This is a genomic window from Ruminiclostridium papyrosolvens C7 (assembly GCF_000421965.1).
Taxonomy (GTDB): Bacteria; Bacillota; Clostridia; order Acetivibrionales; family DSM-1351; genus Ruminiclostridium; species Ruminiclostridium papyrosolvens_A.
Window position 1 is genome coordinate 1 of the sequence record NZ_ATAY01000017.1, and the last position, 57671, is coordinate 57671.

The 57671-nt window shown below is 36.4% G+C and carries 18 protein-coding genes (1 of these 18 running past the window's edge); all 18 read right to left on the reverse strand.

The genetic code is table 11. From position 1 onward, the window contains the following. Nucleotides 1-5310: SDR family NAD(P)-dependent oxidoreductase (locus tag L323_RS24440; RefSeq protein WP_020814271.1), on the reverse strand; the 5310-nt coding region annotated here is incomplete at its 3' end. A 5-nt stretch (nt 5311-5315) separates the two neighbouring features. Continuing rightward, on the reverse strand, nt 5316-8840 hold the full coding sequence (locus L323_RS24445) for a non-ribosomal peptide synthetase (RefSeq protein WP_020814272.1): 3525 nt from the start codon (nt 8838-8840) through the stop codon (nt 5316-5318). Nucleotides 8841-8863: 23 nt separating this feature from the next. Beyond that, the gene (locus L323_RS24450) at nt 8864-9667 is read right to left on the reverse strand and encodes a KR domain-containing protein (RefSeq protein WP_020814273.1); all 804 of its coding nucleotides are present in this window, start codon (nt 9665-9667) and stop codon (nt 8864-8866) included. Then, on the reverse strand, nt 9642-12671 hold the full coding sequence (locus L323_RS0120490; protein WP_020814274.1) for a type I polyketide synthase: 3030 nt from the start codon (nt 12669-12671) through the stop codon (nt 9642-9644). Before L323_RS0120490 ends, L323_RS24450 begins: the two co-directional genes overlap by 26 nt. A 42-nt stretch (nt 12672-12713) precedes the next feature. Then, nucleotides 12714-13973, reverse strand: coding sequence for an ACP S-malonyltransferase (fabD, locus tag L323_RS24455; protein ID WP_020814275.1), 1260 nt, complete (start codon nt 13971-13973; stop codon nt 12714-12716). Nucleotides 13974-13986: 13 nt separating this feature from the next. Continuing rightward, nucleotides 13987-20253 carry a non-ribosomal peptide synthetase gene (locus L323_RS24460; RefSeq protein ID WP_020814276.1) on the reverse strand — a complete coding sequence of 2089 codons (6267 nt, stop codon included), beginning with the start codon at nt 20251-20253 and terminating at the stop codon, nt 13987-13989. A gap of 11 nt (nt 20254-20264) precedes the next feature. Continuing rightward, nucleotides 20265-21428, reverse strand: a complete 1164-nt coding sequence (locus tag L323_RS24465) for a U32 family peptidase (protein ID WP_020814277.1) — start codon at nt 21426-21428, stop codon at nt 20265-20267. A gap of 75 nt (nt 21429-21503) precedes the next feature. After that, the gene (locus L323_RS24470) at nt 21504-35156 is read right to left on the reverse strand and encodes a hybrid non-ribosomal peptide synthetase/type I polyketide synthase (protein WP_020814278.1); all 13653 of its coding nucleotides are present in this window, start codon (nt 35154-35156) and stop codon (nt 21504-21506) included. A 20-nt stretch (nt 35157-35176) separates the two neighbouring features. Next, nucleotides 35177-42994: a hybrid non-ribosomal peptide synthetase/type I polyketide synthase gene (locus L323_RS24475; protein ID WP_020814279.1), complete on the reverse strand. Its 7818-nt coding sequence runs from the start codon at nt 42992-42994 to the stop codon at nt 35177-35179. 41 nt (nt 42995-43035) lie between these two features. Then, entirely contained in the window at nt 43036-50700 is a 7665-nt protein-coding gene (locus L323_RS24480) for a non-ribosomal peptide synthetase (RefSeq protein ID WP_020814280.1), read from the reverse strand. A 135-nt stretch (nt 50701-50835) separates the two neighbouring features. Then, complete coding sequence (locus L323_RS24485) at nt 50836-51978, reverse strand: GNAT family N-acetyltransferase (protein WP_020814281.1); 1143 nt, start codon at nt 51976-51978, stop codon at nt 50836-50838. A gap of 21 nt (nt 51979-51999) precedes the next feature. Then, a complete protein-coding gene (gene fabD, locus L323_RS24490) occupies nt 52000-53238 on the reverse strand; it encodes an ACP S-malonyltransferase (protein WP_020814282.1) in 1239 nt (412 codons plus the stop codon). Between the two features lie 36 nt (nt 53239-53274). Further along, a complete protein-coding gene (locus L323_RS24495; RefSeq protein ID WP_020814283.1) occupies nt 53275-54855 on the reverse strand; it encodes a non-ribosomal peptide synthetase in 1581 nt (526 codons plus the stop codon). A gap of 44 nt (nt 54856-54899) precedes the next feature. Then, nucleotides 54900-56060 (reverse strand): acyl-CoA dehydrogenase family protein, encoded by a 1161-nt coding sequence (locus L323_RS24500; RefSeq protein ID WP_020814284.1) that lies wholly within the window; start codon nt 56058-56060, stop codon nt 54900-54902. Continuing rightward, the gene (locus L323_RS24505) at nt 56057-56311 is read right to left on the reverse strand and encodes an acyl carrier protein (RefSeq protein WP_020814285.1); all 255 of its coding nucleotides are present in this window, start codon (nt 56309-56311) and stop codon (nt 56057-56059) included. The genes L323_RS24500 and L323_RS24505 overlap by 4 nt, the downstream gene beginning before the upstream one ends. Nucleotides 56312-56389: 78 nt before the next feature. Beyond that, nucleotides 56390-57241: a 3-hydroxyacyl-CoA dehydrogenase family protein gene (locus L323_RS24510; protein WP_020814286.1), complete on the reverse strand. Its 852-nt coding sequence runs from the start codon at nt 57239-57241 to the stop codon at nt 56390-56392. Between the two features lie 51 nt (nt 57242-57292). Then, on the reverse strand, nt 57293-57544 hold the full coding sequence (locus tag L323_RS24515; protein WP_020814287.1) for a phosphopantetheine-binding protein: 252 nt from the start codon (nt 57542-57544) through the stop codon (nt 57293-57295). A gap of 18 nt (nt 57545-57562) precedes the next feature. Further along, nucleotides 57563-57671: the end of an HAD-IIIC family phosphatase gene (locus tag L323_RS24520; RefSeq protein WP_020814288.1), read on the reverse strand. The gene runs 929 nt beyond the window's last position; the window shows 109 of its 1038 coding nt (coding positions 930-1038); its start codon lies beyond the right edge, outside the window — the gene reads right to left on this strand; it ends in the stop codon at nt 57563-57565.

The window sequence follows — 57671 nt, forward strand, 5'->3', positions numbered from 1 at the left end:
AGGCATTGTAAGTTCAGGTATCCGGCCCGAGAAGGTATTCAGCCAGTATTCCTCCTGCTTGCTCATACTTCCCGATTTTATGAGATTATTTTCCCATTCGCAGAAATCTTTGTATTGAAGCAGCATTTCCGGCAATTCTTGCCTATTATACAGAGTGAAAAATTCTTTCATCAAAATTCGCATAGAACTGCCGTCAAAAACTATATGATGAATATCATGTATCAGAATATGCTTGGTTTTTGATAAGGAAATAAGACCAACCCTTATAAGGGGTGCCATTTTCAAGGTAAAAGGACGTATAAATGCTTCAATAATATCCCTCACCTGTGATTCCTGTGCGTCAATGTACTCAATCGTAAAGTCGATATCTTTGTGAATTACCTGAACAGGCTCATCATCTATCACCTTAAATGTGGTTCTGAAGGCTTCATGTCTTTGTATTAATACTTTAAAAACTTCTTCCAGATGGTTTCTATCCAGTTCCCCTTCAATAATATTTACACCCGGTATATTGTAGTTTGTTGTTTCCCCGTCCACCTGACTCATTATATACATTCTTCTCTGGCCTGAAGATACATGATAGTATTCCTTTTCCTCAGCCACCGGAATCAGAGTTTTTCTATTATATTTTAATTCATTTGACGTATTACTGTCACAGGATTGAGTTGCCTCAATGAACTTTGCAAAATCATAAACTGAAGGATTATCAAAAAAATCACTTATATTTATGTCGAGATTCATAAGATTCTTAATACCGCTTACTATATTTATGGCAAGTATTGAATCTCCTCCCATACCATAAAAATCATCATATATATTAATTTCGTCCAATCCCAGTGCTTCTATCCATATTTTCCCTACTATTTTTTCAATCTCAGTATATGTCTCCCCCTCTTTTCCTTTTAAAACAAAAGAGTGAATTTGTTCCTTTGCCCTGCTATTTCTTCCAGAAACTGATTTCTTTAATTCCTGCTCAATTTTTAGTTTCAAACTCTGTGACATTCTTATAAAATTCTGTTGAGAAGACAGTATCGAATCACTGTAATCCAATTCTCCGATTATAACTCTTTCCATATCACTTAGTAAGGCTTTTCCAAATGCTTCTATTCCATCCTGAGTACTTATAGCTTTGAAAACATTATCCTTGTTTACTCCATAGTCTGCGGCCATTCCGGTTTCCTTCCACGCAGGCCAGTTTATGGTCAATGTTCTTTTTCCAAGTCTGTTTCTATAATGGGTGTATGCATCCAAATATGCATTTGCCGCTGCATAATCGCTTTGTCCCTCACCGCCTAATAAACTCTTTATTGATGAAAAGAGAACGAAGAATTCCAATTCATCATTTTCTGTTGCACGGTCAAGATTATATGTACCAATTATCTTTGAAGCCAGGACTTTTGAAATTTGATCTTCATTTTTTGTTATGATCAAGCCGGCTCCCGGCACTCCCGCACTGTGGATTATTCCGTTGATTTTCGTGTATTGAGTCCTCAATTGATTAATAACTGCAGAAACTTCCTCGTAGTTGGTAACATCTGCCCGGTAATACGCAATATTTGAACCTGTACTTTCTATTTCTAATATCGATTTTATCTTTTTACCGAGCTTTTCATTTTTATCATCTTTGATAATTTCATCCCATTTATCTCGTTCAGGAAGCTCAGATCTGGAAAGCAACACAAGGTTAATGTTTTCCTTTGAGGCAAGATATTTGGCAATTTCAAGTCCGATCCCCCCAATTCCTCCTGTAATGATATAAACACCCTTTTTATTTAAAACAAGATCATTTTGTGGTATTTCGGATGCTGCTATGGATTCGAATATCTCAACATATCTCTTTCCGTTACGATACGATACTAAAAAGTTCTTATTGCCCGAGCTGATTTCTGGAACCAGTTCTTTTGCAGTCATATTGTCATCGACATCTATACATCTAACTTTTATATCCGGGTATTCCTGTCCTACAACCTTCCCATATCCAAAAAGTGCAGTATTTTGCGGGATTATTACCTCTTCCTTTCCTGTAACCTTATTGGCATATCCTGAAATGAGTACAACATCAAGCGCCCCCTTCAGCTTACTGTTTACTAAGGCTCTGGTAAGGTAAAACATCGTGTATATGGATTGGGATGGATTCCCGACTGTTTGATTTATTTTTTCACCGCAATCACTGGTTAGTTCTGATAAATACAAAATCTGAGTTATTTTATACCCAATAGTATCGCTTATTAATTTTGCAAAGTCCTCTTCTCCTATGCCAACAGTGTACCGGTACTCGCTAACTCTGTGATAGACCGTCCCTACATCCACTTCTATGACACTATTCTGTCTTTGTTTTAATTCAGATATTATACTTTCTGCATTTACACCATCATCTTTTATAACTAATATGGTTTTGCCGTCTTCTTCAATATCTTCACCTGAATTTTTCTCCTCTTCCCACTGCAACCTAAAGAACCAGTCGTCTTTAGTTTTGTTTTTTCCTATCGTATGACTAATATCCTTTACCTTTTTCATTGTAAAATCATGAATTTTTACAACGATTTCTCCTGCTGGATTAATAATGGATAAGTTGTGTTTTATAATTTCTTTACTTCCATCCCTTTCAGGGAGTTGGTTTATATACACATAACTATTTGCGGGTATAGGTTTGAATATCTCTATTTTTTTATATGTAAAAGGTAAGTAGAAATACTCGCTGTTTACGCCTAAAGCAGTAGCATTGTCCAAAATTGCGGGATGAAGCACGTATCTGTCAACTTCTTCAGAAAGATGGGGTAAGGGTTCAATATATACAAGAACTTCGTCATCTCCGCTTCTGATACTTTTCATACACTGCCATCTTGAACCGAAATTCATCTTTTGGTTATAGTCGAACTGAAAGGTCTGTTCACTGCCAAGCTTTGAAAACAGCTCCTTCATATTGATGGTTTGTTCACTTTCAAGCTTGCTGAATGCCAATTTTCCGGTAGCATGGAGATTCCATTTATCCTGACTATACGCTTCATCGGCTTCCTCACAGCTGGCTACTGAAAAATACACTTCTCCATCTTGTTCTCTTATGCATGTATGCGCACTTATTGTTTCATTTTCTCTTACTATCAACGGTGTATAGAACTGAACATCCTCAATGCAGGCTACATCCTTTCGGTAGCAGTATTTTGCTGCTTGTACGGCAATTTCAAGGTAAGTCGTTCCCGGAACCGCACTGATACCGCCAATTGAATGTTCACTTAATACCCAATGTCTGTCTATGTTAAAATCTGTTGCGAATATAACTTCATTGATTGTTTTAACTAAACATCTGTCAAGGAGAGGATGGTCAATCTCCTTATAGTATTCTTTAGTATTTAAAACTTCATTTTTTCTATCATTGTCAATTTGTATCCAACATCTTTTTTGTGCAAAGGGATAAACAGGAATGTTAACTTTAGTGTTGTCTTCATCTTTATATAAATCCTTCCAGTCAAATTCGGCACCTTGAATATATAGAGTGCATATGTCAAATAACAAATTCCTATCCCTCTTACCGTTGCAAACAAATTCATTAATTTTCGCCAATGCTCTTTTTAATATATCGGCTTCAATAGCTTCCCTTGTTTTGATATCTCTATTATGGGGATAATTATTTTTTGATTCTCCATAAAAAATGCCCTCGGCATTGTTATCATCCAATTTTATGGATTCAAGCTTGCGGATAATATCTTGCAAGCTTTCTCCCGGTTCCAGAAAAACGGCAATTCTATACTTATAGTGACCTCTTCCTGCGTTTGAAGTATAACATATATTTCTGAAACCTTCTTTTGTTACCCTTCTGAAAAATTCTATATATGTATCAATTAGCCTTTGAAGTGATTCTTTAGATTTTGCAGAAACAGTAAGCACATTCAGAAAGCCTGTCTCAGAATTAACTTTAGTCGAAGGAGCTTCCTCCAACACCAAGTGGCAGTTTGTACCACTTAATCCAAAAGAGCTGACTCCACACCTTCTAGGGGAGCCTTCCGTATCCCAATCCATAAGTTTATCTGCAATATATACCGGAGAATCTACCAGGCTTAATGCCTTGTTGGGGCTATTAAAGGAAGCCAAGGGAGGTAGTTTTCTGTTTTTTAAAGCCAACACCGCCTTTACGAAGCCTGCAACCCCGGCAGCAGTGTCAAGATGTCCCAAATTTGTCTTTACAGAACTTACGGCACAAAAACCCTTTCTATTTGTATAACTTCTGAATGCACTGGTAATTCCGTCTATTTCTATTGGATCACCGATTTTAGTACCAGTTCCATGAGCTTCTATGTAAGCTATTGTTTCAGGTTCAACCTTTGCATCCTTCCAGGCCATTTTTATAACATCAGCCTGTGCTTTGGGGTTGGGGGCAGTTATGCCGTTTGAACTACCATCCTGATTTATGGCAGAACCTTTTATAACGGCATAAATCGGATCACCGTCCTTCAAGGCCTTTGATAAAGGTTTCAACAATACGGAAACTACACCTTCACCTTCTCCGGTGCCGTCAGAACTATCATCAAACGACTTGGTTCTCGAATCAGAAGACTCGATTCCAAGTTTATTTTCATACTCGAAAGGGGCCAGTATTATTTTTACAGCCCCGGCAATTGCCATATCACAATCACCCGACCTTATTCCCTGACACGCACAATGTATAGCCACTAGTGATGAAGAACATGCGGTGTTTACTACGATACTTGGTCCTTTTAAATCCAAAATGTAAGATATGCGGCTTGCAATGACGGATGTAAGGTTTCCTGCTTCGGCAACAGAAAATGATTCAGGCTGGGTATCCAATATTAATCTTTTATATTCTGAATCACCACGGAATCCCACATATACTCCTGTCTTAGTTCCCTTGAGTCTATCTCCTCCGTATCCCGCATCTTCAATAGCATTCCATGCTGATTGGAGGAATAATCTCTGATTAGGGTCCATTAACCCAGCCTCTCGTGGTGAAATCCTGAAAAATTCACAGTCAAATTTGTCTATTTGGTTCAGGTATGCCATTTTTCTATATCTAATGTTAGAAGACTCTATTCTTTGGTAATCCAAAAAATCATCTATGTCGCTGCGTCTATTATCAGGAAATGGACATACACAATTGATTTTATTACTTATAACATCCCAGTATTCATTTATATCTTTTGCCTGAGGCAAATTAACAGCCATTCCTATAACAGCTATTTGCTCTTCTGATTTTGTATTTTTCTGTTTTAAAACCTTAATCATTTCATATGCTTGTTCTTCACTGATGCTTCCCTCTAGTACATTCTGTACTATTAACTTTTGTATCCTTTCCATAAATCTTATTCCTCTCTAAACAGTGATTTGACTGCCTCATCAAGATTAATCGAACCATCTTTCAGTTGGCTGAAAATATTACTTACTTCCTTTTCAAAACTGATTTCGGTCTTTTCCTTCTCATGTTCTGTTAAACTATTCTGGCTACTATATATATAGGAGGCTAATTTTGAAATAGTAGGATATGAGAATAAATCTGTAACAGTTGTAGCTCCGGGATATATTTTGTCCAATTTGGAATGCACCTTTAAAATTTTTAGAGATGTTCCTCCACTCTCAAAGAAATTGTGATTTATACCAATACCTTTTTTCCCCAGTTCGTCCTCCCAAATAGCTATCAGCTCTTCTTCTATTGAATTGGTAGGAGCTGAATATTCCTCTGTTGCAGGTATAGCGTTATTGGGTTCAGGTAATGCCTTTCTATCTATCTTGCCGGTTACAGTAACCGGTAATTTTTCAAGTTGTATATAATACGAAGGAATCATGTACTCAGGTAATTTTCTTTTTAATAATTCCCTGATTTCCCTCCCATCTATATTTACACCTTCCCGTGCAATAAAATAAGCTACCAGATAGCTGTCGCCATCAGATTTTTTATATGCGTTGACAATGCTCTTTTCTATACCGTCCAATGTATCTATTATTGCTTCTATTTCATTTAATTCAACCCGGAGTCCTCTTATTTTTACCTGATTATCATTTCTCCCTATGTATTCCAAACTACCATCGGGCAATATGCGTCCCAGGTCTCCACTTTTATATACCCTACCATCTCCGGTGAGTGGGTTTGCAATGAATACGGAATCTGTCAATTCCGGCATATTCCAATATCTTAATGCAAGGCATTCGCTTTCATATACAATTTCGCCAACTTCATATACTCTTGCTTCCTCATTATGCTCATTAATTATCAGCACTTTTACTTCATTAACCGGATACCCTGCTGATACTGTTTCCCTTGGGATAACAGTTTCTTTATCAATAAATTTAAATGTTGCAACCAGTACTTCTGAAGCACCAAGGAAATTTACAAATTTGCAGCTGTCAGAAAAGTACTTTCTATAAAGCTCCACGTCACTTTTATTAACAGCCTCTCCTCCCAATATTATCAGTCGCACTTTATAAAGCGTTTTCTCTTCACTCAGCTCTTCAATAAAATATCTGTAGACCATTGGTACTGAGTGGAATATAGTAATTTCCTCATTTATTATAAGATGTCCAAGATCCCTCATGTTTCCTTTGGATTTTAAATCAAATATGCAGAGAGTACCTCCGCTCAGTAATGTACTGAAAATATCTATTATTCCTACTGCATGACTGTATGAAGTGAGTAAAACAAGTTTATCCTCGCTATTAATATGTAATTTGTTTATGTAAGTACCCATGAATCTCAGGATGTTACTATGGTTTTGTACTACTCCTTTTGGCTTGCCAGTTGAACCTGATGTATATAAAATATAGGCCTCCCGCCCCGGGTCAACATTTATATTAAGATTTCCATCTGAATTATTTCTATCAATATGTTCAGTATTTATTATCTGAACTGAAATTTCTCCTAAATCTGCCAACCTTTTGGCTAGTTCCTCCGTATTGCTGTTGCACAACAGGACACCTGCACCTGAATCTTTAAGCATATATATTAGTCTTTCCTCAGCATTGGATGGCTCAAGGGGCACAAAAATCCTTCCCGTCTTCAATACACCCAGTATTGCTGTAACCATGTCAGCTCCATGCTCGAATAACAGTGCAACAGGCTTGTTTTCAACGTCCTTATATGCGTCAATGTAGCGTGCTATCCTGTTTGATTCTAAATTTAACTCCTCATAACTAATTTGGTAATTTCCATTCTTTATGGCAGTTTTATATTTGTATTTGCATACCTGTTTCTCAAAATACTTCACTATCGATTGTTGCAGCTCTTCTTCCGGGAATTTTACAAAGGGAGTATCTAAAGTAACACTATCTTTAATCCGTGGTAAGCTACTTTTGCAGAATATTCTGTAATCAGATATAGGTTTATCTGTATCAAGTACTACCTCTTCGAGTAATTTTAAATATTCACCCATAAGGTATTCAATTGTAGAATGTTTAAACAGACTTGTCCGGTAAGTGCAGGTAAATCTGATATCGCCTCCCTGCTCCTGGAAATACATAGTGATATCAAAGGTTGTTGTATTACTCTCACATTGACATGGTAAAAACTTTACATTATCTATATTGCCGGAAGAATAGCCTCTGGAAGCGCTGTAGTTCTGCGAGTTAAATATGGTATCAAATAAAGGATTCCTTCCTAAATTTCTATTAATATTTAATTTACCCAAAAGCATGTCAAACTGATAATCTTGATTGTCAATAGCTCTGAACATGGTTTCGCTTACTTCAATTGCATATTCTCTAAATGTTTTGGCTCTTTCAGGATTACTCCTTATAGCCAAAGTATTTATGAACATCCCAACTATATTTTCAACTTCTTCATGGTTTCGTCCTGAAACAGGTATACCGACCACAACGTCCTCACTGCCTGATGCTTTTGCTAAAATAACTTTGTATGCAGCCAGTAACAAACAAAATAATGTCATGTTTTCATGATTTGCAATTTGTTTTAACCTGTTACCCAGTTCCACCCCTGTTGTAAAACTGATTTGTCTGCCTGAGTAATCAGGTGTATTTGCTCTTGAATAGTCAGTTGGAAGGTCTGGTATATTAATTTCCCCTTTAAACATATTGAGCCAGTATCTCTCCTGGCTGTAAAGCACCTCAGAGTTTAGTATATTGTTTGTATACCACTCTGAAAAGTCTTTATATTGTATTTTCAGCTCAGGCAGTATCTCATTATTGTATAGCTTAATCAAGTCATTTGATATAATATCCTTTGATGATCCGTCAGAAATTATATGGTGCATGTCCATTATTAATATATGCCTGTCTTGGGCCTGTTCAACCAACCCTACTCTGAATAAAGGAGCTTTGTCTAAATCATATGGCCGTTTAAAATCATTAAGTAACTCCTCTGTTTCTTTTTCTGATTTTATGAATTCAATTTCAAAATCAACATCAGTATTTATGCATTGAACAGGCTCGCCGTCTATGTTTTTGAATGAGGTTCTAAGTCCTTCATGTCGTTTAATTAAAGATTTGAATGTGCCTTCCAAACGTTTCAAATCAATGTTCCCTTCGATGTATAAAGCATTTGACAAATTATAGCTTAAATTGGAGTTATCAAACTGGCTGATAAAATACATCCTTTTCTGCGCTTCTGATAAAGGATAGTACTCTTTTTCCTCAGCCTTTTGTATAGGTTGGAATAAATTATTTTGTGCCTCTTTAATTTTGTAATACTTAATTATTTCTTCTTTACGGCTTTGAATAAGCTCACCGAGTTCTTTATCCATAACTCCTTTTGGAGCTTTACATCGTAAGGATTCGCCTTCTACCCATAACTTTATATCTTTATTTTCAAGCTCATTTATTATTTCATTTATACTTTTGTCAAAACTGCTATTACTGTATCCGTATGTAAGCTCACCCATGTTTTCCCTCCTGTAGAAGATGGTTAAAATTCATATTCTTCATATTTCTCATCAATTTGCATATTATCTTTATCAATTATTTTAGCCAGTTCCGTAATTGTGGGATTCTGTATAAGACACTGCAGGGTTATATCCTTGTTAAATATTTTCTTTATATGTAGCTTTAAGTGTATAGCAATTAATGAATCTCCGCCCAATTCAAAAAAACTACTGTATATACTTACCTCCTTGAGCCCTAAAACATAGGCCCAAGCTTTAGCCATACTTATTTCGGTATCACTGTATATGCCATCATCCCTGCCCAGTATCTTCGTATTTTGGTAGTCATTGGCATTGGTATCGCCATAATCATATCCACTCTCGGCGTTGATTATTTTTGCGTTAATTTCATTTGCTAAATTAATGCTTTCCTCCTGATTCTCGCCTTTTGAATCAAGAGCATTTACTACAATTATCCTGTTAACTTGGTTATGAATTGCCTTATGAAATATATCAATAGCCTGGTCTGTTTGAAGGGCTTTGGAATCATTGTCAACATCCAGCCCGTAATCTACTGCCATTCCTACCTCTTTCCAAGCCGGCCAGTTTATCGTAACTGCACCTTTTCCATTTTTATTTCTATATGCTTGAAAAGAGTCCAGATAAGAATTTGCGGCAACATAATCTCCCTGCCCCGGACCTCCTAAAATTGAAGCTAATGAAGAAAACATTACAAAGAAGTCTAAATTCTCATTTTCGGTAAAGTATCCTAAATTCCAGGTTCCATGCACTTTAGGTAACAATACTTCTGTAAATGTCATTTCATCCTTGTTTAAAATAAAAACCATCGCCTGCAACTCCGGCACAATGCACAATACCGTTAATCTGGTTATAGGATGCTTTAATTTTCTTCATTAAAACTTCCATCTTCTCAAAATCAGAAATATCTATACTATAATAATCCACTTGACTTCCTGACTTTTCAATCTCTTTAATACCCCTGATTTTATAACACATCTTTGCATCGCTATTTTCTTTCAGTATGGCTTCCCATTCACCCCGTTCAGGGAGTTTTGAACGATTAAGCAGAATCAATTTAACATTCCCACGGGAAGCAAAATATTTACATATCTCTAACCCTATTCCTCCCAAACCGCCGCTTACTAGATAAACTCCTCCTTCACGGACAGTAATACCTCTTCTTTTTACACTATCAAATTTAAGACTAATATATTCCTCTATGTACCTTGCTCCATTTCTGTAAGCAGTTAAATACTCCTTAAAATCACCGGATATTTCATGTATAACTTCGTTTATACTCGTATTCTCATCTATATCCAGAAATCTGCACTTTATATTGCTATATTCCTGTCCGATTACTTTTCCCAACCCAAGTAAAGTAGCATTTTCCGGGGATATCTTTTTTTGATTTCCAACTACATCGTTTACATACTCAGAAAGTAAAACTATTTCTACGTCAAGTTCTGTATTACAATTCAATATAGCTTTGACAATATAAAACAGACTTTTTACACCCTGCTCTTGTGAATGTTCCAGCTGAGATATATTATCTATTTTTCCACCGCTGCACATTGTAAGGGTGTGAATAATCTGTATTGATTTCCTATTATCCGTTAAAGCTTTTAGAAGGTTTGTGTAACTATTTTCGTTATTTTCAACCAAATATTCATACTCAGCTTGCTTAATAAAACGGTCACCTATTGAGGCTTCAAATACTGATGTACCGTTTTGTCTCAATTTGCCGGCAATAGCTGAACCAAAGTTTTCATTGTCTTTTAGGACTAACACAACATCAAGCTTTTTTTCTGTGTTATTACTTATAAGCTTTTTTTCAACCCATTTTGTTGTATAGAAAGATTTCACGGATACATCTGTGCTACGATTTTTTTTGTTTTTCACTTCCAGCCAACATCTGTTCTTTAGAAATGGATAAGTAGGTATTCGTACTCTTCTGCTGCCCCCACCTTTATATAACCTATCCCATTCCACATTAGCGCCCTGTACATATTTTTCGCATATATAATACATAAGTTCTTTATTTTTTTGAGAACTATTTATAAAATTATCCATACTTTTATTTGCAATATCACTAAGTTCGTTTCTTTGATTCTCACTGATTTCATTTCTATGTCTTGACTTATCTAACATGGATGCAATCTGATATTCCCCATAAAAAACCCCTTGACTTTTATTAGTGTCAATTCTATATAAATTAATTGAATCTAACTTCTCTTTTATACTTTGTCCATAATCAACTACTAAGGCCAATCTATATTTTGAATGTTCTCTCCCTGTATTCGCAGTATAGCAAATATTATTTAAATCGTTGTCGGAAGTCTCTCTGAAGAAATCTTTATATAGCTGAACCAGTTGTATGAGTGATTCCTTTGATTTTGCAGAGATTGTAAGTACGTTTACCTGCTCTGACCTTTTTGGGAAGTTTTCTTTAATTCGAGGAGCCTCTTCTAAAACCATGTGGCAATTTGTTCCGCTGATTCCAAAAGAACTGACTCCACATCTGATTTTTGCATCCTCGGAAGGGACTTTGATTATTCTGTCATTGATGTATACAGGTGAGTTTGCAAAATCTATATTATGATTAGGTCTGTAAAAATTAAGTAACGGAGGAATTTCCTTTTTATTTAAAATCAGTACTGCTTTTATCAGTCCGGCTATACCCGCTGCATCATCTAAATGGCCCAAATTAGCTTTTACCGATCCCACTGCACAAAACTGCTTTTTTTGTGTATAATTGCTGAAGGCTTTAGTTATCCCTTCTATTTCGATGGGATCTCCTAACTTTGTTCCTGTACCATGAGCCTCCATGTAGGAAATTGTATCAGGTTCTATTTTCCCGTCCTTCCATGCCCTAACTATAACATCTTCCTGTGCTGCCGGATTTGGAGCAGAAATTCCATTGGATGTCCCATCCTGATTTATTGCAGTTCCTTTTATTACTGCATATATATGATCTCCATCTTCAACTGCTTTACTCAGGGGCTTTAGCAATACAGCTGCAACACCCTCCCCTGAACCCGGACCATCTGAACTATCGTCAAATGTTCTGGTTATCCCTTGGGGAGAACTTATTCCGATGTTTACTCCATCCTTAGGCTCTTCAGGAAGATATCTGAGCTTTATTGCACCGGAAAGTGCCATTTCGCATTCTTCATTCCGTATTGCCTGACATGCCTGATGTGTTGCTACCAGGGATGATGAGCAGGTTGTATCAATTAACATGCTTGGCCCTTTGAGATTTAGTATGTAGGATATTCTGCTTGCTACAATAGCCTTTATATTGCCGGGAATGGACAGATAACGCTGAGAGGGATCAACTGCTTCTATAAATTGCTTATATTCATAATCAAACTCTACACTATATCCTAAGTACACCCCGGTTCTGGTACCCGCAAGTTTTTTCCCTCCATATCCAGAATCCTCTATTGCCTTCCAGGCAGTTTCTAGGAACATTCTCTGCTTGGGGTCCATTAATTGGGCTTCCTTAGGGGATATACGAAAAAAATCATAGTCAAATTTATCTATCTCTTTAAGATAGGCATATTTTGAGTATCGTATTTCATCAGGTGATTTTCCTTGCGCCATCAAGTAATCATCAGTATCCTGCTTTCTTTGTTCTGAAAATTCGCTCCTACAGTTAACACCATTTCGTAAAACCTCCCAAAACTCATCTACATTTGACGCTTTAGGAAATTCACAAGCTATCCCTATTATAGCTATATCTCTGTTTGAAATGGCTTTTATTAAACCATCTTGTTCATTAAAGACATTAGAATTTTTTGTTTTGTCCAGATCTAAAAGTTTTTTAACCATTATATCCCCCATTATCAGATAATTATTTTTCGGTAGTTGATACTACTGAAAATCAGCGTCCCTGAAAAGATGTCCCAGACCGGTTTCGTCAAAAATCTGCTTAAATCTTTCTTCTTGTTCCTTAATATCAGTCTTTTTTGTAATAAACACTGTTTTTAGCATCCTTAGTGCTTCCGTCAATTGTTCAAGAGAAGGTTCCATATTGTTACCTTCCAGTTCCGCCAGTAATTCCTGTACTCTCCGGTATGGCTCAACAACACCTGCTACATATTTATCGTTATCCCAATTCTTGTTTTTAGTGCATACTGCTATTGCGAGACACCTGACTATAAGTTTTAATCTTGAGTCTTTACTATCACAATTACGGGGTTTAAGCTTATCTGTCAAAGAGGAAACATCTTCATTGTTGTCATAGGCATAAGCCAATATGTCAGGTGTATTCCTTTTTGCCAGATTCTTCAGCACTGTTTTAGGCCCCATTTCAACAACGACCTCAACTCCGCATCTTTGCAGAAACTCCATGGATTCCTGCCATCTTACAGGACTTATTATTTGCGATTTCAGGTTCTCAGGTATGCTCTCCTTTGAAACATACGGTCTTGCGGATACGTTTGATATAACCGGATACTTTAATTCAACGAATTTATACTTTTTTAACTCTTCCCTCATTTCTTCTGCCGCAGGGTTCATTAAAGGACTGTGGAAAGGTGCACTTACTTTTAGCGGTATTATTTTTGCACCTTTTGCCTTGAGGTTGTCCGCAGCGAGGTTCACCGCTTCTTTATGACCTGAGATAACAATCTGTTCAGGTGAATTATAGTTCGCTATAACTACTACTCTTGATTCATCGGAGTTCAGTCCGCACTCTTCTTCAACCTCTCTTCTGCTTATGCCCGTAACTGCTGCCATAGCACCGATACCAATAGGTACTGCCTTTTGCATAAACCTGCCGCGTTGCCTTACAATTTTAACAGCATCCGAGAATTCAATCGCCCCTGCACATGTCAAAGCTGATAGTTCTCCAAGGCTGTGTCCGGCGCAATAATGGGGTTCTATGCACAATTCCTGCTTGTATACCCGGAATTGTGCAACACTTAATGTTAAAATAGCAGGCTGTGTGTTTTCAGTTTTTGCCAGTTCTTCGGAGTCTCCTTCAAAACATAGCTTTTGAAGGTCAAATCCTAAAGTATCATTTGCCTCTTCAAAAGTTTCTCTCGCTATAGAGTGGGCATCACAGAGACTTTTCCCCATCCCCGTATATTGGGAACCTTGTCCCGGAAATAAAAAAGCAATTTTGTTCATATTTATTCCCCTTTTAATTGATATTTTCTGTTAGTGCCTCAATTACCCTGATATATGTTTTTATCATTTCCATCACCTTTTCCTGTCTCAACCTGTGATGGTTATAAATACATATAAAATCTATTTCCTCATCTGAATTGTTCACTTTTAAGATGACATCATATATGTCCGAAAGGTTCTCTAATTTATAGTCTGCAAAGGAAAAAGATGATGCAATCGAATAATTGTCCCTGCTCAGTTCAAATATATCTCTATCATCCAAGTTGTACGTGTATAAAGCTTCATCACCTGTACATTTTTCATAAACTGTCAGCAGAAGGTTTTCTATACTTGAAATCTCTGACATATCTATGTCCAATCCACGAACACCGTCCAAGACCTTTGGCTCCCTAAGAATATTGGCAGAGATTTCATCCTCTTCTGTTATTTCATGCAAGAGATACATATATGCCGTTAAAAGTATGTATTGTACTTCAATATTTTTCAAGCCGGCCAAGCGACTTAATTTTTCCTTTAAAGCCTCGGGAATCTTGAATACAAAAGTTGAATGTTCTACCGGGCTATCATCTGTTCTAAAATAATCTTCTGGAAATTTAACGGTCTTTATATGGACTTTCTTTTTATCTGCCTTTTTCTTCAATATTAACTCAGTCAATTTTGAAATGGTGGGGTATGTAAACAAATCAGCCACACTTACTTTTGACGGGTAAACACTGTTTATCATCGAATGAACTTGAATAAGAAGCATGGAATTACCTCCTATTTCAAAAAAGTTATCTTCAACACCAATCCTTTCAGTTCCAAGAACTTCATGCCATATATTGACCAACCTGTCTTCTGTCTCATTCTTTGGAGCAACATATTCTGTCTGTGTAAGCAAATCTCCGCCGGGTTCAGGTAATGCCTTCCTGTCAAGTTTCCCATTCTGAGAGAGGGGAATTTTATCTAATTGCACAATGTAGGAAGGAATCATATACTCAGGTAATTTTTTAGCCAAAAAGTCCTTCAATTCCTGAATTTTTATGGCTTTTTCTCCGACTACGTAGGCACACAGGTATCTATTAGAATTTTTCCCTTCCCATGGTATAACTACTGCCTGATTTATAAGGCTATGGTTCAGAAGTTGGTTTTCAATTTCCTCCAGTTCAATCCTGTAACCTCTTAGCTTTACTTGATTGTCGCCCCTGCCTAAATATTCTATTTCTCCATTTTCAAGTATTCTGGCCATGTCACCTGTATAATAGATTCTGTCATCGGCAGTTTGATTAAACTTATTTCGGGAGAACTTTCTTTCTGTCTCGATTATATCCGTGTAACCTCTTCCTGTATTTTTTCCACCTATGGCAAGTTCTCCGGGTACACCTACAGGCAATAACTGTTTAAATTGATTTACAACAAAAACTTCAATATTGGGAAGAGGCTTACCTATAGTTACAACATCGTCACAGGTTAAATCCTTTGAGGTAGCCCACACAGTCGCTTCTGTAGGTCCGTACATATTATAGACCTTGTTTTTATATTTCTGCTTTAAGCTAATCAGAAGGTTTCCCGGTAAAGCTTCTCCTCCCACTGCCAAGAGTTTTACCCTGTCCCAGATGAGAGAACTGCCCTCAAAATCCAGCAACATTTTCAATCTTGATGGTGTCAAATGAAGTAAGTCTACATTCTTTTCAATGATTATTGAGATTAATACACCAGGGTCCTGCTGTTCCTCGTTTGTGGCTATAACAATGGAAGCTCCATGTGCCAGTGGTAGTAGCAATTCTGACACCGATAAATCAAAAGAGACGGATGCAAGGGCCAAAAATCTATTCTCACAGGAAAATTCTATTCTTTCTTTCATAGCCTGAACAAAGTTTATTAAATTGCCATGCTCAATATATACACCTTTGGGATTACCTGTGGAACCTGATGTAAATATCAGATATGCCAGATTATTTCTTTCGATATCTGTCTCTCTATATATTTGCTCTCCTGTAAAGTACTTATTATCAAAAATATTAATTATTTCTAAATTTGCCTCAGAAAAATCAAACCTATCAGAAACCTTGTCCTCTGTAATTAACAGTCTGGCTTTGCTTTGGCTTATTATACGGGATATCCTGTCCAGAGGATACCTTGTGTCTACGGGCACATACGCCCCTCCGGCTTTTAACACTGCTAAAATGGCTATCATCATTTCAACGGAACGATCCACAAGAATACAGCAGGTCTCTTCTTTTTTCAGACCCCTTGATTGCAAATAGCATGCTAAAGAATTCGCTTTGCTATTTAACTCTCCATATGTAATTTCTTCATTTTTACATATTATAGCAATCCTCTCCGGATATTTTTCAACCTGCTCATTAAATATTTCGGTAAATGTCCTGTAAGGAGGAAAACTTACGGAAGTTTGATGAATTTCAGAAAGCATCTTGTACTTTTCCTGCTCCGGGATTATTTCAAAATCCTTTAATTTTAACTCAGGGTTGTGCGAAGCCTGAGTTAAAACATATATGTAAATATCAATAAATCTTTGAATGGTAGTTTCTTTAAAAAGCATGGTACAATATTCAAATTCCATTTTAAGACTGTTATTATCCTCAGTCCCCTGTAACTTCAAATCAACCTGCGCCTTTTTATTAATAAAATTATATGCCCTGATATCAAATTCGGGATTTTCGACATCTCCTCTTTTCATATTATGAAGAATAAACATAATATCAAATATTGGATTTCTGCTGCTGTCCCTCTTTACTGAAATCATGTCTACAAGATCGTCAAATTGATAATCTTGATTTTGAAATGCTTCAAAGGTCTCCTTTTTAACCAAACCAAGAAATTCCCTGAAAGACATATCACTATTGATTCTATTTCTTAAAGCCAGAATATTTACAAAGTTACCGATAATATTTTGTAAATCAGTATGGTTTCTTCCGGCTGTTGCAGTACCGACAACAATATCATCCTGATTGGTGATTTTGTAAATAAACACCTCATAAATAGATAGCAGTACCACGAATAATGTTGCATTTTCACTTAGTGCAAGATTTTTAAGCCCATTTGTAGCATGAGAATCAATTTCAAAGCTTAAACTGGCTCCTTCGAAGCTCTGTTTACCCGGCCTTATAAAATCATAGGGAAGGTTTACTGCTGGAATGTCCCCGTCGAATTTCCCATGCCAGTATTCTTCCTGATTTTTTATACGATTTTTGTATTCATTGCACTGCTGCCATTCCACATAATCCTTATAAGTAAGCTTTAAAGGCTCCAAATCCTTATCTGAATATATTTCTGAAAATTCATTAATAAAAATCTCTGTAGAAACACCATCAGACACTATGTGATGCATATCTACGCAAAAAATATACTTTTTAGCTTTTATTTTAATAAGGCAGGCCCTTATCAAAGGTGCGCAATCCAATCGAAATGGCTTTACAAAATTGGTTACTATTTCATTTGACCCTTCTTCGCTTTCCTCATAATATTCCATGGAGAAACTAAAGTTGTTGTGTACCTTCTGCATTGGGCTTTGTCCTATGACTTCAAATGAAGTCCGGAGCACTTCATGCCTTTCTATCATCTTTGTAAAGGTATCTTCAAGTTTGTCCCGATGGACTTCTCCTTCTATTTCAACAACTATTGGCATATTGTGAGCAGTACTATCAGGCTCAATGCTTTGCAGCAGATAAAACCTCTTCTGTGCGGATGAAAGAGGATAATACTCTTTTGGTCGCGCCGGTAAAATTTTTATATAATCCTCTTGCTTTGATTCCGTAATATATGTTGCAGTATCTCTTATAGATGATTTCTGGATAAAATCCAGCAGTTGTATATCCTGGTTGAATTCCTTCTTCAACCTCTCTATTAAAATAACAGCACTTAATGAATGACCCCCAAGTTCAAAAAAGCTTTCCACTACGCTAATCTCAGATTTGTCCCTGTCAAGCACCTCTTCCCATAAATCTACAAGTTTCCTTTCCAGGGAATTCTCAGGCAAAATCACTTCTCTTCGGTCATTATGGCTTATTTTCAGTAGAGCCTTTCTGTCAATTTTTCCATGCTGTGTAAGAGGAATTTCTTCTATTTGAGTAATTTGTTCCGGAACCATATAATAAGGCAGGAAACCTGACAAAAACTCCTTTAGTTTATTTGTGTATATCCTTATGTCGGAAGTAATAAAAGCAGTTAATATTTTTTCTTTATTACTATCTTCCTTAACAACGGCTACTGCATCCTTTATTCCTTGGAAATTCCTTATTTGCGCTTCAATTTCGCCTAATTCAATTCTGTAACCCCGTATTTTTATCTGATGGTCAATTCTTCCCAGAAATCTTATATTCCCATCACCTTCACAAACAGCGATGTCCCCTGTACGATATATTCTTTTACCCTCTATGTACGAACTGTTTACAAAGCGCTCTTGTGTTAAGGAAAGATTATTCATATACCCTCTGGCAAGACCAATTCCTGCCAGACACAGTTCTCCGGGTATTGCAACAGGATTCAGTTTTCCTTCATGGTTTAATATCAGGCACTTAACATTGTCGATAGGTTTACCTATCAATACTTTCTGACATCCTTCCTTCAGTTCAAAGAAAGTGCTGCAAACACTGTTTTCCGTAGGGCCGTACTCATTTATTAACCTTACATTTCCAAACGCCTTAAAATGCTGGCTGACCAGATCTGTTGAAAAGCTTTCACCTGCTACGGTTACTACTCTTAAAGATGTCAAATAATCCTTTAGCTGACTTAAAAAAAGCTTATAATAGCTTGGGGTTATAAGAAAATGCGTAACCGGGTTATTTAAAAGTACTCTTTTCAAATGCTCGATATTCAGTTTATGTTCCTCTTCAATAAGAATAATGGATGCCCCTGATGATAAAGGAGTAAATAAATCTTCTATAGAGCTGTCAAATGAAAATGAAGGTATTTGGAGGATTACATCCTGCTGGTCAAAGCTATAACAATTTTTTCTCCATATTATTGTATTTACTATTGATTTGTGTTCTATAAGAACACCCTTGGGATTACCGGTAGAGCCTGAGGTATATATTATATAAGCTAAATCACCGGGTTCTACCTCTTTTTTGTTTTCTATACTAAGTTCAGGAATATATTCATAATCGGATAATTCAATAACAGTACCTTTGAAATCAATTCCTGTTTTTTGCTGAGTTGTGATTAAAAGGACTTGAATATTGCTGTCTTTTATAATGTACTCCAACCTGTCTTTCGGAAGGTTAGGATTTAGAACAAGAAAACAGGCTCCTGCTTGTAGAACCGCAAGCATACTTATTACGGTTTCAATTGTTCTATCGCCTATTATACCTATTATGTGACCCTTACCATATCCATTTGAGTTCAGTACTTCCGCCATATGGTTAGATTTACCATAAAGTGAATTGTAAGTAATGCTACTTTCTTTATCACCGGAGAAGCTGACAAACTTCAGTGCAGTTTTATCAGGAGTTTTTTTAACCTGCTTGTCCACCAAGTCAATAAGGGTAAGCTCTTTTTGGTCTTGTCTCATATTTCCGCTCAGACATTCCAGAATGTTATTTTTTTCAGTCTCGTTAACCAACTCAATATCTTTTATGTAAATATTGAGATCATCCAACATCTGGCTCAATATATTACTAAAAGAATTAAAGATAGCAGAAATTGTTCCGTCCGTGTAAATGATTGAATTGTAAACAATAGAAACCGACAGTTTTTCTATATCCCTTTTAACTGCAACGGCAATGTCATTATGTATACTGTTTCTTTTTATGTCATTTAAAAGCTCCAAGTCATGTATATCTTCCATCATAAACAAATATCTCGTTATACAGTCGGTTTTTTCATGATCAATTTCATTTATGATTCTGTCTACAGGATAATATTGATACTTATATGCCTCCGTTACTGTTTGTTTCAAGGATAAGAGTAAATCCTTCGCCGATAAGCCGCCTTTAATAAAATCGCGTATGACAACATATTTATTGAACCTGCAATCTGCTTTTTTATAAACAGGAACTGCAATAGAGATATCACTTATACCTGAAGTTTTATAAAATAAGATTTTAAAACATTCCAGAAGTATAACAAACATGGATAAATCATTGCCTTTTGATATCTGGAGTAATTTTTCGTATACTTTGCCGCTTAAATCAAAACTACCGGTGCAACTCTCATACCGGGCAGACCTTGGAGATTCTGCGATTATTTCCGTTTCAACGGATAATGCTTCCAGTTTCTTCAACCAGTATTCTTTTGCATTTTCAAATTCAGTTGTTTCAAAAATCCTATTATCATTCACTGTATTTTACCTCACATAAAATCAAATTCTATATCAACGTCATTGTTGCGGTCGGATTGCTTCACATTGACACTGTTTACACACCTGTTGAATTGGTCATATTCGTTATAAAATTTATCGTATAGTTCTTTCATGGCAATTGTCTTGTCCATGTCAACAGCTTTCTTTATGTATGCCCCGCAATAATTGCACTCCTGGCAGTCATTTTTGCAGAACTCTTCTTTTTCGTAAAATGGTTTTATAAAGCCATCCAGTTTTTTATTATCCAAATACGCATTGAAATTGTTGAGTGTTGAAAACATATTTAGTAAGTCCATTAGATTACCGTCATAATCCTCTTTGAAATAATATGAAACTGTTTTAACAGGATCTCCACCCTTAACAAAGGTATGTCTTCCCTGTATTTTAAACCGGTTTATCCCTATGTCGGTATACAAATTGAGGTCTTCCGGTCTTATCCATGAAAGCTTGAGGAGGTTGCTTATATCCTCATATCTCTGTCGAATGCACCTGTGCTCGTAATAATTTATGCTGGTATTGCTTACATTTCCAAAGGGATTTTCCGATACCATATTATAATGGAACATACGGTACACACAGTTTATGGCACATATCTGGTTTGCTATAACCTCAACACCCTCCCCAAAGGACTTACTAATCCTTTCAAGTACATGAAACTTCCTGTTAATTGATTCGTCAGGAACAATTCTGTTTACACCTAGTCTTTTATAATACATAGCCTTATTTACATTTGTAATCTGACAAAGGCAGGATGCTTTAATTTCAAAATCCAATTTCATGGATTTTATTATTTCAATCAAAGGAGGAAGGGCAATGGTCAATTTTCTTACACCCGTTTCATATAAATTCCATAGAAATGTTTTAAGTTCAAGTATCCCATCCTCACTGAATTCCATATTGTGCATGTGTGTGGCATTCAAAGTATAATTAAAGTCAATATTGTGCTGTCTTGAATACTTGATATAGTTATATAAATCCACAAAATCCGTTTCGAGCATTTGTTCCACCAGTCTTCCCGAACCGACGATTCTGCCTTTTGTTATGCTGCCATAGGTCTCGCCTACCTTTGCATGGTCATACTGTTGATTAAGTTGATGATAACCATCTATTGTTTCGTTTTTAAAATCTGCGGGCATACTAAAATACTTAATCATAAAATTTAATCCCCCTCCATTTCTTATCAGGACAAGAATAATTCCTTATTTCTGCCCAATAGCTCACTTAATTTTTTAATTATCAAAATCAAAATCAATATCAACAGCAAATGGTACTTCCATATCACTTTCAATGGATCTTAAATCTTTGTACCCGTTATCATCTTTAATATCCTGTATATCTGTTAATTTAATAGTTCTATCAGCTAAAATCCGGTTAAGAATGTCAATAAAATATGTCTTCCACTTTTCCACCGTCTCACTTTTAAACAAACTGATATTATAAATAATTGCAACTTTTATGGTTTCACCCGTATCTGTTACGGAAAAAGTCATATCAAAATTTGAATTTATGCTTCTTTCAAATGGTTTTACCTTCAAACCATCCACGCTTACGTTTGGGACTTCAAAATCCTGCAACTGGAACATTACATTAAAAATAGGATTTCTGCTTAAATCCCTTTTTGAACATACCCTTTTGACCAGTTCATTAAAAGGATAATCCTGGTTACTAAATGCTGTCACAGTATTCATTTTTATTTCAGAAAATACTTTCTCAAAAGATTGAGCACGTTCCAGTTTATTTCTGAGGATGACTGTGTTTACAAACATTCCTACTAAATGTTCAACGTCTCCCGTAGTACGACCTGAAACAGGAGTTCCCAGAATTATATCCGTCTGTCCGGTTATTTTATAAATAAATACATTAAAAATAGATAATAAAACCGTATATAATGTTGAATCCAAGTCAACACAAAGCTTTCTCAACAAGGAGACCTTTTCAATATCCAGTTCAAAAGTCACACTAGCTCCTCCATAAGTCTGAACCGGTGGTCTTTCAAAATCAACCGGAAGGTTCAGTTGTGGAATAACCCCTTTAAAACGGGATAGCCAGTATACTTCCTGTTTCTTTAATTTATCCTGAAATCTTGAACTATCTTGCCATACGGCATAGTCCTTATATTGCAGCTTCAATTTGGGCAGTTCTTTTTGCTGATATATACTCAAAAAATCCCTGATTATAATTCCGATAGATATTGCATCAGTAATTATGTGATGCATGTCTATAACTAACAGATGTCTTTTATTTTCCAGTTTGACAATTCCTACTCTAAGCAGAGGCGGTTTACTCAGGTTAAATGGCCTGATTAACTTTTGTAACGTGCTTTCAATATTTTCGGGCCCTTTTTCAATGAATTCAATTTGAAAATCCACCTTGTCCATTACTTTTTGTACCGGTACCCCGTCTGCACTGATAAAAGCGGTTCTTAAGCTCTCATGCCTTACAATCAGATTGTCAAATATACTTTGAATCAAGGATATATCTAAATCACCCTCCAATTCTACAATCTCTGTAATATTGTACATTGTATTGTCTTTATACAGTAAATCCAGAATATACAACCCTTTTTGTGCAAAGGATAAAGGATAATATTCTCTGTTTTCAGCAGGTAATATTATGTTATCCGAACCATCAGGTGACCACTTCGTGATAATCGCCGATTGCATTTCAATTGTGTTGTTTGTAAACAAAGTCCCCAGCGGTATACTTACATTGAAAGCAGTATTTAAATCAGAAACCAGTTTCATGAGGTTTAGTGAGTTACCTCCAAGATAAAAGAAACTTGTTTCAATATCAAATTGGTTCGTACCAAGGATACCCGACCAAATCTCATATATTTTTTGCTCAAATTCATCTCTGGGTAGCTTTTTCTTGTCAACATCCTTAAAATCATTAGCTATTTCGTTCAAAGCTCTATAGTCGATTTTTCCGTTTATTAATCTTGGTATACTATCAATGACTATGTTTTTTGAAGGAATCATATAAGCCGGTAAACTGTGAGATAGAAATTCATTCAGTGAATTAATCAGTTTTTCTTTCTGTCCCTCAGCTTTAACAACAATAAAGGAAACCAACGAATCGGTATTGGATAGGGTAGTTATTTTTGATACAACTACATCAGATACAAGTTCATGCTTGGATATCTGGTGTTCTATTTCTCCCAGTTCAATTCTGTAACCCATAATTTTTATCTGATGATCCATCCTGCCATAACACTGAAGTTCTCCGTTATATAGCCATTTTGAAATGTCTCCGGTTTTATATATTCTCTCATTTGAAATAAAAGGATTTTGTATGAATTTTTCTTCTGTTAATTTATTGTTGGATATATAACCTCTTGCCAGCCCATCTCCACCAATATATAATTCACCTTTTACCCCTTTGGGTACGAGATGTTTTTTACTATTTAGTATATAAATTTGTGTGTTTGCAATGGGGTTACCTATATTTACTTGTTTTTGTCCTGTTAATTCTTTAATAGTAGACCAGACTGTGGTTTCAGTAGGCCCATATACGTTATACACCTTTACATTCTCAAGACCTTCAAGATATCCCAGAAGGTTTTCCGGGAAAGGCTCCCCTCCTATGATAATTTCCTTTAAGGAGGTAAGGTAATTCCACCATTTCTTGTCACTTAGGAACAGTTGTGCCCTTGAAGGTGTCATTTGAACCATATCAATACTATTTTTACGGATTAGTTCACAAACCATACCAATATCTTTTTGACTTTGCTCATCGGCAATTACTACTTTTAATCCCTTTGTAAGTGCCAATATTGTTTCAAGAACAAAAATATCAAATGAAATTGTGGTAAGGGCCAAAATTGTTTTCCCGGCTGAAAAGTCCATTTTTCTGCTCATGCCTGTTATGAAGTTATTTACCGCTCTATGTTCAATCATTACTCCTTTAGGCTTTCCGGTAGAGCCTGAGGTATATATGACATAGGCCAGATCTGAAGGTAGGTTCACTTTTTCCGGATTGTAATATGGCTCATTCTCAGATTCAAAAATGTTTATCACTTGCCCTTTAAAATCCCGGGAAATAGACTTTTGCTTGTCCACAAGCAAGAACTTGCCGTAACAGTCTTCCATCATGTATGAAACACGTTCTTCCGGAAGTTCCGGATCAATAGGCAGGTATGCTCCCCCCGCTTTTAGGATACCTACAATTGCTATCAGCATATCAAAGGAACGTTTTACCATAATTCCTGCAACCATATTCGGTTTAAATCCCAGTCTTCTTAAATAATGTGCCAATCTGTTTGAGCGTTCGTTTAATTCCTTATACTTAAGTCTATTATTCTGAAATATCAAAGCAGTAGCCTCAGGTGTTAATTCCACCTGTTTTTCAAATAAATCAATAATGGTTTCTCCTCTGGAATAATCACAATGGGTATCATTAAATTTGTATAGTAATTGTTGACGCTCTTCTTCCTGCAGAAGGTCAATATCCTCTATGGTTATTTCAAAATTATCGGAAACCTGTTTTATTATTGTCTCAAAGTGTCTTGCTAACTGTTCTATTAACCATTCCTCATAAACATTAACATTATAACGAAAATCTATTCCAATTCCATTTGCAGAGTTTACAATGATATTTAAATCATAGTTTGTCTGCTCAAATGCTTCAACACCCTCAACTATAAAGCCTGTACTGTCATATCCGGCAGCTTCTGAGGCATTTTGTCCCATGGGATAGTTTTCATAAATAATAATGTGGTCAAATAGACCTTGTTTTAGTTCCGATGCTGCCTGTACTTTTGAAAGTGAAATATAGCTGTATTGTTCAGATTCAAGTGCTTCATCCTGTCGACCCATTACCAATTCACTGAACTTTGTACGTGATTCGGTGCTAATGCGTACCGGAATCGTATTAATAAATAATCCAAGCATATTTTCAATATTTTCTATTTCTGCAGGGCGTCCTGATACAACAGCACCAAACACCACATCCTCATTACCTGTGTATTTTTGTAAAAGAATCCCCCAAACACTCTGAATAACTGTATTCTGTGTTACGTGATACTTTTTACTCATGTCCTCAATCTTTCTGACACACTCTTCATCAAGGCCCATGTTGAACTGCTTTTGTCTGTAACTCTGGTTTTCTCTTTTATTCCTTTGGGGTAACAAAGCCTGAGTGTTATAACCCTGTAAATACTTGTCCCAATATTGTAACGCTGAAATTTCATTATTCTTTTGAAGCCATTCTATATAATTTCTGTAGGAAGTTACCTGAGGAAACTCTAATTTAGTTTTACCATAAAAACTTGTATACCGTTTCAGGAGCTCACCAAATAGTATACTCAGGCACCATCCGTCCATCAATATATGATGAAAACTCCATATCAGTTTGTATTTTCCGTCTCCCCAATATAGTACAGACATTTTTATAAGACTGTCTCTTGTTACATCAAAACCGGTCTCGCGTTCCAGTTTCTTAAATGCTTTATAATATTCATGCTTTCCATGGTCATCCATGCCGGAAATATCCTCATAGAGCACTGATATCATTCTTTCCTTCAACACCACCTGAAGAGGATTGGAAAGTCCCTCGTAAACAAACACTGTACGTAAAATATCATATCTCTTAACTATTTCATTAAGGCCTTTTTCCAGCAAAGCAATTTCAAGTTTCCCGGATATATCAAAGGCACACTGTTGGAAATATGTCTCTGAGTTGCTTGAAACAGCATGAAACAATATCCCTTCCTGCATGGGAGAAAGCTTGTATATATCCTGTATTTTTCGTTCCTTCTCATTATTCCATTTGATATTTGCGTATAAGCTCTCAGTCAACTTATCGAAGCTTTCCAAGGACATGTCCAGTTTAAAATCAGCAGGTGATCCAAGTTCCGGCTTCTGAGTCTTACAATGTAGTATTATCTCATGAAGACAAGATTTGTAATTCTCCATCAAATTACCGATTGTTTCGCTTTTATATTCATTTTTATCAAAAGAAGCTGTTACTTTCAAACATCCCCCTATAGTAATGCAATTAATGTCTAAAGAATACCATGGAGTACCTTCAAGGCTTACTTCTTTTCCGCAGGATTGCTGAACAACCTCAAAATAATCTGAAACCAACTCTTTATCAAACTGTCCCAGATAATTAAACATAATCTCGGGTTCAAGGCTTTCAAATGACTGTTCCTCTTCCCCTCTGTTTCTGATATATTGATACAATCCGAATTCTATACCACCATGGGGTATCTTACGAAGGTTTTCTTTTATCATTCGGAGATAATATGATATTTTATTTACACTGCCCATATCCAGTAGCACCGGATATAATGATGTAAACCATCCAACTGTACGAGCTATTGGTAAATCCTGAAACAGCTCCTCACGTCCGTGACCTTCAAGTGCAATAAGTGCCTTATCATTTCCGCTCCAGGATTTCAATGCCATTCCAAGTCCCGCCAGTAAAATGTCTTCTATTTTAGTATGATATGTATTGTGTACATTCTTTAATAAATCGTTTGTTTCATCACTTGTAAAGGTTATTGAAACTGACTCTCTGTATTTGTTTTTTCTTATTTCTGAGGTTTCAAAATCCCTTGGTAATTTGGGGATTGATACATTTAATATGTCTCTCCAATATTGAACACTTCTGTATACCGATTCGGAATCGGCATATTCCTTCAATTCCTTTGCCCACTGTTGAAATGAAGCTGTTTTTGAAGGAAGTACTATCTTGTTTCCTTTCAAGGACTGGTCGTACGCAAGCTTAAGGTCCTCAAGGAGTATTCTCCAGGATACCCCGTCTACAACAAGGTGATGAATTATTATAGCCAGATATTTTCCTGCCAATGTGTGAAACAGTCCGATTTTAACCAGAGGGCCTGTACTTAGGTTAATACTACCCTGAAGTAATTCACATTTCTCCTCAATTGCCTTAATATATTCGGAGTCATTGAGCGTGTACTCATAAAAGTCATACAGATTTGCAGATTCATCATCATTGTACTGAATGATTTTATTACCCTGTATGTTATATACCATTCTAATTGCATCATGATGCTTTATAATTCCCGTAAGGGCATTTTTTAAAGCCTCAACAGAGAATTCATCTTTGTTGAAAATCATAACAGATTGATTAAAATGCTGGTTGTGTTCCCCACTCTTTTTAAAGAAAAATTTCTGTATAGGAGTCAAAGGTAATTCCCCGGCTTCAAACACTTTACCTGTCTCGTACACAACGGATTTCACATGTGAGGACAACTCTTTTACAGTAGGATATTTAAAAAGATTCTTGATAGTAAATTGTAATCCGTGCTGATAAAGACGAGCTAATATTTGCAGCGCTTTAATTGAATCTCCTCCAATTTCAAAGAAATTATCTAAAGTTCCCACACGGTCAATGCCTAAAACATCACCCCATATTTTGCAAAGCACCATTTGAGTATTATTCTCAGGTGGAACATAAGTCTTTCTCACTAAAACTTTGTTTGGCTTTGGCAAAGCCTTTCTGTCCAATTTTCCGTTGGCTGTCAAAGGTATTTTTTCTATTGTCACATAATACGATGGAACCATATAGTCAGGCAAAACACCTCCAAGAGCTGTTCTCAAATGGTTTGGAGAAATCTCCTTTCCAGTGACAATGTATGCACATAAACTTTTACCTGTCTCATCATCAACATCAATAACAACAGAATCAGTTATTCCGTTAATCTTCCTTAATGCACTTTCAATTTCCCCGAGTTCAATTCTGAATCCTCTTATCTTGACCTGATTATCTATTCTTCCCAGAAACTCTATATTCCCGTCTTCATTCCACTTTGCCAGATCTCCGGTCTTATATAGACGTTCTCCGTCAAGGTAGGGATTAAAAATAAACTTCTCCTTTGTCAGTAATTCTTTATTTAGGTATCCTCTTGCCAGGCCTACACCCCCGATACATAGCTCGCCTGACACACCCGTAGGTTGAAGGCAACCGTCCTTATTTGTAATATACAGTCTGATATTATCTATTGGTTTTCCAATTGGAATAGACTGTATCCCTGTTGTATCACGGGGGCAGTTGAAATAGGACACGTCTATGGTCGCCTCTGTGGGTCCGTAGAGATTTACAAGACGTACTCCGGTATTATTTCTGAAAACGTAATTAAATCTATTTACCATATCAAGCGTCAGTGCTTCACCACTTGTAATTATATATTTTAAGCTATTAAGCTTGTACGCTTCGGAACATGTATCCAAATAACTCAAAAATGCATTAAACATTGATGGCACAAAGTGGAGTGTAGTTACCTTATTGTTATAAATAGCTTCAACTATGGACTGAGGATTTTTCTCACCTTCGTTTTCCAAAAGACATACTACCGCTCCCTGCATACCCCACCAGAGTATCTCCCAAACAGATACATCAAAAGAAAATGTGGTTTTCTGAAGAACAACATCCCCTTGATTTATGGGCGTATTTTTTTCCATCCAAATTAATCTGTTCATTAAAGATGTATGTTCAATCATGGCCCCCTTTGGATTTCCCGTTGACCCTGAAGTATAGATAACATATGCTAAACTGTTCGGCTGGGTTATATTAATGGGATTTGTTTTACTTTCCTTTGAGTAATCATCATCCAGATAAACAATTTTGCCCTTAATATCCGGTGAAACAACAGTATTCCTATCGGTCAGTATATATTCAATTCCGCTATCATTAATCATATAATTTATACGTGCTTGTGGATATTCGGGGTCTATAGGTAAATATGCACCCCCGGCCTTCAATATCGCGTATATTCCCACCATCATTTCAAAGGATCGTCTTACCATTAGGCCAACAATTGTGTCATTTCCTATACCCAGACTTCTCAAGTAGTGTGCCAATTGGTTAGAGCGTTCATTTAATTCTGCATATGTCCAAGACTTATCGTTAAATATTACTGCAATGTTCTGAGGTATCAGAGCCGCATTTTCCTCAAACACATCAATTACATTTTTATCTTTTATGTAATCACATGCTGTAGCGTTAAAAGTATTTGTTATAATATCTTGTTCTTCTTTCGAGAGTATTTTTATCTCCCTCAGTTCCTTATGGGGAGCTTCACAAATATCCTCTAAAATATTTATAAAGTGCTTCGACAAATTATCAATTGTATCTTGTTTAAACAACATGGTGCTATATTCGAATTCAAAGGTTATTTCTCCCTTATCTTCAAAAGCAGTCAGCATAATATCAAACTTAGACATGTTGTTCTTGTGACTATATTCAGAAAAACGAAGTTTTCCGGAAGCATTTAATGTATCCAACATGTTACCGGTATTTTGCAGAACAAGCATAGTATCAAACAGCGGATTTCGGCTGATATCTTTTGGAATATTCAGTTTATCCACCAGTTGTTCGAACTGGTAGCTTTGATTATCAAATGCATCAAGAGTACTTTGTTTTACCTCTTCAAGAAATTGTACGAAACTTTTACTACCTTTTGGGAGATTTAAAAGAGGTAGCGTGTTAACAAATACCCCGATGATATCCTGTAAATCAGCATGTTGTCGCCCTGCTACAGGTGTTCCTACAATTATTTCCTCCTGGCCGGTGTATCGGTTCAATAATACATTGTATGCAGCAAGAAGAACCATAAATAGGGTAACACCGTTTTCTGCCGCCAAATCGTTAAGCTTACCTGTTCGGGACTTGTCCAACACAAAGTATGTATGTGCTCCTTCGTAGCTTTGAACGGCAGGACGGTTATAATCCGTAGGCATATTTAATACGGGTATTTCACCTGAAAAGCGGTTAAGCCAATACTTTTCCTGTGCATTATCAACATTTTCTTTATACAGGTTGTTCTGCCATTCTGAAAAATCTCTGTATTGCATTTTTAATGGTTTCAGTTTCTCACCATTGTACAGACTTATAAAGTCATTTATCAGAACGTTCATTGACACACCGTCAGAGATAATATGATGCATATCATAAATAAATATATATTTACCGTCGGTAAGCCTGATAAGAGCAACACGTATCAACGGAGCCTTACTTAAATCAAATGGCTTTATAAAATCGTCAATTATATTATCAACCTGATTCTCATTGCACTCATGGAACTCTATCTTAAAATCAATGTGGTTATGTATAATCTGAACCGGTTCACTTTCCTTCATAATGAAAGAGGTACGAAGTGAGTCATGTCTTTCTATAAGGCAATTGAATACCTTTTCAAAGTGGGTTTTGTCGATATCGCCTTCTAATACAAAAATCCCTGACATGTTATATGTTGTCAGTGAGGGGTCGTATTGATTAATGAAGTATAGTCTTTTTTGTGCAGAAGATAATGCATAATGTTCTTTTTCCTCGACTTTGTTTATTGGGATATATGCTTTTTTATCAGAAGCTGTTAAATAAGCTCCCAGTTTCTCTATTGTTGAAAATTTGAAAAAGTCCGTCAATGGCAATTCCACTTCGAATTTTTTATATATATTGTTTATAACCGTAATTGCTTTGAGGGAATCCCCACCCAATTCAAAGAAATCGTCTAGTATGCCTACCTCACTGATTCTGAACAAGTCTTTCCAGATATCTGCAAGTTCTTTTTCAATCTGGCTCTGTGGTTCAACATAACTGTTGGATAAGGAGGGTCTGGTGTAATAGGTTTTATGTATATTGCTACTTTTTACTGATTCCTCTGAATCAGTGTAATTGGGTTTAACCCATTGATTCAATCTTTGCTGCAGGTCTCCGGGCGAGCAAACAATCTGCCCCTGACCCCCAAAAGCCAAAATTCTTTCAAATGCATCGATTGCTTCATTAGGTGACATTGAAAGTTCAGCAATTGTTGCTCCTATTGTGATTTTTTCATTACTTCCATTATCTTTTTGCCATTCACTCCAGCAAACACTTTTCCAGTTTTTATCGCCAAAGCTGTTTATTTTTTGAACAAAATAATCCATAAAAAGGTTAGCAGCTGAATATGCAACATGACCCAAACCTCCAAGTACTGACGCAATGGAAGACATTAATACACAAAAGTCCGTTTCTTTGTCTCTGAAAATCCTCTCCATCACCAATAACCCATACACTTTTGAATTAAACTGAGTTTTACATTCAGTTAAATCTAAATCGCTAATCAAGCTGAAAGAACTGCCGTCCAGTACTCCTGCGCTATGAATTACACCTGTTATAGCTCCAAACTCTTCTTCTGCCCTGTCAACTATATACTTCATTTTATCCTCATCAGAGACATCAGCAGCATCAAATATCAATATGTCTGTTCCATAGTTCTCAAGAGCAAGTATTTTTCTTATTCTGTCGCTTATTTTATCTTCCTGAGGGTGATTTTCCAACAACCAATCCCATTTTTCCCTTTCAGGGAGAACAGTTCGGCCCGTTAAGACAACCTTTGCTTTATACTCTTTAACGATATGTTCTGCAAGGGCATATCCCACTCCCCCGAGTCCTCCTGTAATAAGGTATACTCCCTGGGTCTTGAATGGAATTTCCGTATTTACCTGTTGTTCCAATTTGACCTGTTCATATTTCATAACCCAGCGAAATCCACTTCTATATGCAATTATCCTATCAGGTGATTCAGACAGCAATTCTGCCCCCAATTGATTCACAAGATTGCTTCTACCCTTTTTGTGTCCTTCAGGTACAGCTATGTCAATACATCTGCTTTTTATATAGGAGTATTCCTGTGGTATTACTATACTTGCCGCTAATGCAGTAGCCTTTTCAGGGTATGTTGTTTCCTCACCTGTAACAACATGTACGTTATTTGTTATTACATCAAGTGTTATTTCTTTATGCATTTCCGATTTTGCCAAGGCTTTTGCAATTTTTAGAATACTGTACAAACCTGCATCCTGGGCGCAGTCAAAACTTGCCATTTGACATTCCTCTGTGCCAATACTGTCTACTCCCCAAAAATGTGCTATTTTCTCAATTGTTATTCCGGTAGCTGTAATTTCATTAAATAGTCTTTCGTAATCACCGTTTTGTGTAGGGTCGATTATGAAGCTGCTTTTATCTACTCTTTCATAGGCTTTTCCCTTGGTCACTGTAACAACATTAATTTCTTTTTTTGTAAAGTCATTAATTATTTCATCAGAAACTCCAAGAGTATCCCTAAATATGAGCCACTGTGAACTATTTGATTTACCCTTGTATCCGGGTGTAGAACGAACCCATTGTGGTACATAGAACCATTCTTCAATATTTTCTTTTTTATATAATGAGATTGTTTTTTCGTTTCTGAAAACATCTTTTGGATTACTGTCTATCCAGAATCTCTTACCTTCAAAAGGGTAAGTGGGTAAATTTACATGCTGCCTTTTCTCTGCTCCATAGAAGTTCTTCCAATTGATTTTTATACCGCATCTCCATAATTGTGCCAGCTTGTTTAGCAGAAAATAGATGTCAGATTTACCGTCATGTTGAACTCGTACCGTATTCAGAATCCTTTCAGGCTCTTTCTCAATAAATCTATTCAGCAGAACACTTAAATCCCTACCTGGGCCTACTTCAATAAATACAGTATCAGAGTCTTCCAGAAGCTTTTCCATACCGTCTGAAAACCTGATTGGCTGAATCAAATGTCTTGCCCAGTACTCCGGATCTATAACCTGCTCCCCGGTTATCCAAGTTCCGGTCAAGCCTGAAATATAAGGAATAGAGTGTTTATTTAAAGTTATACTTTGAACTTTTCTTTTGAACTCTTCCACAATTGGAGCCAGTTCTGGGGAATGCATTGCATATGATACAGGTACTTTCATACACAAATATCTTTTTTGCTTCATATACTTGTCAAAGGTGTCTATTGATTCTGATGAACCTGATACAATACAGGAAAAACCGTTTATTATTGCAATAGAAACCTTTAATGTATCAGAATAATTAAACTCATTTATCAAGGGCATCAATTCTGTTTCAGTTAGTGGTACACTTAACATAGCTCCCGTATTAAGTGATTTCATGAGCTTTCCGCGAGCCACAATTAATTCCAGAGCATCTTCTAAAGAAAATACCCCTGAAATCAGAGCTGCGGTATATTCACCAAAGCTGTAACCAATCATGGCGTCAGGCTTTATACCCCAATGAATTAAAAGTTTGGTAAGGGAATATTCAAATACAAAAATCACAAGCTGAGTTAATTCCGTTTGGTTTATTTTTTGTTGTGCTTCCTGTTCCTTTTCTTTAACGGGATATAAAACATCCTTTACATCAAAATCAATAAGACCTTTTAAAATTACCCTGCAACTGTCAAATGCCATTCTGAATACAGGTTCTTTCTCATACAATTCCAAGCCCATACTAACGTATTGAGAACCTTGCCCGGCAAACATGAAAATGACAGATTTTTTGTCCTTTTCTGAATAGAAAGTCTTTATATTTCTATTGTCTTTAGCTTTTAAAGCATCAATTGCATTATTTATTCCATTGAACACAAGAGTTCTGCGATATTTAAACAGTTTACGGCCGGTATGTAAGGTATAGGCTACATCAGCAGGATTTGCATCTGGGTTTGCCTCCAAATAATGTGCCAGATTGTCAGTCATCATGTCTAGTGCCTGAGGACTTCTGGCAGAAAGTGCCAGCATATTCCACTTTTCCTCCTGCTGAGGCTCGGTTAATGCTTCTGGAGCCTCCTCCAGCACGATATGGGCATTTGTTCCACCGATACCGAAAGAACTGACTCCCGCCCTTAGCTGTGTGTCTCCCTTTTTCCAATCTATTAATTCCTTATTAATATAAAAAGGACTGTTTTCCAAATTTAGTTGTGAATTAGGTGTATTAAAATTAACAACAGGGGGAATAAGCTTATGCTTTAACATTAATGCGGTTTTAATAAAACCCGCAACACCCGCTGCAAAATCAAGATGCCCTACACTGCTTTTGATGGTACCTAAAGCACAGTAGTTTTTCTCCTGTTTTCCAAAAGCCTGCCTCAATGCCTCTATTTCAACCACATCTCCCAATTTGGTACCAGTTCCATGGGTTTCTATGTATGATATGGTTGAAGGTTCCACCTCGGCAACCCGGTGGGCCAACCTTATTACCTCCGACTGACCTTCTATGCTTGGTGCCGTATACCCAACTTTTCTATTTCCATCATTATTTATAGCAGAACCCTTTATAACCGCATATATATCGTCGCCGTCATTAAGAGCATCTTCCAGTAGTTTCAGGGCAACAACACCTGCTCCGCTACCCTCTACAAAGCCGGAGCCTGCTTCATCAAAAGCCCTGCAATGTCCATCAGAAGACATAACCATATCCTTCTCGTACATATAGCCTTTTTTTAGGGGAAGTGATATTGTAACTCCTCCTGCCAGAGCGATATCACATTCACCGCTCAAAAGTGCCTGACAAGCCATATGTATTCCTACAAGAGAAGTTGAACAAGCCGTTGATAAATCTATTACCGGGCCTTTCAAGTTTAGTTTATAGGCAATTTGCGTGGCTATGAAATCCTTATTATTCAGCAAAAAAGTCCCGAACCCTTCTGAAACGCTGTCATCCTTTGAAAATGACGAAACAATCTGCCAGTACAAATTATCAGAGGCTCCCACATACAAGCCGATAGGTTTTTTATAGGTTTCCGGGTTATAGCCTGCGTCTTCAAGAGCTCCCCACACAACCTCATGCAATATTCGTATTTGTGGGTCCATTACTAATGCTTCAATATTGCTGTAACCAAAAAAATCGTTATCGAACTTTTCTGCTTCTTCCAAATGTCCATGGGCTTTGATATAATTGGGGTTTTGTATTTCGTGAATATCTATTCCCGCTGATAATAATTCTTCTTGGCTGAAAAAAGTTATACATTCTTTTCCGGCCTTTAAATTATCCCACAATTCAGATATATTACCGGCCCTCGGAAATCTTCCGCTCATACCTATAACAGCTATTTCATTTCCTGAATATTCAACCTTGTTCATATTCTATCTCCTAAATAATCCTAACAGTCTGAGTTATTCTCAAATTCATCTTTCAACTTGTTCTTTTTGTCCCGCATTCTTTTTTTGCCTTTTTCAATAGAATTAAATAATTCATTATCTTCTACCGGATTAGTATTTACCGGCTTTTCATCAGCCAGATGACCGGCTAAACTTTGAACCGTAGTATACTGGAAAAGAACTTCTACCGGTATTTCGATGTTCAGTTCTTCTTTAATCTTTACTCCCAATTGGATTAAGCTTAGTGAATTGCCCCCCACATCAAAGAAGTTAGCATCCGTACTTATATTTTTTACACAAAGCATATCTTCCCATATCTGCATTATACGCATTTCCATTTCACTTTCAGGTGCAATGCAACTGGTTTTGCCCTCTAATTCCTGGCCGTATTTATGAAGGACTTTTTTGTCTATTTTACCGCTGGAGGTTAGAGGAAATTCATCAACACTGTAAAACTTTGCTGGAATCATATAATCCGGTAAGTTTTTAAGTAAAAAGCTCTTGAGTTCCTTACTTTTTACAAGCTCATTATATTTAACATAAGCGTTTAGGCCTGCATTTTCATTATTCCTGTTTACCATAACAACGGCTTCATTTATATTCGGATGACTAATAAGCCTGTTTTCTATTTCTCCAAGTTCTATACGGAATCCCCTGATTTTTATCTGATCGTCATTACGACCGATATATTCTATATTTCCGTCCTCCAGCCACCTTCCTATATCTCCTGTTTTATACATTCTCAGACCGCTGTTAAATGGGTCGTTGATGAAGCACCTTGCCGTAAGCTCAGGATTGTTGATGTATCCTTTTCCTACCTGATTACCTGAAATGTATATTTCTCCGTTCACACCAACAGGAACAGGCTTTTTGTCTTCATCTAAAATATAAATTTTAGTATTGGGAACAGGTTTCCCTATTGGGATTTTTATGCTTTCCTTGGAAATTTTGCAGTAAGTTACGTCAATTGCTGCTTCTGTAGGCCCGTATAAATTAATCAATTCAGTTTCTTCATTAAATTTTCTGTAGAACAGGTCTTTGTGATTTGGGGTCAAAGCCTCTCCGCTGCAAATACACTTACGTAATTTACTTATTACCATGCCTTCAGGAACCACTGAAAGGAAAGCTGAAAGCATAGACGGAACAAAGTGTGTAACTGTAATTCCTTTATTATTAATAAGATTAAGAAGGTAATCAGGCTCTTTTTCTCCACCCGGTTTTGCCAGATATATTTTTGCACCAAGTACGAAAGGCAGAACAATCTCCCAAACAGATACATCAAAGGTGTATGTGGTTTTTTGCAATATGGTATCAAGTTCAGTTATATTACATATATCTGCCATCCATAAAAGTCTGTTCAAAAGACTTACATGCCGGATTACCACTCCTTTTGGCAATCCGGTAGAGCCGGATGTGTATATGACATATGCCGCATCTTCCGGCTTTACTTCAATATATGGATTCTCTGTACTTAATTCATTTAATTCCGGGTTATTAATATTAATAATTTCTCCATCATAGCCGGAACCGATTATATTTTCTGTGTTTGTAATAACAATTTTTGCACTGCAATCCTTAAGCATAAATGCTTTTCTATCTTCAGGAGATTTTGGGTCAATAGGCAAATAAGCTCCACCGGCCTTTATAATTCCCCAGATTGCAATCAGCATATCAATACTGCGTTTGATTTTTATGCCAACTACATCGTTTGCTCTGACACCTTTTTGTATCAATAGATTTGCTAATTGATTAACCTTTTCATTAAATTCTTTATAGGACATCTGATAATCATCACATAAAATTGCCGCATTATCTCCTTTGGCAAGTGCATTTCTCTCAAGGTAAAAGCTTAATGATTTGCTGAAATCGTGCTCTGTGTATGTATCATTAAACTTTTCAAGCACTTTTTGTCTTTCTTTATCTGAAAGTATGTCTATATTTTTTAAGTGTATGTCCGGCGTTTGTAATATGGTTTTTATAATTATCCTGAAACAGTCGCTGAACCGCTTGATTGTATCAGCCTTAAAAAGGTTTGTGGAATATTCTATATTGAATGTTATGTCCCCGTTGTCTTTTTCAAACCCTATAAGGCTTAAATCAAATTTGGAGACTGGCTTTTTAAATGTGTATGGTTTAAAGACCAATCCCGGAATACTTGTCTCAGATATTGAATAATTCTGCCATACAAACATTATGTCAAACAGAGGGTTCCTGCTCTTATCCCTTGTAATTGCCAATTTGTCAATCAGGTCTTCAAATTGATAATCCTGATTGTTAAAAGTGTTTATTATATTCTCTCTGACTTCTTTAAGGAAATCTGTATATCTCTTTTCTTTCTCAGGTAAATTCCTGACAGGAAGAGTATTTACAAACATCCCGATAATATCTTTCAGTTCATCATATTTTCTGCCTGAAACAGCGGTACCTACAACAATATCAGTGCTGCCGGTTAATTTGTTCATAAGAATAATGAATGCAGACATAAAAAACATATATAATGTAGCATTTTCATTTCTGCACAGCTCAGCCATTCCATCTATCTCTTGCCCGGAAATTGTAAAACTGTGTACATCGCCTTCATATTTTTTTAAATAAGGCCTTTGGAAGTCTACCGGCAGATTTAGTATAGGAGCCTCTTTTTGAAACGTCTCCAGCCAGTATTTTTCCTGATTCAATAATTCTTCATTTCCCTCAAGCTGACTTTGCCATTCACAGTAATCCTTGTATCGAACCTGCAAATCCTTAATTTCGCGGCCTGCGTATAAATCCATTATTTGATTTATAAGAATGCCTTCTGATATACCGTCTGTGATTATATGATGAATGTCTAAAATCAAAATATGTTTATTGCTGTTTATTTCTATTAATCCTATTCTTAATAAGGGTGGTTTACTCAAATCAAAGGGTTGTATAAACTCCGATATTATTTTTTCAACATTCTCTTCAAGAGAATTGAAATAACTAATTCCTATATCTGAATCTTCAAATACCTTTTGATATAATTCTCCTTCTCTAAAAACAAAACCGGTTCTTAGTGTTTCATTTTTTAATATTATTTTTTTAAATACTCCCTCTAATTTTTTCTTATCAAGAGTACCTTCCAGTACAGCGATTATCGGCTCATTGTATGCTGTAGAATTAAGATTCAGTTGATTCAATATATAAATTCTCTTTTGTGCCGAGGATGTTTTATAATAATGTTTTACGGGTGCAGCTTTTATTACGGTCTCATAACCATGGCCTGTATCTTCAATCAGCTTTGCCATTGCCTCAATGGTTGGTTTGTGGAAGAACTCCCCTATGGAGATTTGTGTACCGGTTTCTTTTCGTGTTTTGGCAATCATGCTAATGGCTTTTAGTGAATCCCCTCCAAGTTCAAAGAAATCATCCCGGATACCTATTTTATCTATGCCGAAGAAATCCTGCCAACTTTGGGCTAACAATCTTTCCTTTTGATTTCGTGGTTCTACATAATCCGATAGCAAGTCAGGCCGGGATTTTACAATTTTCTGTACACTGTTGTCAATGTCCTCAGGTATTGTATCCAAATGAAGCCATTTACTGCTTCTCTTCTGAATACTCCCTGATGAAATTATTATTTGGTTGGCACATTGCAACGACATAAGCTGTTCAAAAGAGGCTATCCCTTCTTCAAGGTTCATTGCATATGCTATTCTATTAATACCAAGGTTTGTGGCACTAGACTTTTCTTCCTTTTCAAATAGCCAGGTCTCCCAATTGACACTTATCCAATTGAGGTTTCCTACACTTCTATTCATCTGAGCAAAATAATCCATATAAATATTTGCTGCTGCATAAGCCGTGTCACCAAGCCCCCCCAATATACTGGAGAGTGATGAAGTTAAGAGGCATAAATCCAGATTTTTATTTCTAAAAATTTTATCTATAACTATGAGTCCATAGACTTTGCTCCTGAACTGGGTTTCAAAATCCTCTTCATCCATTTCTTTTGCAGCCTTTGCATTTTTTCCTACAACACCTGCTGTATGGATTACACCATTAATCTCACCTGTTTTTTTCTCGATATCCTTTACAATTTCCAGTACCTTGTCGTAATCTGAAATGTCCTGTGAATAATAAAGTATCGTACCTCCTAAATCTTCAAGTACTTTTAATTTTTTTAATTTACCAGCCAATTCATCGTTACTCTCTACAATGTATTTATCCCATTCATCTCTTTCAGGAATCAGAGTTTTGCCTATTATGGCAACTTTCGCATTATAAGAAGTAATCAGATATTTTGCCAGATTAAATCCCAGATCACCAAGTCCCCCTGATATGAGGTAAACTCCTTTAGCTTTCAAATATTTGTTTATACCGCTGTATTCCTTTAAATCCAGCTGTTCAAAATATTGTACCCATCGGCGTTTTCCTCTGTACGCTATTACTCTTTCGCCTATAGGAGCATTTATCTCATTCACTAACTGCTTTGCAATAAAATCTGTTGATTTGTTATTTAAGCTTCCAAACTCAAGGTCTATACATGTACAGCCAATGTTCAGATATTCCTGAGAAATGACTTTTGCAGTTGAAAGAAGTGTTGCATTTTCCGGTTCTATACACTCCTGTCCGGTGATTTCATGAAGGTTGGAGGTAATTATGTATATGTTGGTTTTATTGCCCCTGTTATATTTGTCTGCCCCTTTTACAATATTCAGCAAACTATATAACCCGGTTCTTTGCGCACTGTCAAACCTCTTTTTTAAATCCTCTTCATGTGTTGTGTTACTTTCCAAAGACCACATATGTATAATTGTGTCCGGGTTTAATTTGTCATCCTTTAGTTCCCTGAACAAACATTCGTAATTGTCTGAATCAAAAGCATTCAGCATATAAGAGCATGGGTCAATTTTCTTAAAAACTTCGCCAAGTGTAATTTCTATCACTTTACAATTCTTCTCATGCAACACTTCCGAAATTCTTAACTCCAGACTGTACTTGGAAGTATGAAATAATAAAACCACAGGTTCGTTATGATTACTCCCGTCATTTTCGATTAGGGGTACATTTCTCCATGAAGGTACATAAAACCAATCCTTCAATGAAGGTTCTTTATATATATCCGTATTATCTGTCATTTCACTGTTTGAAACCTGTACGTACTCATTATCAGGCCAATACGGTTGGCTTTCAAAGGGATATGTCGGCAAGGGTATGCGCCTTCTCTTTTCGTCCTTGTAAAAATTATGCCAGTTAATATTAATACCCCTAAGCCATAGTCTGCCAATCCTGTTCAAAACAAAGAATATATCAGATATTTCACTATTTTCGGTTTTAATAAGATCAGTGACTGTAACTCCGTTAAATTCTTTTTTGCCGTTTGTAATAATAGAATGAACCAGTAAGGCTAAATCACGTCCGGGGCCGATTTCCATGAATACACAGTTTTGCTCTTTTAATATCTCCTTGATTCCATCTGAAAAATTTACAGTCTCTCTTATTTGTCTTACCCAGTAAGCCGGTTCCGATACCTCATTATTTTCAACCAATCTGCCTGTCACATTTGAAATTAAAGGGTATACCGGGGGCGAGAAAACAATCCCCTTAAGTCCTTCCCTATATTCATCCAGTATACAGTCCAAAAGATGTGAATGTGCCGCATGGGTGCTCTTCAACGGCATACAGATTATGCGTCTGTTTGCCATTTCTCTGCTGAGGGCTTCAATTTTTTCAGTTTTTCCGGAAATAACACAGGAAAGACCATTATCTATAGCCAATGACAGCTCTGAATCCATAAAAGGCATAATCTCTTCTTTTGATAAAGGTACACTTAGCATCATGCCTTTACACGTTTTATTTATGAGTTTACCCCTTAACGTAACAAGCTTTAACGCATCTTCAAGTGTAAATACCTTTGCTATACACGCTGCCGTAATTTCTCCCAAACTATAGCCAATCAGCATATTGGGCTTAATCCCCCAACTTATCAAAAGCCTTGCCAGGGCATACTCAAAAATAAACAGTACCGGTTGTAAAAATTCAGTTTCATCCAGCTTATTCACTGTATATAGAATATTATCACCGGGATACAATATTTCTTTCAAATCCCTTCCACTTTGCAATTTCAGTATATCGAAGCATTTGTCTATTAGTTGTCTAAAGAAGGAATTATATCTATAAAGCTCTATTCCCATATTAATATATTGAGCACCCTGACCCGAAAACATGAAAACAATATTAATGCTCCTGTCATAAGCCTTTACCACATTTATATGGTTTTCTCCTGAAACATCTCCTTCAAGAACATTAATTGCTTGCTTCAAATCTGAGCAAATAAGCATTTTTCTATATTGAAAGGGTTTTCGTCCAACCTTTAAGGTATAGGCAATGTCTGACAGATTTTCATCCGGATTTCCCCTGATAAAATCCAACAGCTTGCGGGTTTGAGTTTGAAGTGCAGACTCGGTTTTTGCTGATAATACCAATAATTGCGGCATATTGGACTCGGAGTTTTCAAATACCTCTTCAGGAGGTTCTTCAAGAATAATGTGCGAATTGGTACCCCCTACTCCAAATGAGCTTACTCCGGCCCTTAATGGGTAAGCACCTCTTTCAAAGCCTTTGAGCTTATCATTTATATAAAATGGGCTGTTCTCCAGATCAGGATTTGATTCACCCGAGTGTAACGACGGGAACAGCATTTTGTGTTTCAATGAGAGTACAGTTTTAATGAGTCCTGCTATTCCTGAAGCACTGTTCAGATGTCCTATATTAGTCTTAACAGAACCGATAGCTATTCTGTTTCTCTTATCAATATTTTTAAATGCATTTTTCATTGCCTCTATTTCAATAGAATCACCAAGCTTTGTGGCACTTCCGTGACCCTCTATGTATCCGATGCTTTCAGGCTCAACTTCTGCCATCTGCTGGGCAAGTTGTATTACAAGAGACTGTCCTTCAATACCGGGGGCGGTATACCCAATCTTATCATTGCCATCATTATTTATAGCAGAGCCTTTTATTATTGCGTGAATGGTATCTCCATCCTCAATAGCATTTTCAAGTCTTTTAAGTACTACCAAGCCAATACCATCACCAAATACCGCCCCACCTGCTTCTTCTGAAAATGAACGGCAGTGACCATCCGGTGATACTATCATCCCATCCTGATAAAGGTAGCCCTTCCTTTTGGGGAAGTACACCGAAACCCCACCGGCTATGGCTACATCACATTCTCCTCCCAGGATTGACTGTGCCGCCAGATGAACGGAAACAAGTGAAGTTGAACATGATGTAAACACAGTGATTACAGGCCCTTTAAGGTTTAACTTATAAGCAATTCTGGTACTCATTAAGTCCTTATCATGTAAAAGTGTCTTTGAGAAGGCATCTAATGATTTCCCTGAATTAAAATCATTCCATATTCCTTGTTCGCCTGCTAATATTGTGTGGGATTCCCAAAGAGGATTTGGTGTACCTCCTACAAAAAGTCCAATGGTGCCATTATACTGTTCAGGGTTATAGCCTGCATTCTCCAGCGAATCCCACGCACATTCGTGCAGAAGACGCATTTGCGGATCCATAATTTTTGCTTCTTCAGGTGTATATCCAAAGAATTCTGAGTCAAAGTATTCAGGTTTTCTCATACTAGCTCGTACTTTTACATAGTTTGGGTCATTTATAAGCTCCTGACTTACTTTTAACTCCTCTAATTCTTTATCTGTTAATATTTCAATGGACTCAATACCATTTTTAAGATTTTCGAAAAATTCTTCTGTATTGTCAGCGCCGGGAAAACGTGCTGTCATTCCTATTATGGCTATTTCTAAGCCCGACCTCATTTGATTTTCCTGATCCATTCTGAATCTCCACCCTTATGATATAATGTGTTTTCGTCAGATTAATCTTCCTCGTCATCAGCCATGTCTTTCTTTTTCAGCTGTTTTCTAAGATTGTATCTCGCCTGTAGACTGTTTTTGCCTTTTGCTACTTGGTTTTCACGTTGTTGATTTATCTCATTAGTAGCATTATCTTCATTGGAATTTTGCAGATTACCAGCCAATGTACGAATAGTAGAAAATGTAAATAACTTCAAGATTGGTATGTTAGTATTCAGCTGTCTTCTTAAATTATTTGTAATCTGAATCATATCCAGTGATGAAGCACCCAAATCAAAGAAATTATCATCAATACCAACTTCATCATAGCCAAAGAAATCTGCGAATACCTTGGCTATTGTTTCTTCCAGTTTGTTTGCAGGCATTACATAAGAGTTTTTCAGATTTGGACGCTGTTTCTTACTGTTACCGTTATCATTAAAGCTTTCCGCAGACTTAATGCTGTCAAGCTTTATCCATCTGTCCACCCTTTTGTTAAAGTCACCTGATGAAATTATTACCTGTCCAATACCCGGATTGTTCATTATCCGTTCAAAGGCTTCAACACCTTGCTCCGGCTCCATCAGCAATTCATCCATAGAAGTACTGAAGCTAAACTGAGTTTTATCTGAGCTAAAACGCCACCCCTCCCAGTTCACAGTCAGCCATTCTTTCGAAGCAACTCTGTTAAATTCATTAACAAAAGAATCCATAAATATATTTGCGGCAGAATATGCACAAAAGCCCAATCCTCCAAGTAGTGCCGACGTGGAGGATGTCACTGTGAGAAAATCCAATTCCCTGTCCTTAAATACTTTATGCAATGTAAGAAGACCATGTATTTTAGGAATAAACTGTTCTATGCAATCCTCTTTATTCAACTGTTCCACTGTTCTGAATAAAGAATCTCTCATTGTTGCTGCTGCATGTATTACACCATTTATATGTCCGAAATGTCTTTCCGCCTCATCAACTATTCCCTTCATACTCTCTTGGTCAGCAACATCACAAGTATATGTCAGAATTTTTGCACCCTGTTTCTCAAGGTATAATAAATTCTGGATTTTCATTGAAATCTGTTCATCTCCAGAGTGGCTATCCACCCATTGCTCCCATTTATCTCTTCTTGGAAATTCAGATTTTCCGGTTAATATAAGTTTTGCGGAATACTTTTCTGCCAGATACTCTGCCAACTTCAACCCAATGTTTCCCAATCCGCCGGTAATCAGATATATTCCATTATTTTTAAAGCTTGAATTTTCTCTGTTGGCATCTTGTGTCAATCTCACTGGGGAATAACTTTGTGTATATCGTATGCAATTTCTGTATGCTACAACGGTTTCTGTTTTTTCGTCGAAAATGTCTACTAATACTTTTTTTATTAGTTTTCTCTCAGTTACCTCATCTTTTGGAATACAAATATCAATGTTTTTGCATTCAATGAACGGGGCTTCCTGAGGTATTACCTTGCAGGGTCCTAATACTGTGGATTTAGCCGGATTTATCCTCTCAGCACCATTTATATTGTGCAGATTATTAGTAGCTACAATAATCCTGACTTTATCCGTAACGCTTTGTTTTAATAATGCTTTTGAGATATAAACCAAACTAAAAAAGCCTGTATCCAGTTCCTCATATATGGAATTTAAGTCCAGTGTATTAATTCTTTCATCGTCATCAATACCCCACAAAAATAAGATATTACTTGGAAGCTTTCCGGTCTTTTCTAGCTCCTTCAGTAGATTATTATAATCCTCCTGATGATTTACATTTATTGTATATTCCGAATCATCTACCTTGTTAAAGTCTGAACCTTTAGTAACTTTAATAACATCCTCTGTTTTCTCTTTGAGAGCTTTCAGTAAATTATTATTAAAGCCAATATTGTTTGTAAATACCAGCCAGGTAGATTTATTATTATCTGTACCATTTAAAATGCTTGGAGCTGACTGCTTCCAAAGGGGTAAATAAAACCAATCTGATATATCTGTTTTCTTCGTTATTTCAGCATCCTGCTTTTGAAGTTCCATAGTAAAAGGATTTCCTTCTATCCAGTACTTTTGATGTTCGAATGGATATGTAGGCAGGGAGACCCTCTTCCTTTCCTTCTGATTATAAAATCTGTTCCATATTATTTTAATGCCATTAAGCCACGCTTGTCCTATCAACCAGAACACGTGACTATGTAATTCAATTTCCTTATCAAAGCACATTTCAAGCTTTACAACACCTTCATCAGGTTCATCATTTAAACCGTCTCCAAAATCCATAAAAACATGTTTACCGTCTGTTTCTATTTCAGAACTATATGCTTTAGTGTTTGTCTGACTATTTCTTGTCCAAAAAGTTAAATTTTTAAAGTCTTCCTTACTAATAAATCTCCCGTATTGTATGTCGAAGCATTGAATAACAGGCTCCGAAAATTCTATATCCCAAAGAAGTTCTTTAAATTTATCATTAATAGTACCGGAACACTCAATTCCTTTATCCATGTTATCAATCATACTCAGTCTTAATTGAATCAGAGGGAACAGTCTGTCCTCCGGGGCCGCTTCTGCCAGCAGCAATGAGATTAGTCCTCCCTCACCGTCACCCCTTGCAATATCCGGCACTATTCCCCAATAAACAAGAAGCTTTGCCAAAGCATACTGTAAAGCGAAAACAACGAAAACACTATTTGTATTCAGATACTCTGTATCGTAATTGCGTTGAGCTGGATTCTTAACCAAATCTGTGAACCATGAAGGCAAATTCAATTCCAGCCTTTTAATAACCTGGTCTAATGCCTCTTTGAATACCGGCTCTGATTCATATAATTCAATGTATCTGATAATTTTTATTATATCCGTTGATTGGAAATTAAAGGTGATAAGTGTTTTGTCACCTTCAACATAACCGGAAAGGTCGCAATCATTTTCAAGGTTTTTAATTGCATCGCTAATATCTTTACAAATAAATGCCTTTCTATGGCTAAAGTGATACCTGCCGGTTTGGAGGGTATACCCAACATCATTCAAATCCAGATTTGGATTCGCCTGTAAATGCTTCCTTACCCTTAAAATCTGATTATCCAAAGCACTTTTTGTTTTTCCAGAGAACATAAGCAATTCAGGTGTTAATGGGCTTTGTTCTTTTTTAACTTCAGGTGCTTCCTCCAAGATTGCATGGGCATTGGTTCCTCCAAGTCCCAAGGAGCTCACTCCTGCCCTTAATGGATATTCTTCACTTTTCCATTCCGTAGGCTCCGTTACAAGATAAAAGGGACTGTCTATTAAATTTAATTTTGGATTTGCAGCTGTAATATTTAAAGTTGAAGGTAGAATCTTATTTTTTAATGCCAATGCTGTTTTAATCAACCCTGCAATCCCAGCCGTACAATCCAGATGTCCTATATTTGATTTAACTGACCCAATGCCACAGTAGTTTTTCAACGGTGTATTGAATGCCTGTTTCAGCGCTTCTATTTCAACACTGTCTCCAAGGGGAGTAGCAGTTCCATGAGCTTCAATATAGCTAATGGATTCCGGACTGATACCAGTTCTCTTTAAAGCTGCCTGTATTACCTTTTTTTGTCCCTCAATACTCGGGGCAGTATATCCCGCTTTATTAATACCATCATTATTTATTTCAGCCGCTTTGATTACAGCGATAATATTGTCCTTACATTTAACTGCTTCATCAAGCCTTTTCAGCACAACTGCTGCTGCCCCGTTTCCTCCTACAAAACCTTTTCCGTCTATGTCAAAAGCTCTGCAATGCCCATCAGGTGATTTGACCATACCATCCTGATAGAGATACCCTGTTTTATCGGGTAACGGACTTATAGTAACCGAACCGGCAATAGAAATATCGCATTCTTTCCGTATCAAAGACTGACATGCCAGAGCTACCGAAACTAAGGATGTGGAACAAGCTGTATACGTCGACACGACAGGGCCTGTTAAATTAAATTTATATGCTACTCTGGTACTCATATAATCTTTGTTGAAAAGCTGTTCTGAAGCAAAATCCCCCAGTATTTTGGTTTTGCCGGAGCCAACAACCAGAGATTCCCAAAATAAATTTGGTGATGCACTTCCAAACAAGCCTATTGAACCTTCGTAACTCCAAGGGCAGTATCCACTGTCTTCAAGTGCTTCCCAAATAATCTCATGGAAAACTCGAACCTGGGGATCCATGACTTCTGCCTCACGAGGAGAATATGAAAAGAAATCCGCATCAAAATTCTCAATTCCATTCATAACTCCCTGTGCTTTTACGTAATTACTATCCCGAGCAAGTTTGGGACTAACCCCTGCTTTTATTGTTTCTTCTTCCGTAAAGAAGCTGATACATTCTGTACTGTTCACCAAACGATTCCAATATTCATAAATATCTGATATGTTTGGCAGTCTTACAGACATTCCTATTATTGCAATATCGTTTGTTTCAGGGGCTTCTGTTGTGTTTTCTTGTGCTTGTCCCGGAGTTTCCGTGGAAGATAACTTCTTTTCAGTATTGTCAGCTAGGCTGAGAGCTAAGCCACGTACTGTAGGGAATTGGAAAATTGTTGTAATAGGCAATTCTTTCTTAAAATGAGTGATTAGTTTATTATTAAGCCTAATCAAATTCAAGGAATTGCCTCCTATATCGAAAAAATTATCGTTTATTCCTATTGTGTCTATTTCCAAGACTTCTTTCCATATCTCGATAATTTCTCTTTGGATTTCCGTTTGGGGTTCAATATATTTTGTCTCGATATTTGGACGCACATTGTTCCATTCAGGCAATAACTTTCTGTCTATTTTGCCACTTTGTGTCAGTGGCATTTTATCAAGCCTTATAAAAAACGAAGGAAGCATATAATATGGAAGTTCATCGGATAAGTAATTGTTTATTTCAGAATCTGTAACTTCCTCACCTGACGTAAAGTATGCACACAAATGTACATTGCCTTCTCTATCTGACTTTGGAATTACCACGGCTTCCATAATCTTTTCGTATTTTAACAGTTTGTTTTCAATCTCTTCCAATTCTATTCTGAAGCCTCTTATTTTTACCTGAAAGTCATTCCTTCCAAGGCACTCTATGTTGCCATCAGGAAGCCAACGGGCCAAATCTCCTGTTTTGTACATCTTCTGAAATGCAGCTGAATACCTGTTGCTGCTTTCAGCTTCTGTTATAAAAGGATTAGATACAAACTTTTCTTTGTTAAGCTCATCTCTGTTTAAATATCCTCTTGCCAGGCCAACACCACTTAAACATAGTTCTCCCGGTACACCCACGGGCTGGAGCCTGTTTTGCTTATCAACTATATAACACCGTATATTGGATAAAGGTTTCCCTATGGGCACCATAGTTTCATTTTGATGAGCTTTTAAAGAGTATTTTGTAGCATAAATTGTGCACTCGGTTGGCCCATAAATATTCTCCAGTTTTATATCAGTACCCAGCTCTTCAAATTGCTTCACAAGATCCGGCTTTAGTGCTTCTCCTGCCGCAAAAATATATTTTAAACTCCTTAACTTACGGATATTTTCTTTTGTTTGGGACAGGCTTTCAAGAATATACCTGAACATTGATGGCACAAGGTTTAAGTGAGTTACACCATAAGCTTCTACGGCATCAATAATTTTATATGGATTCTTTTCTTCGCCTTTATTTAATATGACCAGTTTGCCCTTACCTATAAACCATCCAAAAAGCTCAGTTACAGATACGTCAAAGGTAAATGTTGTTTTAAGCAAATAGGTATCTGTTTCCTTAAGGGGATATCTTTTTTCCAAATCTAACAATATATTAACGACACTCCTATGTTCAACCATAACCCCTTTGGGATAACCGGTAGAGCCTGATGTATATATTACATATGCAAGATTGCCTGAAGCAGGTTTTCTCTCGGGATTGTCGCTTTTTTCTTCATCAGCAGACTCTTTATCAATAAAAATCAATTGTCCGTCAAAATCTATTTTTTTGGAATGCTCAAAAGTGCTTATTAATGCACATATTTTCGAATCATTTATTATAAACTTGTTTCTGTCAATTGGATTATCCGGATCAATAGGAACGTATGCACTGCCAGTTTTCAATATGGCCAAAACACCTATTATCATTTCTATTGAAGGATATAGCAATATGCCTATTTGGGAATCCGGAACAGTATTTACTTTTTTATTAATCAGCCTTGCTAATTGATTTACCCTTCTGTTCAGTTCAAGATATGTAATCTTTTTATTTCCATATTCCACCGCAATACAGTCAGGACTTTCCTCAACACGCTTTTCAAAAATCTCATGAATCAAAAGCCCATCATTATATATGCAATTTGTTTCATTGAATAAATGTAAAATCTCTTCTCTCTCACCCTGAGTCAAAATGTTCAAAGAACCCAATGTGCCATCGCTTTTTTCTATCAATTCCCTTAATATCACTTCATAATGCCCAACCAGATTTTGAATCGTCTTTGTATCATACAATTCACAGTTATATAGTAATTTAATATCCATAGCCGCTTCGGACAGATTCACTATTATTGTCAAATCGTAATTGGTTTTCTCAAAACTGGAGTACTCTTTAATCCGTAAAGGATTGTCATCGCTCATGAGTGATTGGTCAATCGGGTAATTTTCAATTACAAATATTGATTGAAATAGCTCCTCTTCTCTATGCAGTCCACTATATCTCTTTATGTCAACTAGCGGTGTAGCTTCATATTCTTTTCTTTCCTGAAGGCTACAACTTACATTTTTAATGTAGCTTAAAACATTTTCCTCTGAAGATGCTTTAATCCTTAAAGGAATTGTATTAATAAACAGTCCTACAGTATTTTCAATATTTTTTATATCAGCCGGTCTGACAGCTGTGGTGGTTCCAAAAGCTATATCCTCGTCGTTACAATAATTAAAAAGTAAGACTCCCCAGGCACTGTATAATAATGATGCTGCTGTTAAATTATTAATTCTGGCAAAATCATATATTTTTTTTGTTAGCTCTTCCGGAATGGAGAATAAGTGACCTGCTACCTTTTTTTCACTTTCAGTATCGTTAATTGCTTTACGGTCTAAAATTGATTTTGAGGAATATTTTCTGAGATATTCACTCCAGAAATCTTGCTGCATCTTTTTATTATCTGCTCTAAGCCATTTTATGTACTCATGATATTTTTGCTTATTATTTAACCGGATTTCCTTATTAGCTACTAAAAGTTTATAGGCATTAAAAAAATCTCTTAAAATTATACCTGTACTCCAACCGTCATAGAGAATATGATGGTTGGTTATAATTATGTTATAAGATTTTTCAGTTAACCTGCATAAAGTCACTCTAAAGGGAACCTCAGATAAATCAAAAAAATCATTTCTGTCTTCATCAATAATCTTATCAAGTCTTTCTTCCTTGTCCACATACTCGGTCAAATCAAAAAAGCTTATTCTGGTTTCATTTCTTTTAAGAATTATCTGAACGGGATTTGTAAGATTATTCCACCTAAAAACAGTTCTCAGCATTTCGTTTGCATTTACAACCGCATCCCATGCCCTTTGAAATACTTCAATGTTTACTTCACCTTCAACCCTTAACCTCAATTGTTCTAAATAATAGCTACTCTTCTGATTAAGCAGATAATGAAATAGGATTCCCTCCTGTACAGGTGACAAAGAAAGAATATTCTCAATATTATTTTTATCAATTGTTTTTGGAAGTCCGTCCATATTATTTTCCCTTCTTAACTATTTTAATAGGAACAATTATCTGTTTAAGGTACAGAATTTAACATTAAATAAAGGATGCCTTAAAGGCATCCCAATTATTTAAATTAATGTTGTAAAGCTCTATTTCTACCTGACTTACAATTGTTTAAAAGCCTCATTATCTCTTAATGCATCAAAAGCCGAATCATTTAGCATATCTTTATTGGGTAATCCAAGCTCAAAGCCTTTTTTAAGTCTGTTAATACACTTATCTGCATTGCCTGATAAAGCATGTGCCCTGGCTGCCAGAAAATATGCCCAGCACACACTATCCCTGTTGCTAATCCTTGAACGTTTAAAATCATCATCATCGGCCTCAGCCAATAGCAGTGCTTTTTCTAATAGCTGTGCACCTTTTTCAAAATTACCTTCTTTGGTACTTACATCTCCCTGTACAAATAAATTGTCATAGCTGTTATACCAACCGAATAGAACAGGATATTTCTTAAATATTTTGAACCCTACTTTTTCCGCAAGAGCATATGAAGCCTCATTAGACTCGAAGCAGCTCCATCCTATTCTATCCATACCTTCACTCAGGCAATATTCTACACAGGCGGAGACTACCCTGGTTGCCAGTCCTTTTTCCCTGTAGTCCTCGTCTGTTTCAACACCAATCTCACAGTTACCGCCAAAAACATGATCAGCCATACACCAGCTTACAATATCCTTATCCTTTATAATGCAAAATCCGAATCCGTTCTTAAGAAAATCCTCTTTCCCCGACCAACTCTCGGTAAAAGCCCATTGCTGAATTTCTTCAACATTATTCAAATCAGTGCTTTCCATCAATTCACTGTCAATTTTCCTGAGTTTGAAACCCTCCAGCATATCAAGGCTCAAAACTGAATCTCCGGCATAAAAGTTATAATACCTTCTATATGTTTTTCCCGGATATATATCCTTTAAAACAAATTCCAATTCCTTTTCCCATTCCGATGAATCATCATAAAAGAAAAAGTAATCTACTTCTTTACCTTCATTTTTTATTTTGGGAAATATATCATTAATTATCAGTTTTGATAAACTCGAATTGAAATCCTGATTTTTCTCGTTGCCTCCCATATAAAAATGGTGGACTCCGTCAAACATACATGCAGTACTAGGGTTTTGCAAATCATCTACATATACATCCCCCTGAACTGTACCACTCAGTATTGCTTCAACTCCAAGATTGTATTCCAGTGTTTTGAATAGAGGTCTCACTTTTACATATTTGTCCGATTGTAATTTAAGCATGAAATGCCTCCTTATTTTTATCTAAATCTTTAATATTTTATTTTGAAAAATTTGGTCCAATTTTTTTCTTCTTAAATCAATAGGCGCTCTCTTGGCTTCTAATACTGAAGCAACCATTTCAACAGCCCTAAATACCTGCTCTTTGTCAGGGTACAGATTTTTTTCTCTCAATTCCAAATATAGTGCTTCAATCTCTTTGTAAGGTATCACTACATCCTTTTGGTATGTATTTATGTCATGATTACAGTTTTTTGTACTTATGGCTATTTTAAGGCATCTGGCCAGTAGCTCCAATGCTTGCTCTTTGCCAATAACAACACTGTCTCTTAGTTGCCCTATTTGAGTGAATTCATTAAAAGAAAATGCTTCAATAAGTGAAGTATTCTTTTTAATCAAAAATTTCAATACATCCTTAGGGCCTATTTCAATAGCTATTCTTACACCAGCATCAACAAGATACGAAATTGATTGAGTCCACCTAATAGGTGATTCCAACTGTCTTGACAGATTTTCAACCACACTGTTCTCGTCGGTATATGGGAGAGCGTTGTAATTTGAAATTACGGGAAATCTAGGGGCATTAAATTTAAACTGTCTGAGCACTGATTTCATCTCTTCGGCGGCCCTATGCATTAAAGGGCTGTGAAAAGGGCCCGACATTTTTAGTGGAAAGACAATCGCACCTTTCTTCTCCAACTCTTGTGCAACTTTCAACATGCTTCTATTGTTCCCTGATATTGAACATTGGGTAGGTGTATCGTATGCCGATATATATACCCTATCGCTATCCCCCGAATTTTCTATACAAGTTTCCTCAACGATATTACTGTCTAAATTTATTACCCACATCATTGTTCCATCGCAAGAGGAAATTGCTTCTTTGATAATGCGCCCACGCTGCTTTACTATTTCCACCGCATCAGAGAAATTTATTATTCCGCTGGCACATAGGGCTGAATATTCTCCAAGGCTATGCCCTAAACAATAATGAGGCAAAAAACCGAATTCTGTCTCAAATGTCCTGTATATCGCTAAACTGGCAACCAACAATGCTTCTTGTGAGATCTCAATCTTATTCAACTCATCTTTCAAATCAGTAGAAAAACAAATTTCCTTTAGATTGATTTTCAGTATCTCACTTGCTTCTTCAAAAGTATTTCTGACAGCTTCGGAATTGTCATAGAAGCTTTTAACCATCATTGTATGCTGTGAACCAACGCCCGGAAAAACTAATGCAATCTTTGGCAAAACATTGTCCATTTTAAATCTCCCAATAAATGTTTACTTATCTTAACATCAATTATGAAGCAACAACGCTTTTCTGTCTATTTTTCCATTTTGTGTTAATGGAAATCTATTCAACATAACATACTGATTCGGAATCATATACTCAGGTAACTGAGTCTTTAAAAACTGCTTGATTTCTTTTGCAGTTAATTCCTCCCTGTCAGTAAGTATATATGCAGTCAAAATAGGATTAATCTGCTCCTGATTCTTTAAAACTACAACACATTGTTCAACATATTTATATTCACCAATCTTAGACTCAATTTCTCCCAATTCAATCCGCAATCCTCTAATTTTAACCTGATTGTCCATTCTCCCAAGATATTCGATATTTCCGTCTGGTAAAAGACGTGCAAGATCTCCTGTTCTGTAAATTCTGTCCTCACCATTTATGGCAATACCTGAAAATTTCTCTTCTGTCAATTCAGGACGATTCAGGTATCCCCTTGCTACCCCATCACCTGCAATGCATAATTCACCGCTGCTCCCTACCGGCTGCAAATCAAATCCATTGATAATATAAATCCTTATATTATCAATGGGTTTTCCGATTGGTACTATATCATTATTCACATCATTGCAGTCATAATAAGTTACGTCAACGGTTGCCTCGGTTGGCCCATATAAATTAGTCAGAAATGCATTACCGCTTTTACCAATTGTTTCATTAAACTTTTTAATATGTATGGGCAAGAGAGCTTCACCACTGCAAAATACCCGCTTCAAGCTTGATAGTTTTTTTACGTATTCCGTATCTTTAAGGTAATTTAAAAACGAATTAAACATGGAAGGTACGAAGTGGATTATTGTAACCTGTCTCTTTTCCACTTCCTCAATTATCCCTTGTGGAAATTTTTCATATCCGGGGCCCAACAGTGCCACCTTGGCACCTGTAATAGCCCACAAGAACAGCTCCCATACAGAAACATCAAATACAAAAGGTGTTTTGTGCAAAATAGTGTCACTCTGAGTGAGGGGATATTTATTTTTCATCCAGTTAAGTCGGTTGACAACAGAACAATGCTCTACCATTACCCCTTTCGGGTTCCCAGTAGAACCTGAAGTATATATTACATAAATTAAATCAGATGGTTCTATTGAGTCGTTAGTATATTCAGGTAAAGAATAAATGGGTTCTTGCTCTAAATCTATAATTTTAGTGTTTATCCCTTGAAGCTTGTCTAAGAACCTGGTAGTGGTAAGCAAATATTCACTGTTACTATCCGAAATAATATACTCGATTCTTTTTACAGGAAGCTCTGGTGAAATTGGAAGGTAAGCTGCTCCGCTTTTTATTATGCCAAATATCCCAATAATCATCTCAATAGAGCGCTCCAGCATTATCCCTACTATTCTTCCTGTACAAACTCCCTTGGTATGTAATAAATAGGCGACCTGACTTGACTTCTTATCCAGTTCTCCATACGTAAGACTTTTCTCACCGAAAATTACTGCCTTAGCGTCAGGATTCTTTTTCACCTGCTCCTGAAACAGTTTTATAACCGTTTTATCCTTCGGATAAACTGCTTTTGTATCATTAATATGCCGGTATAAAGTCTCGATATCACATGTGTTACCCATATCTGTCATATGAATAATCTCCTTGAACCTTTACGGGTCTGGTACTTTTTTGCTTATTTTTTTTCTATTTTTCTGAATTTCTTAGTGAAGCTGTTACCTAATATCATTTCATGTATTTGAGTACTTCCTTCAATTATTTCCAACACCTTAGAGTCCCTATAGTATCTAGCCGTAGCATGATTTTCATTACAACCGGTGGCACCCATGATTTGAACAGCGTTATCAGCATGTCTGTGTGCAGCTCTTGTTGTAAAATATTTTGCAATCATGACTTTTTCTGCATAGTTAGGGTTACTCATATCTTTTGCCTTGCAGGAATTAATGCACAAATGACTGGCAGCTTCGTAATCCACACCCATTTTGGTTATCATTTCTTTAATAGTACTTTGGTCGATAAGTCTTGAATTAAAAGTCTTTCTCCGTAAAACATGATTACAACAGTAATTCAGGCACCCGCCTATTATTCCAAGGGCTGTGAAAGACACACTGACCCTCCCGTAATCCAAGGCATAAGGAGCAATGTGAGAAAATGCAAAACCCGGTTTTGCTATAATATTCTCCTTATCTACCTCACATTCATTAAACTCAAGTACTGCCAAATAGCTGGCCTTGAATCCCAGCATATTTGTAATTGGTATTATTTCAAATCCCGGTGTATTCTTCTCAACAAAACATGCCACAGGTTTTCCGCTTTCATCATCCATCATTCCAAAGACAACAAATATATCCGCTAACCCGCCAAAGGTAATCCATCTCTTCTTTCCGTTTAGTATAATTTTATCGCCTTTAGGAGTAAATCTGGTTTTAATCCCTCTGATATCACTTCCGGCATCTGGCTCTGTTAATGCAAAAGCACCCAGTATTTCACCTTTACACATCCTATATAACCATTTGTTTTTTTGTTCCTCAGTTCCCCACTTCAAAAGAGTTTGCATTACCATAGTATGTACATTGAATAATCCGGCCAATGAAGTACTTGAACGAGCTATTGCTTCTGTAAAAATACCGTATGTAATACTATCCCATCCGTTACCGTTGAATTCTTCAGGTATGGTACATCCCAAATATCCTTGTTCTATACATTTATTAACTATGTCCTTGGAAATTCGCTCTTCTCTCTCCCAATCACTTGCATATGGTTGAACATTACTTTCCGCAAAACTACAAAACTCATTATATTTATCCTTCTGTTCATCTAAAAGTAATTCAATCATACATTGCCTCCATTTCGTTTGTTTTCAACAAACTTAACTATGTTATTCACACATTTAAAATTCTCCATATCTAAATCATCCATTGTTACTTTTACTTCAAAGTTTTTTTCTAAAAAAGTCATCAGCTCTATAGCAAATAAAGAACTAACCAGTCCTTCCTCAAATATGTCTAAATTATAGTCAATACTATTTAAGTTAGTATTCATCATTATATACTCACTTATTTTTTCAGCATACACATTACTCCCCATATGTATTACCCTCCCCTCATTTTACTTAAGGTATATCAACGACACTGAATCGCTGCTTTTTTATAACCATAGCAATACTTAATATGTATAAAATCCCTTGCCGGATTTTTTACCCAATAATTTTGCATCCACCATCTTTCTCAGTAGCGGACAACAACGGAATTTAGGGTCCTGATAACTTTCATACAGGATATCCAGTGAATTAACTACAGTATCCAACCCAATTAAATCTGCAGTTTCAAGAGGGCCCATTTTATGATTAAAACATTTTTTGAAAATCTCATCCACCTGAGAAGGTTTTGCCACTCCGTCTTGAACAACAAAAGCAGCTTCATTCATGAACAAATGTGATATTCTGTTTGACACGAAACCCGGCAAATCATTAACAATAATAGCTTCCTTATTCAGCTGTTTCAAAAAACACTGTGTTGTATTTATAGTTTCCTCAGATGTATGAAAGCCTTTTATCACTTCCACACTTTTTTTCAAGTACACTGGATTCATAAAATGGATTCCAATAACCTTATCAGGTCTTTCAGTTACACTTCCGACTTTTGTAATAGAGATACATGACGTATTCACGGCAAAGCAGGCTTCAGCGTTGCAAATCTTGCTCAACTGCTTGTATACTGTCTCTTTAATTCCCCAATTTTCCGTTACATTCTCTACAATAAATTCACATTCTGCTACGTCCTCAATGTTTGTTGTAAATTTAATTTTGTTCAAGACGTTATCACTGTCCATCTTTGGGAGAGTTTTATCCAGTAAGGGTGCAAACCTGACTATTTTTGTAATTTCTGCTTTTGCACTTTCCAGAGTATCATCAGAAATATCCACAAGTACACTACTCATACCATGGAATGCTAAATCTATACACATACCAATTCCCATTGTACCTGCACCTATTATACCGATATTACTAAATTGCATATTAAGCCCTCCAATATTAATTTATCTTGCTGTAATTTACTTATATATAATTCAATTATTTTTAGTTTTTCGGTCAATAAAATTTACAATGTTTGATACTGAATTAAAATTTGACAATTCCATTTCTTCATTTTCAACTTTTATGTTGAACTCATTTTCGATGAATGTAAGAAGCTTCATAGCAAAAAGGGAATTTACAAAGCCCAATTTAAATATGTCGTCTTCATCGGTAAAAGCTGCATCCTCATTAAATGTTATAAGGTTTTCATTAATAAAATCTCTGATTGTCTTAACACTATCCATAAACTTTTCCTCTCTTCGTTACATAATACTTACTTCAGCAAAAGGCGGATACTCTTGTATGATTGAAAGATCATTCTCCATAAGAATTACTCCATCAGCATCATCAATATGTACTTCCTTAAAATTA

What these genes read in the sequence shown, in the direction of transcription:
- L323_RS24445 (WP_020814272.1), bottom strand. Translation starts at nt 8,840, where the DNA reads ATGGGTGAGCTTACATACGGATACAGTAATAGCAGTTTTGACAAAAGT.
- L323_RS24450 (WP_020814273.1), bottom strand. Translation starts at nt 9,667, where the DNA reads ATGGTTTTTATTTTAAACAAGGATGAAATGACATTTACAGAAGTATTG.
- L323_RS0120490 (WP_020814274.1), bottom strand. Translation starts at nt 12,671, where the DNA reads ATGGTTAAAAAACTTTTAGATCTGGACAAAACAAAAAATTCTAATGTC.
- fabD (WP_020814275.1), bottom strand. Translation starts at nt 13,973, where the DNA reads ATGAACAAAATTGCTTTTTTATTTCCGGGACAAGGTTCCCAATATACG.
- L323_RS24465 (WP_020814277.1), bottom strand. Translation starts at nt 21,428, where the DNA reads ATGATTAAGTATTTTAGTATGCCCGCAGATTTTAAAAACGAAACAATA.
- L323_RS24470 (WP_020814278.1), bottom strand. Translation starts at nt 35,156, where the DNA reads ATGAACAAGGTTGAATATTCAGGAAATGAAATAGCTGTTATAGGTATG.
- L323_RS24475 (WP_020814279.1), bottom strand. Translation starts at nt 42,994, where the DNA reads ATGGATCAGGAAAATCAAATGAGGTCGGGCTTAGAAATAGCCATAATA.
- L323_RS24480 (WP_020814280.1), bottom strand. Translation starts at nt 50,700, where the DNA reads ATGGACGGACTTCCAAAAACAATTGATAAAAATAATATTGAGAATATT.
- L323_RS24485 (WP_020814281.1), bottom strand. Translation starts at nt 51,978, where the DNA reads ATGCTTAAATTACAATCGGACAAATATGTAAAAGTGAGACCTCTATTC.
- fabD (WP_020814282.1), bottom strand. Translation starts at nt 53,238, where the DNA reads ATGGACAATGTTTTGCCAAAGATTGCATTAGTTTTTCCGGGCGTTGGT.
- L323_RS24495 (WP_020814283.1), bottom strand. Translation starts at nt 54,855, where the DNA reads ATGACAGATATGGGTAACACATGTGATATCGAGACTTTATACCGGCAT.
- L323_RS24500 (WP_020814284.1), bottom strand. Translation starts at nt 56,060, where the DNA reads ATGATTGAATTACTTTTAGATGAACAGAAGGATAAATATAATGAGTTT.
- L323_RS24505 (WP_020814285.1), bottom strand. Translation starts at nt 56,311, where the DNA reads ATGGGGAGTAATGTGTATGCTGAAAAAATAAGTGAGTATATAATGATG.
- L323_RS24510 (WP_020814286.1), bottom strand. Translation starts at nt 57,241, where the DNA reads ATGCAATTTAGTAATATCGGTATAATAGGTGCAGGTACAATGGGAATT.
- L323_RS24515 (WP_020814287.1), bottom strand. Translation starts at nt 57,544, where the DNA reads ATGGATAGTGTTAAGACAATCAGAGATTTTATTAATGAAAACCTTATA.